Source organism: Taibaiella koreensis, from assembly GCF_003545715.1.
GTDB lineage: Bacteria > Bacteroidota > Bacteroidia > Chitinophagales > Chitinophagaceae > Taibaiella > Taibaiella koreensis.
Map to the genome: position 1 here is coordinate 1 of NZ_QVNU01000012.1, position 57,671 is coordinate 57,671.

Genomic DNA, 57,671 nt, shown 5'->3' on the forward strand with positions numbered 1-57,671 from the left:
ATTTAGCCGTATATTTGAGCAGCCGCTGGCGCAACCTGAGCTGCGTGCCCTGCGGCAATATCTTCTTTGACAAGCTGAACGTAGAAGTAAGCAAAGGCAACCTGCTGGAGGAGACCCATTACTACCCGCATGGCCTGCCCATCAAGCCGCTGAGCAGCGTGCAGGCGCCTGCGGGTGGCTACCGGGACAACCGCCGCAAGTACCAGAGCAACGAATACATACAGGACCTGGGGCTGAACTGGATGAGCTTTGGGGCCCGGCAGTACGACCCACAGATAGGGCGGTTCTTAAGCGTGGACCCATTGGCCGATGCCGAAGGGCAGCAGATCTTCTCGCCTTATGCTGCCATGGGCAATGCACCGGAGAGTATGATCGATCCTAATGGGACATTTGCATACGTGAAGGATTTTGGAAACACAAAAGCTGAGGCAATCAGTATGCTGGACGCAATGTTTGGCAATGGCAACTATAAGGTTGATGAAGCAGGCGATGGCCGAATTGATATTACCAATCCGGTCGGCGCCTCCGCAGCCTTCCAGGCATTTATGAACACGACAATTGGTGGTGGCGTAGCGGCTGTTACACAAATGGCAGTTAACGCAGGTCGATCTATCCTGCAAAACTTCTACAATCAGGGTATGAACGTTATTGTAAGTTTCGGCAAAAATGCAGTAGGAGATAACACCGTCACTGATTTTGAATGGAGTCAAAATTTGGCAGAGACTGAAATCGTTTCAGATGGTTCAAGTAGTACCATTTACGGAGATGGGACAAGGGTGATGCAACAAAAGAATGATGCGTCAAGAAAAGCGTCAATAGAGAGAGCCTGGCATGCGGCAAAGAGATTGGGGTATATGCCCCCAAATCCAGAAGCGGCGGGAATAACGATAGGAGCAAATATGTTTACCGGAACAGGGGGTAGTTGGGCGTTGAACATAGGCTTTGTTGGTAACAAACTGGCGATCTGGCAAACAGCGGGAGCTGGATTTGGCACTCCGGATGCGAGCACAACATTTTCGGTTTGGGCCGCTGAATATACAGGGGAAGGCTCGCCAACTTTCGAATCTGTATTAGGTGAAGGAGATTCTTTCAATGGTACAATCGAAGTAGGTCCCGTGGGAGCGGCGGTCTCATATGCTCGAGGTTTTGATAATACTGGAAGTCCAGTTTGGCATACGGGAAGTATCGGTATAAGTTTTGGACTGCCTTTAGCACCAATAAAAGGATCTGTTAATTATCAACGTACACAATCTACTAAATAGAGAGATAATACTATTGCTTAATGAAAAACTTGCTTATTGTTCTTCTGCTGCTCACAATTTCAAGTTGCTGCTTGGATTTCGCGCGAGCAATGAAAATGATTGTTAAACCCTATAACTGGGAAGGAGAAATAGTCGCTATTTTTCGTGATAGTACAGATAGAATGATGCCGAAAGTAGCCTTTAAACATGGAGATACAGCTGTCATCTATGCATATGAAATGTTCGGCATGTTGCAGCTTGGTGATTCTGTTATTAAGAAAAAGGGAAGTCTAAAATATATACTCAAGAGGAAAGGTGAACCAGCGAAGGAATTTTATCCCAAATGCGATGGAGTTGAGATAAAATAATTTTTCATTATAGGCCAATTACAAACCAGACAGCAAACTTTCTTATAGCGCCTCTTTAATAGGGAAGCAGAGTAGAGATGAGTTAGATTGTTGTACCGTTGTAAGCGCGGCACTTTTCACCCTTAGCTAGTAACGCAAGCCTCGAATCTGTTTTGAAAAGGCTATGATCTTAAATATATTTTATTTTCTTTAATATTTATCGAGCATTGTCGTACCGTTCGAGCTTTAACTGTGGCCCTTTTTCCCTGAAATGCACTGAATTTGATGCCTAGCTTAGCTTATGAGTGTAATCAAAAAGAACTGGAACGAAAAAATTACGTGCATTTTTAATCAATATATAAAAGGACAAACGGAGAGCCATGTTTAAGATCAATAGAATAGATTTATCTCTTATTGTAATATTCACATTTCTCGTATCCAGTTGCCAAGTAACTGGCACCTGGACCGATGGCAACATCGATCCCAAGATCGAAGATGCTGTTGAACAGGTCAACATACGTGCCGTTAATAGTCTGCGAGAAAATAATCCAGACGCGCTTGTTTCACTTTGCAGCGATCCATTATTAGCCGTTGCTAATAAACAGGCCTTAACCAACCTGGTACACGCGGCTCATGAGATAATCCTAGTCAAGTCGCGATTTGAAATCAAAAAGCGGTTTTATATGAAAACGACCGCCAAGGGTGCACTAGTTAAAGTTGCTTCGGGAGCAACAAGCGATCACAATTACGAAATCACATTCAGAACCAACACTACTGAAACGATGGTTATGGTTGGCGAATTTACGAGTGCTTACCAAACCGTTCTTCTCCTGGCCGTCTATGGAAACTACAACAGTCAATGGAAGCTGAATATTCTGAAGGTGGGCATAAATAAGTTACTATATAAAGACGCTATTGCCTGGTACAAAGAGGCCAGATCCTCCTACAACTCCAGCGATACCATTGATGCATTCAATAAACTGTCCATCGCCAATAAGCTGCTTAAACCCGGCGGTGAGTATTGGACTTATGACAAGGAGAAGGAGATTCGGGAATGGACTGCGAATATGCAACAGGTGACCGGCAAACGGTATCACTTTCCTGTAGCGCTTGTGGTCAACCGGCTCCCAGTAAGCATAATTGGCATCAGCCCGCAATTTTTGTATAATTACTATCCAGAGATTACTTATGTAAGCACGCTTCCGTTAAGTGATACGAAGGCGCAGGAAAAAGAGTGTGATAGTGTTCATCACCTGGCGCGGAAGATCTTTCCGTATCTTGCCAGGAACAACGACACCATTTTGTACCGGGCTTTTAATGATGCACCCAAGACGGGTAAAGAACAAAGCTATGGCTTCGCCCGTGCTACCAGGTTCTAGGCTATCTATTGCCCCTCCTGCTCGTAGCGTCTCGCTACGACCTGCTTTAGATTATAGGGAATATGCTATTTCTGCGAGCGCGTTACCGTATGTGTCCGTTACGCTTTCGCCTGTGCACCAAGCACCCGTCTTTTTAAGCTAAACGATAATAGTATGTTCATGTTTTATAGCGGACTCCGGGTGCAATTAAAGGTATTCATAACTACAAAAAAATGACTGTAATTAAACCCGGGAAGCTCGAGATGATCCCAATACTTATCATACTTCTGCTACCCCCTATTGCAGTAATTTGCTTAATGGGCACTGAGCTACTGAATTTGGTGAATTGCGCATGCTAGTCGGAGTATACTGTTTAATCTTTGGCGTGATGCTGCTTAAAGACTATAAGAACTTATATCTCTATACTGATACTTTAGAAATAAACTACACGTACTGGCCTTTTATTAAGCCTTCAAATAAATTTCAATTAAAAAGTATTCAGGAATTTAAAGTTGTCAAATACTCTTTGCAAACAAGACTATCAACTGCGGTCTACATATCCTGTGTTGCAGGTTATGACATAAAGACAAAAAGGATATCTATGAGAGTAGAAGGCAAGCGAAGTGAATTTCAACTTTTGCTTAATGACCTTAGAGAAAAAGGCGTCTTGGTAGAGACTGAAGGTGATTATTGGAAATAAATTCAAAAGGATAGCACACTCCGCTGGCGCACGAACTCCTTCGTGCGTCAGCAAAGGAAATTTTCTTTACGGCGGTCAATTGATTTTGGTGCTGGATTACCAGCGGGACCTGCGCCAATAAATGTATCAGCCAGATAAACAATGCCTGGATTTTACACGATCTCCGGGAAAATAGGGACATGAAAAAAGTAATTATATTTATTGGATTTTTAACGCTACTTGGGTGCTTTATATTTGTGGGCATGATTTACCAGAATAATAAAGTAGCAGAAGAATTTGATTTATTTTATGCCAGTTCTTTGTCTGGAAGAATAGTTAAAACTGACAAATACTCCAGAGGAGCAAATTTTGTTCTTGATAATAACCCAAAGCAATTAACCTTTTATCCCTACATTGACAAAACGTCAAACAACAATAACGTATTTCAGTATTTAGCCAAGCCTGGAGATAGCATCTATAAGCCAGCCTATTCAGATAGGCTATTATTGATCAAAAGCAATAAGGTCTATGCGTACACTTTTCAAAAAATAAAAAATTAGATATGCCCCCTGCTGGCGCACAAAATCTCTCGTGTGCTACTAAGAAAAACAACCGATGCTTTCATTGCACATTGGTTGTTTTGTATGTGGATTTGTGTATTAGCGAGGAGTCACTGCTATCGGAGATTATTTTTAGTCCTTTTCTCGCAGGAGGCGATATCGATGGTTATCCTGCCGTGTCTCGTTAATTTACAAACATGATCACAAGAAAAACAAAAAGAAAACTTAGTATCGGCGTTCTCTTAATTGTCATAATTATTATTGGTTATAGTAGTTACTGGTTTATTTCATCGTTTGGTTTAGCCGTAAATCTACTGCAAGAAGATGATCCAAGTACGAAACAGATAAGCGAAGAATATAAAAGCCTTTTTGCTACTTCGGCATACACCAAGCTGAGGGTAGAACATACCTATAATAGCAAAGTAAGAAGCCCAATTACGCTTATTGATTATGATTCAATTTACAGTATACTTATTTACAAAATAAGTATGAATTCCAAAGCTGGTCTGTCCAAAATATTATTCTTGGAATATAAAGATGCAGATCAGAGCCCGAATATTGCTTACAGAGGAATACCCTACAGTTTCATGTTTAAGTACAAAGCGGGCAAAGAATCCAGCGCGACACAATTGTTTTTAACAATAAATGGCGACTCCATTCGATCTCTTTTTCATAGTGACACCTTAGTAAATTATGCAGCAACTTTCGAAGATTTATCCATCAGTTATACCAAGGATGGGATAAAGGAGATCTATGCAGTCTCAGATGACGCTTTCATAAAAACTAAAATACCTATTAATGTTCTCTTTTTAAAAAGAGGGATGACAATTTACCTCTTTTTCTTATCGGTAAAGGTGCATGGGAAAAGCATACCAGACAGCTTACTTTACAACTTGATAACCGGAATAGAGAAACAGATACGCTGAGTTCTTAACTGGATTTGGCTTTGTCCCTGATGGCACGCGGAAAGGACTTGTGCCCCACCTGGGATTCTGGCCAATATTTATACACAACTGGAGTAAGAAAGATTTTTGGTTTGTAAAATTTTTGGAAAAAATCATGAAAAATAAGATATCCAAGTCGGCTGGTTTTATTGCTGCGGTCCTGGCGATTGGCTTTATTATAGGCAGTTTTGTATACCTATCAATAAAAGAAAAACAAACGAATAAACAATTTTATAAAATGGAGATTAAGGCCATTGTGATAAAACGTAGCGATTGGCAAAAGAGATCGATAGACTTTTATTTAAACAACGGAACTCATTTGAATTTTATAGCTCCCGCGACGGGTAAGCTTGAGATAGGAGATTCTGTTCATAAAGCGAGGCAAACTTTTAACTACAGCGTTTTTAGAAAAAATGTCGATGGTGTATATGCAATAGCTGGAAATTACAATTATATGAAGATAGAATAGTCTCCGCTGGCGCACGCGCCCTCGCGTGTGCCTCAAGAGAAACAACCGACACTAAGATATGGGTTGTTTTTGTACATGGATTTATATGCCTAAAAATCGTAGATCTCCAGATCATGAAGGCGATCTCTTACATTGAGGGAATAGCTTTCTTTTAATGCCAACATCTTTTTCAGCGGGAAGAGATCCTTCCCTTCGCAAGCTGCGCAAGTTTCGTTCAGGATAACAATGGGGTGTCTACAGTTGGTGCTAATGTTAAACCATAAACATCATATCGTGCTGACATCTGCGGGCACCATGGAAGCATCTAAATACCTTTGAACAACTTAAGACATTTCCGTAATAGGTGCAGATGCTTTTTCAAAAAAATCGAAAACTAATGGATTTAAAATATCTTTTTGTTGCATTAGTAGCACTCTGCTCTTGTCAACCTGATCGAAGCAGTAAGAACCAAATGATGAATAGCAATTTTGCGAAGAAGTATAATGATGCGTTTTTGAAAGATAGCCTAATCAAAAAAGTGACTATGGCTGGAGACACCAGCGCATATGAAGAGTTATATTACACGTTTACACTAAGCGACCATAAAAAAGAATGGTTTTACTATGCTTTTGAAATGGCTCATAATTTCGATTATCCCAGAGCATATTTGCACTTATATTTTATATTAAAAACAGATTCCGGGAGTCAACAGAAGACTAACCAGCTAGCCAATTATTATCTTTTAAAGGCGTATGAAAAAGGAATTGAAGATGCCAGGGATGAAATTGAAGAAAGGTTGGGCAGACCTTCAAAAATACCAAGTTCTATTGAATACTTAAAATCATTTGAATAGCCTTGTGCTTAGGATTCGTACACCAGCGTGTGGACTACTACGGAGACCACGGCTCCCATACAACTAGTGTTATGACAAAGGCCATTTTAATTTCAACGATACTGTTGTTTAAAGGACTTCAGTTATTCTCTCAACAGTCTGACAACGATTCATTCAATCTCAAACAGTTTAAGGCCTGCTGGAAGCTAAAGGATATGGTTTATGTGGCCAATGGAGGACGCTACGGTCAGGAGGAGGCGGAAAAATTATTCGTAGGTAAGATAGTTTGTTTTAATTCAAACCCACTCCATATTTTAGATGATACAATCGTCAATCCTCGCTTCAGGATCGTAAAAGAAAAGACTCAGCAATTTACTGTCAGAAATTTCCAGGTATATAAGGATATTTCAAAATGGTTCAAAATAAGCAAGGACTCAATTTATGTAGTCTATATGACTTCAGGCATTAGCATAACGAATAACCCGACAGCAAAAATAAAGCGAACCAAGGCCTATGCCTATGAATTTGCTTACGATGGTGATTATCTATTTTTCCCATTAAATGGAAGTTTATTTCGCTTGAGTAAACTGGAAATATCGGATTTCCGAAGCGAGCGATGAATAGCGGCTTTTGCTAACCCATCAATGTCCCCGCTGGCGTACGCGCCCTCGCGTGTGCCTCAAGAGAAACAACCGATACTAAGATACGGGTTGTTTTCGTACATGGATTTATATGCTTAAAAATCGTAGATTCCAGATAGAGATTGATTGAGAAATAAAAAAACGCTGCTAAGAAAAAATAACTATGAAATTAATAACGATATCTGTGGTGCTATTTGGATTCCTATCTAATGCTACAGCACAAAAAACGGATTTTATCGTTTGTACTTGGGTCGTAGCCGAAGGTGCCCAGGTTTACAACATTATTCTTAGTGAAAATAATCGAACTATAGACTCGCTTTACAATCAAATTGAACAGAGTAGTTTTCACAAGTACACACACGTACGGCAGTATATTGTAAGCACAGGAGCCCTTCAATACATTTCTGAATACATTACTGCTCATTGCAATTCCGAAACCAATTTGTCATCTAAAAGTCAGGATGAATACCATATTGGCTACCGGATAAATAAGGATGCCCTACAATGTTATATAGAAAAAAAGGATCGAGCAATTCCTTATTTCAAAAGTCTTATTGATTGGATAAAAAAATCAAAATATTCTAGCGAATGTGCAGGGTTTGTATCTTCTCTAAAGCAACATTACATCGAAGGAAAAGGTTTCCCTTATAACAGGCTTGACCAGGTTACATTTGAAAATACGTTAAAGAGGAAAGGGCAAAGCAAATAAGAAAGAGCCATGTGGTTAACCGCGGAGTTCGCCAAGCCGTACGCAAAGGGCGCAGAGCGGCTGGCACAAAATGTTTCATCAGGCGCTAACTTTACTGTAAAAGGGAATAAGCCGGTGGCTAACAGCGGATATAATCTGCTCCCCTTCCGGGCAAGTGGACGCGCATAGGATACCGTGTTTCGTAACGAAACGATGGGCAAGACTTTTTATAAAAAAGCAACATCTAAAAACACGAAATGATGAAATCAATAGAGGAGATCAAATCAATGCTGGTGAAAGAATTGCTTCGAAGGTTGCCCGGTATAGCATCGAATACAAAAGCGCCTGACTATTACAACGAGCTGCTGGGAGATACCTCTTATTTGTTGACAGGTTTGCTGGGGCTAAACCTTCGAGAGCAGTTTTCAGATTGGCCCTCACAAAATTGGATGGACGATAGTCTTATTACAAAGGTGGCATTACAAGATAAAAAAATGGCGCTTTGGGGTGAAGCCATCTGGGGTGTTATGAACGATACGGAACAATGGGTTGATCCGCTTTATTTTGAAATGGAACTTGATGAAAGCAAAAGTAATTATACAAGCTATACTTTTTTATTTTCCGATCTTGAATACAAAGCAATACCCTATTCTTTTTTCAAACATAATCGCTCTTACTGGCAATCGACAAAAAGAAACTGGAAATATAGGATTTGCGAAGGGGTAAATGAGCAGTGAATAGCGGCATTTGCTAGCACATCAATGTTTCTGCTGGCGCACGAACCCTTTCGCGTGCCCCAAAAGAAACAACTGATGCTTTAGTGCATGGGGTGTTTTCATACATGGACTTTTATGCTTAAAAATCATACATTCCCAGGTAGCATGATTGAGACATGAGCAGGGAGAAATATAGAGCAGCGCTATAAATTACTCAGATGGTAAAAGACTATGAAAGGCCTTCAAGATTACTACAAAAGATGGACATGATGAAAGTCTTCTCCGGCAAGTGTGTGTTGCTGATTCCACTAATCGTTATTTTAATTTCTAATTCCTTTGTCTTGGTGTTCATTCCCTTTAATAGCTTTTCCTTATTTGAAATGCTAGGGGTTTGCATCAGCATTTTACTTTTAGATGTCTTTTGGCTATTTCTTGGATTGAGACCTTATAAAACTTTTGATCTTAAGGAAGATACTTTAGATATAAGCTACTCTTTTTCCAAAATTTTTAATCCGGTTTTGTTCTCATCAATTAAAGAAATAGCGGAAATAAAAATCGTGAAATACGCAATGCAAGGTAAAATTCCGCCAGTCATGTATATTAGCTATTTCCACACCAAGACGGTAAAAAAGAAGAGGATATTTTTTAGAGTAGGAGATAAAAAACGGGAATTTCAAGTCTTAATTGATACTTTAAGAACCAAAGGGGTTAAAATTGAATGCGAAGGTGATGTATGGTTCTAAGTATTCTCCCAGCTGGCGCAATCAAGGATCCTAACCTCAAAATTTGAAATAATTTATGGAAAAAGTGATCGGTTTAATGCTTTTGCTATTACCGTTAGCGTCTCGTGCCCAATATATAGAAGTTAGCAGATTTAACTACAATAAAGAAAGGATATACACTACTTACTACATAAGTGCAGATTATATTAATTTGCAACGTGTTGTTGACACAAGTAAATTAGAAGACAGGTTAAATAAAGAAATAGCAATCGTTTGTGACAGCGATTATAAAAAGATCGAAAAGTTTTTAATTTCTAAACATCCTTCGATAAATGAGCCGTTGAAAAATAGCCCCTACCAAATTGTTAAAGCAGATAAAAATGGGAAAATATCTGGCTATAATTTGAGCGTAAGCGCTACATATGACTTGTTTGAAGAAATGAAAATTTTTGTCAATAAGAATATTTCCGGACCGGGTAATTTACAATTGAATAAAATAATTGATTATTTCCTTTGTGAATAAATTCCAGTTGCCCTTGCTGGCTTACGATTCTCCACTAGGTCGTAGCCTCGTGCTACGACCTACTTTATTAAGATATCTGGCGCGTGCTTATTTCTGCCAACGCATTATTGCGCGTGTCCTTTACGCCAAACGGGTAAACGAACGGATTCGTGTGCTAACCTGAGAAGAAAATTTCATGAAAATAAAGGAGTTGTATTATTATACTTTTTATAAGTTTTATAGACTTATAAATTCATCTTCTGTTACCAGGGGGAACGCTAAGTTTAAGGCAATATTGTTATTAATAGTGATAGAGAGTTGGGTTGCTTTCTCCTTTATTAATTATTATGATTTGCTGGTTTTACAAAAGCAAAGGCATATCTCAAGCGCATTAATAGTCTCACTAATCGGTTTTACATGGTTCATTAAGTGGTTATTCTTTATTAGGAACGACAATTGGATTAAATACGTTGAAAGATTTGATCAATGGCCTCCCCAAAAGAACCGGAAAGGTACCTTGATAGTAATGCTGGTAATAACCCTTTTGACTTTAAATTTCATCATTCCATTTTATCTTAATCCTCCACCAGGTCGTAGCGTCGCGCTACGACCATTATTAGATTACAGGGCGCATGCTATTTCTGCCAGCGCGCTAGCGCATGTGTCTTTGCCCGCTAGCGCACGGCTCCTTTCGTGTGTCGTATACCAATGATTTTTTTAACAGGAAGAGATCCTTCCCTTCACAAGCTGCGCAAGTTTCGGATCAGAATGACAGCGTGATGCTTACAGCCGAGGGCAAGCACAAAACCATAAACACAGTTCATGCTGATATCTGCGGGCGCCATGGAAGCATCTATATGCCTTTGGGCCCCACCGGCAAGGGTATTGTTCGAGGCCAGTGCCAAAAAATGTTGCCGTTAATCGCGTCAAACGGTTCTTCTTCTTCCTTACCGGATCACCAGCCTTGCCGCCGTTGCCACGCCGTCTGCTGTTTGTAGCCTGGTCGTATACACGCCCTGGGGTAGATGGCTCAACTGTATCGATAGCTCTTTTGTTCCCTTTGCTATAGCTTGCGTATGTACCTTTCTACCGCTCATGTCGTATACCTGCAGCGTGGCTGCAGCTGCTACAGGCTTTGCCATTTGTAACCTGAAGTTACCATTGCCGGGGTTGGGATAGAGGCTGTAAGTATTGTCCTGTACCGGCTGTACGATGCCTGTAGGCGCCGCGCTGCTGGTGTCTGTAAGCGCCCATAGCTCCTCGCCGAAAGCGTTGTCGAAAAAGCCCCTGAAGTATAGCGTATCGTGATAAATGAGGAAATTGCTGCTCTGTAAAGGATCTTCCAATGAGGCGCCGGGCGGCGCTATCATCTTTGTACCGGCTTCGGTGCCATCGCTTACCGCCAGCCGCTCATCGAAGATGGATTTGGTAAAAATAAAGTACAGCTTCTCCTTATACACCTGGAATCTGCCCGGGTTTGATGGAACGCTGCCGGGATTCAGGTCTTTTACCATATGGGTATTGGCGACGGTACCGTCGGTTACCCATAGTTCGGTACCCGCCATCGGCTCCCGGGCTGAGAAATATAGCTTGTCTTTATAGATCACAAAATTGCCGGGCAAGCTGTAGTCATTTCCAGGATTAATGTCTTTGAACAGCTGGGTGCCTGCGGTGGTGCCATCCGTTACCCATAACTCAATACCTTTCGTATCGTTACCGCTACTAAAGTAGAGCTTGTCTTTATATTCAAAAAAATGGCAAGGCCCGGAATTAGACGGTCCCGGATTGATATCTTTTAGCATTTGCGTACCGGCAACGGTGCCATCTGTTACCCATAACTCATTGCCGTTAATGCCATCGTCGGCCGAGAAACAGAGCTTGCCCTTGTAGAGCGCAAAAGAGACCGGCGAGGAGCTTTCGGTACCGGGATTAATGTCCTTCAGCATGCGGGTGCCTGCGGCGGTACCGTCGGAGGTCCACAGTTCGGTTCCGTTGCCGGCGGTAGTAGCCATAAAAAACAATTTACCGTTGTACACTTTCATATCCAATGGGTAGGATGGATCTGCACCCGGGTTAATGTCCTTTACCATCATGGTACCGGCGCCGGTGCCGTCGCTTACCCACAATTCACCGCCGTGCACGCCATCGTCGGCCATGAAAAAGATCTTCTTATTATACACGGTAAAGGTTTGTGATCCTTCAAAGGCTGCTATCAGGTCGGTACCGCAGCCCGTGGCGCCGGGCCCTATATCTTTAACCAATTGCGTACCTGTGGCAGTACCATCCGTCGTCCATAGCTCGGTACCGGTGGCATCTGTAAAGGCCATGAAAAATAATTTATTATCGCAAAGTGTAAATTCCTTGGGTACGGAAAATTCCGATACGCCCGTATTCAGGTCTTTAAGCATATTGGTTCCTGCAGCTGTGCCATTGCTGGTATACAGCTCCAGGTTGTATCCCGATTTACGGGCACTCATAAACATCTTATCCTGATATACAACATACCCTGATGGGCTTGCATTGCCGTTGTTGGGGAAGATATCCACGCACCGGAAAACCTGTTGCGTCTGTGCAGTCAGCGCGGAGAAAAACATCGTTGTCAATAGGGCAGGAATTTTCATATTGGTCTTATTTTCCTGGTAAGACATGGGTAGAACAGATGCTGTTGGGCAAAAGGTTTTAGCATTCTTGCTCTTTTATCATGAATAAAAGAATGACTCCTACCCAGGCTTCCCCGTATGCATACCGCTATGCTAGTCATTCCGAAATTCCATTTGGCGGTAATGGCTCATTTTTCCCTGGGCTTAAGCGTTCAAACCTATTGCTTACGAATACACCTTATATGATCCTGATTATACTGGTTATACCTTTTAATGTTTACTTGCCTGGCTTTAGGGAGGAGTGGAAAAGCCACGTGAAAGCATTTGACAAATGGGCCAAACGGAGCAATAGATTGGGCAGTTGGATTGTCTTCAGTATTGTTATGCTATCTTTATTGAATTTTTATTTTTCTTTGTATCTCTTTTACCAAATATAGCCCCTGCAGGATCGCATACCCATAAAATTCTATAAAGTGAGAAAAGTTGAGATCGTCCTTATATTGTTATCCGTGACGGCAATAATTTTAAGATGCTTCGCCATTGAAGGTGGTATTTTACTGACTTTACTTTCCTTTTCGCTTCTTTCCATTTTCTATCTTTTGGGAAGTTTCCTGCTTCTAAATGGTATTCCCGTAAAAAGGACATTCAAAAAAGATGCTTATCTGCAGGTCAGTTGGAAGCGTATACTCTGGTCTGTTCTTGTGGGTATCGTATGGTCGATGGCTCTTCCGGGAATCCTTTTTTCGCTTAATCGGTGGTGGGGAGCGCAGATGATGCTGGTAACGGGCCTGCTATTGGTGCTACCGGTATTGATCATAAGCTTATTCCTTTATGTACCCAGACCATCGGCGTTTCATGCTGCTATTTTGATCCGGTCGGCTGTCCTATTTTCAATCGGGTTTGCCTTTTTTGTCTCGCAAATATGGTTATAGAACAACTTTTGATAGCTGGTAATGATACGCACATACTATTTTGTTTTCTATAAGCTATATAAGGTTTTCGAGTCTGCCCCTTCACGTTGGTGGAGTGAAATGAAGGCTGCTATTAGCATGGTGTTCCTGGAGGTTTGCCTGATTACCGCTTTACTTACTTATTTTGTTTTGTTGACGGGGAAGTATGAAGGTTTATTGACCAATAATATTACCTGGGGTATCGTTTTTTTGCTCACTGTCCCACTGAATATCTACTTGTTTGTATTCTCCGATCAATGGAAAGATTACGTGGTTGCGTTTAATAAAATGCCCAGCCGTAAAAATAATATAGGTGGCTGGATGGTATTGGGCTGCATACTATTAATAGTATCCAATTTTGTGTACACCATTTTTCTATATTATCAAACTTAATGAGGGCTTTCCTTTTGATTGATTGCGTCCTGTATGTTCGAATGGCCTCCGGCGCAACAGTAAAAGCAGTATGGGCTATAAGCAACACATCATGTCAGAATACATTAAGATATTAAGTAAAAGCAGGCCCTACATTGCAGCAGTAACAGCTGTCGCTGTATTGATGTTCTGGATAATATCCATGAGAACGGCAGGTATTAAAAATAACGATGCTTTTTACAGGCAGTCCTTTTCAACTTTAGTCGTCAATTCAAAGTCCTTTTACCGAAGATCCATCGAATTTCAATTAGGTAATGGTCTGAAAATATATTTCATGCCGAGTGATCAAAAAATTGCCGTGGGAGATTCTATACAAAAAGAAGCCAATACCAACAAGTATAGCGTTTATAGAAAAAATGTAAATGGTGTCTATGATTTCCTGGCGTATTGCGACATCAGCGATTCTCCGTGATCTCGTGTCCGGTTTATTGGCAATGCATTTCCTGAATACTGAAAATGGGTACCATGAAGCTTCTCAAGCTGTATTACTACTTCTTTTACAAGGTTTATAAACTCTTTAAATTTATAGAACCTAAATCCGAAAGTGTAACAATACTAAAGATCAAATCATCTACGGTTTTGGGTGCGATAGAAATCCTGGTCTTGGGTTCATTTTATTTATACTCATGCGTTTTTTTGAAAAAAACGGCTAACAGTCTATCATTGTTTCTTCTAATTGGTGGGCCAATGTTCGTTATGCTATCTGATTGGCTATTGCTTACACGAAACGACAAATGGATCAAATATGTAAGCGAATTTGACCAATGGCCCCCTAAGAGAAATAACAAAGGCAGCTTAATCGTACTTATTATACTAGCAGTAATAATCAGCAATTTTGCTTATTCAGCTCATTTGTTTGAGCAAAATAGATCGGCAATTTATGGAACTCCGTAATTACGTTCCTCGCTGGCGCACGAATCCTTTTGTGTGCCGCCCCACCTGGTCGTAACGTCTCGCTACGATCTACTTTATTAAGATTACCAGGCGCGTGCCGATTTCTGCCAGCACGTTATCGCATGTGTCTTTGCGCCCCGGATAGCAGCGAAAAGCCCGGAACCTATTCATTAAGGCATGTCATTCGTGTGCCGGTTGAAATAGCACTTCTCCCAACGGGCACACGCCTCCTCTCATATGCTGTTAAAGAAAACAACCAAAGCTTAGTGCCTTGGTTGTTTTTGTATGCGAACTTTTATATGCTTCAAAATGAGGAACCCGGTAATGGGATCTATAGCTTCTCCGATATGGGTAATACTGAATAGACTACCCTTCCGGAGCCTTTAGAATGAATACCTCAGGCCGAATTGCATCTGGAACCTGGAGGCGAAATAATCGATAGAGTAAGGCATGCCGGGATCGCTCCAGGTGTAGACGGGATAAGCGGTAGGCGAGCCTGCCTTCGTTTGCTTCAGACCTACGCTAGCCATAGAGTTGAAGGTATTGGGTGAGAAATACTGCCAGCCCCAGCTCTTGTTCAGCAGGTTGGTGAGGTTCATGATGTCGTAGGTAAAGGTAATGGTATGTACCTTTTTGCCCACGTTCAGGTTGAAGTCCTGGCTGAAGCGGAAGTCCAGCTGTGTATTCCAGGGGGTACGTCCGCCGTTCCTTTCGGTAAAATTGCCCCTGCGTGAACTCAGGTATTTGTTCCCGTCGATAAAGGCGTTGAACTGGGCGGCCTGCTGTGTAGCGCTCTCGCCGCCGCTGATATCGTTGAAGAAGTGTACCGCGTCATCTTTGGTGGGGATATACACCAGGCTCACCTGCTGCCCCGTTCCATCGATCGTGGCGTTCACGAAGCCGTAGGAGTAAGGTACGCCGGAAGAGGCATTAAAGAACAAGGTGAAATTAGAGACGAACTTGTTTTCCTTGTCCCAGTTCAGCTTGTAGTTTACGCTAGCCACCAGGCGGTGACGGATATCGAAGTTGGAGTAAGCCAAAGCAGGGCTATTGGGATTCAGCGCCTGGTTTAGCTGCCAGTTCGATTCCATCGAGTTACGGATACCATTGGTAATGTCTTTCGACTGACCATACGTATAAGCCACCATCGCATCCAGCCCGATCTTGTAAGACTTGGTCGCCTGGGCTGTAACACTGTAGCGGTAACCGTCGTGTGTATTGGAAAGCAGGTAGGCATTGGTGTACAGCGGATTGATCTTCTTACCGGAGAAGATCGGCTGTTGCTGGTCCTTGTCGTAGATCATATAGGTAGGGTTGTCCACATAGTTGATCTGCTGAAATTTCAGGTCGTTGATCACTTTGGTATAAATACCTTCTACGGTAAACTTATACCCGCCCGGGGTGGTATAATCCAGGGCCAGGCTGCTGCGCCAGGCCTGGGGCATTTTGAAGTTGTTATCTACCAGGTCGACCTGGGTGGCGCCGGACTTATCGCTGACATTGATCGGATTGCCTTTACCGTCTACCTGACGGGAAACAAAACCTGCTCCGCCATTACCGGTCAGGCCGTCCCGTATGGGATCGGAGCCCGGCGTAAAAGGCGTAGCTGAAGATTTGTTATCATAAGCGCCGTAGGTAACGCCATTGTTGTAATAAGCGTAGCCCAACCATGCAAAGGGAATACGGCCGGTGAACAGGCCGGTACCGCCACGCAGGATCACGCTCTGGTCGCCCATAATATCATAGTTGAAGCCCAGCCTGGGGGATACTTGCACCTGGCCCAGGAAGTCGTTTTTAATGTCTTTGGGCAGCGTGTAGCTATACGTCGTACCATAGTTGGGATCGACGGGAGCACCGGTTGTCTTGTCGCTCAGCGGCTGCTTGCTGGGAAGAGAAGCCAGGTCCAGGCGAAGGCCTACTGTCAGCTTAAAGCGGTTGTGCAGCTGGATTTCATCCTGGCCATATAAGCTGTAGAGGTTCACATGAAATTCGGCAGGCGGATTGTCCATGATGTAATCACGGGTATTGTCTGTGTAATTATAATTGGCCCTTACACGGGATGGCTTATTGGCCAGGAAATCGGCTACACTGCCGTAATCTACGCGACCATTCCAGGAGTTGACAAAACCATACTGAATATTGTACAGCTCGTTGTGCGTACCGACGGTGAAGGTATGGTTTCCTTTGAACCAGGTCACGTTGTCGGTGATCTCGAATACTCGTTGCTTCATATTGAAGATCGCAGCCTCACGATCGGTGCCGAGGAAGATGGTACCACCGTTGGAAGCGATCTGGATCTGCGGGAGCGCAGGATCGGACAGCGGATCGCGGTAATCGTGCACACTGGAATAACCCAGCACCAGGCTGTTGGATAAGGTATTGGAAAAACGCGATTTCAGTTCCATCACGGTAGAACTCTGGTTGTTCACCTGCTTGTAGTCGATACTGCCGAAACGGAAGTTCTGGTTATCCCGCTCCAGGTTGGTCGCCTGGGATAAGATGGTGTTGTTACGGATGGACAGCTGGTTCTTATCGTTGATGTTCCAATCGATACGGTTGAAAAACTTATTGGAGCGGGAATAGATGTTGTAGTTGCCATAAGCTCCGGCATTAATGCCGTAATTGGTCTGCATATAGTCGGAGATCTGCTTGGCCTGGTCGCCGGAGATCAGGGTCATGTCGGGTGATCCGGCGCCCAGGATCACAGGGTCCTGGCGGCGGGTAATTTCTTCGTTGGTAAAGAAGAACAGTTTGTTCTTGATAATCGGCAAGCCTACCCGCACGCCGGTCTGGTAATCGTGAAAGGAGGAAGGCTCTTTGCTGCCATCGCCGGCATTGTTGGGCCCGATGAGGAAAGCAGCGCGGCCATAGCCGTATACCGAACCATGCACCTCATTGGTACCACTGCGGGTAACGGCATTAATGCTGCCACCAAGGAAGTTGCCGATCTTCACATCGTAGGGCGCCAGGTATACCTGCATGGTCTGGATGGCGTCCAGCGAAACGGGGTTGGTCCTGGTGCTGCTGCCGGGCTGGCCCGAGCTGTTGGTCTGGCCGCCAAGCGAGGGACTGAAACCGATCGCGTCGTTGTTGATCGCACCATCCAGTGTTACGTTGTTGTAACGGAAGTTGGTGCCCAGGAAGGAGTTGTTATTGCTTTGCGGCGTCAGGCGGGTAATGTCCTGCAGGCTCCGGCTCAGCGAAGGCATATGCTTGATATCGTCCTGGCTCATGCGCGTGCCTGCGCCGGTCTTCGGGCCGCCTCGCTGCGACTGCACGACTACTTCAGACAGGGCCTGCGACTCATCTTTCAATTTAAAATTCAGGGTTGTGCTACCCAGGCTCAGGTTAAGATCGGTCCGGGTTTCTTCTTTAAAGCCTACATATTGCACGGTAATCGTGTACGGGCCGCCCGGGTTCAGGTTGGTGATCAGGAAACGCCCATCGGCATTGGTTTGGGTACCGGTATTAAACCCGGTTGCCGTATTGGTCAGGATTAAGGACACGCCGGGCTGGCTCTCACCCTTTTCGTCCGTTATTCTACCCTCTATCTGAGCCGTGGTAACCTGAGCATAGGCCCTTGGCATCAACAGGGATAATGCTGCGATAAAGATTGCGTAAAAGACTTTCATTGGTTTCGATTTTTAGCAAAGGTTCGCCCGATGCATTACCAAATAGTTAACTCTATGTTCTCTAAATGTTACTTGACTAATCCTTTACCAATGCCTGAAAAAGTATCCCAGGTCAAAACCAGTGAAATTTTAGCCTCCAATCCCCCTCTTTGATCAGCTGGGGAGCGGAAAGGAAAAAGTCCGGAAAGTATTGGTACTATTGCGTCCAGGTGCAGGAAGCATTCCTGAACTTCAGCTAAATGAAAAACTGAAGGAAGGATACAAAACCACTTGCGTTCCGGGAAAGGCAAAAGCCGTTATCTCTCATCCGGAAGAGAAGGCAAGCGCTTTCCGGCGGAAAAATAATGTCATTGTGAAGATTTGATCGTAATACTTTTTCGGCTTTTTCCTTCTCCGTTACCCATGCCTGCCCAGGTTGCCCGTTTGCGTTTCCTGATATCCCCGAAGCACACCTGGCATACCCCTACCTGTAATTGGGTATTTTTACGAGTAAAAAAGTCAATAACTACTATAATTCGGCTAATTTTGTTCCCGCTCAAAAGGCTTGAAAGGATACGGCGCTGAACAGGGCTTTGTCCCGGCGTGGCTGTGTACCTGTCTCCATCAAGGCTTTTATAGCAATCGAAAACCACGATTTAACCTTCAATAGTATATAACCAGTAATCCTTTAAATCTTTCCATGAAAAAAATCTTACTCTCTGTTTTATTGCTCCCTTTGTGCCTTACGGCCCCGGCGCAGGTAACTTATTATGTAGATGCTGCCCGGCCAGACAACGCCGGCGCCGGCACTTCCTGGGCCACCGCCAAACGGGACCTGCAGGTAGCCATTAACGGCGCGGCCAGCGGCGACCAGGTATGGATAAAGGCCGGTACCTATTTGCCCACACACGATCACTTAGCCAGCACCACGCCAGCCAATAGCCGGGATAAGACCTTTTCCCTGAAGAACGGTGTAAAGGTTTATGGTGGCTTTGCCGGGACAGAAACGCAGTTAAGCCAGCGCAACTGGCAAACCAACAGCACGATCCTGAGCGGCGATATCGGAACGGTAAATGTTGCCACGGATAATGTCTACCACGTTGTCATTTCGGTTAACTTGACGGCAGCTACCGTGCTGGATGGCGTTACCGTTACCAAAGGATATGCCAAGGCGGCAAACCTGTCTTCGATCACCGTGGGCGCGCGAACGCTGAATCGTTACTTTGGCGGGGGTATTTTTAATTCCTATGCGTCTACCACCTTTGCCAATTGCCGTATCACCGCCAACACCGCCGATTGCGACAACAGCAACGATGCCCAGGGAGCGGGCGTTATCAACGACAATTGCTCCTCTGCGTTCACCAACTGTGTATTCGACGCCAACACCTTCCCTGATGGCGGTAGCAGCTTTGGCGCCAAAGGCGCGGGCATGTACATCATGTCCGGGGCCTGTACCCTGACCAATTGCGCTTTCGTGAACAATACCTGTGGTACTACCATCGGTTCTGACGGTGGGGCGATCTATATGAATACAGGTACCACCCGTATTGTCAACAGTATTTTTTACAACAACAGCGCCATGAATGGCGCGGCCCTTTCCCTTGGCGGCGCTCCTCATACACCGGTAGTGACCAATTGTACTTTTGCCAATAATACCTCATTCTATGCCGGTACTGCTTATTCAGGCTTTTCTAATGGCACTTTCAGCAATTGTATTTTCTGGAACAATACGCCTACGGTGAATCCCGTAGCAGGCAGGAACGAGATATACAGCAGCGAGACGAACGTAGCCAATCAGCCGACATTTAAAAACTGTATCGTAAGGGATGGAACCGGCAATCCCCTCTCGGTGGCGAGCACGATTATGAGCAATTGCATCAATAGCAATCCGGCGTTTGCTAATCTTACCGATGGCGATGGTCCGGACAATGTGTTTATGACCGCAGATGACGGCCTGCGGCTGCTGTGTACCTCGCCTGCCATCGGGGCCGGCATAACAACCACACCGCCGGTAACAACAGATATCCTGAACCTGACGCGTATAGGCACACCCGACATCGGCGCCTATGAAGGCATACAGGCTTCGGCTCCTTTCAACAGCATACCTACCGCCAATACCACGATCCAGCTGGGACAGAACGCTACCGGAACCACCAACTATTCGGACTGCAGCAACGAGCTGCTGAAGATCCAATCGGGCGGGACTTATACGCTAGGTGGTATCGTAACTACGAAAGTATGGATAGAGACCGGCCAGCCTTCCCGCTATGTGAAGCGCCACTACGAAATTACACCGCAGACCAATGCAGCCGCCGCAACAGCCCGGGTCACCCTTTATTTTAAGCAACAGGAGTTTACCGATTTTAATGCTGTCAATGCGGTTCAGCTGCCGACAGGACCTTCTGATGCTACGGGTATTGCCAATATCAAGATCGAAAAGAAAGCGGGATCCAGCAACAACGGTTCCGGCCTGCCCGATAGCTATACAGGCGCCTCACAGACCCTTTCCGGCGCCGCACTGGCAGTATCCTGGAACACAGCCGCAGCGCGCTGGGAGATCAGCTTTGACGTAACCGGCTTCAGCGGCTTTTTCCTGAAAACCCAATCGGCGGTGCTGCCCCTGCGCCTGCTGACCTTCACCGGTAAACAAGACCTTGCCTGCAACGTGTTGCAATGGCGTACGGCAAATGAAGTCAATACCAGGGAATTTGAAATTCAGAAAAGTATTGACGCGCGCCAGTTCTACCCCATTGGCGCCACACCGGCTGCCGGCAGCGGAAACAGCTTTTATGAATATAGGGATTGTCCGGCTTCTTCCGGCAAAGCGTACTACCGTTTAAAAATGATCGACCAGGACGGACAATTCACGTACAGTACTGTCGTGACCATCGATGGCAAGCAGGATATCTCTGCGGAGCTCTACCCCAACCCTGCAAATGGCTATCTGCTTATTGCCGCCAACGATGCCAGCCTGATCGGTAGCGAGGTCAAAGTAACAGACCCAACCGGCCGTTTGCTCATGCGGGCAACCCTGAACACGCTGCCTTACCGGTTAAGCCTGGAGCAATTGCCTGCGGGTTTATATTACCTTCAGCTTGCTAGTGGTAAAACCTTACGTTTTGTGAAGCAACGATAAAATCATCTCCGGAAAGCTTATTCCTGCATTCAAATAGAAAGGCCGTTCTTAGGGACGGCTTTTTTGTTGCGCTTCGGTACGGTCGGGGAATGTGATCAGCGATTAAGGCGTATTAAGCGCAGCGCAGGATCGCCGTGGTGCAGTAGTTTACGACAGACAACTATTCAAGTGCTCCAACCGGCAGCTTTATGCTGCCAAGTCCGATGAATAGACTAAGGCGGTTATAACATCAGAACTGGTAGCATTAAAACCGAAAAAGGTATAAGCGCTGACCGCTATACCAAACTTTTTACCGCCACTTTATTATCAGCTGCTCCGGACGAGCGGCTTTTATTTAATAGCAAAGTACCAGATAGCGATAATAATACACAAAATCGCAAACCTGCCTATTGCCCATGCTGCATAACCGTTTTTGATAAAATAGCCCTTCTTGCGCCTGGAAGCATAATCTACAGAAGTGGCGGCAATGAAGATGATCAATAGCAAATAAATAATAAAGTTGTTTCCCATGATTAGTGTCAAGGGCTGAAGTTACAAAAATTCAGGACTTATTTTATCGCAAACATTATTAGAAGAACAAAGGCCCAATATGTCATTCCCTATTCATTGTGATAAACCTGCGACCGGAGCACCGGGAGACGAACTGGTCTTCTGCTTCCGGGAAGGCATGTCATAAAAATGACTTATTTTAGACATGTCAAAACTGATGACAATGGTGCTCAAGATCATCAATGCCCTGCTGATCCTCGTTGCGGTAGGTATGGGTTTAAAACAAGGATATGCCATGCTCGCCGGCCGGCCCGAGATGCTGACGCTTTTCGGCAAATGGGGTATTGGCAAGGCTGGCGTCGCCATCACGGGTATCGTTACCCTTATAGCGGCTTTGCTTATTCTTTTTCCCCGGACATTTGTATGGGGCAATTTTCTAATGGCGGCAGGTATCCTACTTATCATCTGCTTTCAGTTGCTGGACCGTAACCTTAAAGGCGTGGCCATTGAGCTGCCTTTCTTTTTGCTGAACCTCGTGATCATTTACCTGCAATACCCTTTAAAAAAATGAGCCTACGGCGCCGTTTCCTTATACCCCTCCTGGCCGGTAGCCTGTATTGCGCTGTTGCCGGTGCTTGTAGTGCAAAGGATGATACCGGCGCTCAGGCAAAAGAACAAGAACAAAAAACCGGAACAATGGATATCCAGAAAGTAACTGATAGTACAGCCAGGGCAGCGCTTGATGCCTGGCAAAAGGGCGATGGTCCCACCTTTCTTTCCTTTTTTGCGCCGGAGGCGCAGCTGTTTGACGATGGCCATCCCAGGGATTTCAGGCGCTTTGTGGCAGAGGCCTGCGGACACGAACGGTTTACCGACATCGACAAAGTAGCTAACGAGGGCCGCGACATTTACGGTCCTTTCCACACCGAGCAATGGGGCGACTTTAATGCCTATTTTAAATTCCATATCAACGACCAGGGAAAAATAACCCGGCTCGACATAGGGCAAGCGAGCGATTAAGCCCGGGCCTATCGTAGATGCAGTCCGGTGAGCCACTCCGTCATCAACGGAACATAACCCGGTGCGAAAATGGCTGCAGGCGTATCCTTATAGGCTTCTCTCCGCTTAATGGTTTCGGCGCCTGTGCCGCTGTGGTTAAAAGTAAGGGTGTGGTCTGCATCGGGAATGATCCGGATCAGCACATGATCGTTACCGGTTCGCGCCAAAGCCTCTTTATAGGTCCTGGCACTGCTTTGCGGCGGCACCACCAGGTCGTTGGCCCCCCAGATAGCCAATACCGGGCAACGGAGACTGCTCAGGTCCGGCGCGTCGTCCTGCGACAATACGATGCTTAAATAAGCATACACCATCTCATCGCCCCCTATCACATAGTCCTGCCATGTTTCTTTTGCCGTACGCTCCTGCAGCGCCTTGAATTGCGCATAAGGCGCCTTGGCCTGTATCATTTCCCGCAAAGCCTTGTTGTAGGCCATCGCTTTCTGCCGCTCGCTTCGCGAAAAACCAGCAGCCTTCATTCCTGATGTTACCCTGTAGCACTCCTGCTCAAAAGCCGTAGTTACCGGGGAAGAAACCGTGATCACAAATGCCGGTGTGCTTTCCCTGGCAACCTTAGGAATTACCCAACCTGCCTGGCTGATCCCCCATAGTCCCACCTTTGCTGTATCCACTATGGGGCATTGTTTCAGCCGCTCGATCGCCCGGATCACCTCTTCTGCCCGGTCCTGCACCGACATGCGGTACCACTGCCCTCCTGAAGGCGCCACACCCGGCCGGTTCCAGGAATAGCAGGCAAAACCCTTAGCAGTAAAGGCTTCCCATAAATAGCGGTAGTTCTCCGATGAGCTGTAATCTTCGGGTCCGGATCCGTGCACGAAAACGATAACAGGCATCTTTTCCTTAGGAACAAGCGGCGTGATCAGCTTTCCAAACAAAGAGTCGCCATGATAAGTGAAGTTCAGGTCCTGCTCCCGGTAAGGCAGGCTGCTGTCTTGTCCCATCACGACGCCGTCGCCCAAGATGGCGCGAAGAAAAAAGAAAAGCAGAGAACAGGCTCTGGCGGCGCGGGACATTGATGCCATAAACATACAGATTTTCTTAGGAGAATGAATGCGTTAAATTAAGCTTTTCCGGCGACCTGTATATTGGTAGAATAGTTGGCAGTTGGCAATAGATGGGGAAGATTTCAATACGCAATACCGGAAATTCAAATACCAATATTCAATGAAATAGTTGGCAGTTGACAATAGATGGGGCAAATTCCAATACCCAATACTCAATACGCAATACTCGATACCCAATACTCAATACCCAATACCCAATACTCAATACCCAATACCCAATACTCAATACCCAATACCCAATACTCAATACCCAATACTCAATACGCTTGTCGGTTTATCCCGAGCACATTTTCTTTATCTTGTGGCAGATAGACAATTGGTACTATTATTCTTGCCCTGAAAGCCTATCCTTGCTGATAATTTGATTGTATGAAACAGCCCTTACTCATTCTTTTTGCTTTGTTCTTGTCGTTTAGCGTATCCGCACAGAAAAAGCAGCCGCCTCTAAAACCGCCGGAGCCTATAGAACCGCCACGGATCAGCATGCCCGATAATGGGCTTAGCGGTACCCTGTGGCGCCTGGCCGTCGACACTTCCGGCGACAGGACGATCCTTAAGTTTCACCGGATGGACAAGACAACAATAGCAACTGTCCAGGTCCATTTTATCGATGCCCGCAGGTTCCGGCTGAATGTCCAGACAAAGAGTAGCATGCTCAGGGCCGAGGGCACTTACGAGATCAATCCGCCCGAAACAGCATCAGCCGAAGATATAGTCATGTTGGTACCGCCCAGCAATCTTTACTTCAAACAATATAACAACCAGGCTCCCGCCATAGAGACGCTTAAACGAAAAATCGGGAACAGCTATATGGTGACGCAGTTTGAGACCGATGATTTCAAGCTGGAGGAACAACCGGGTCCCGTAATGGCAGCACCCGGACAATAATGTTTTTTGGCTATACGGATATTGGAAACACTGGCCGGTAATCGTCGAGCATACAGACAACGGTCACAAACAGAAAATAGCCCAAAGTCTGTCAGATGACGACTTCGGGCTATTTCGTAATGGTATTTCAATGTCGTTTAGACAAGAAATGAGGTATTAGCATTTCAAAGTTTCGTCCCGCTAGGACCTGTGTAAATATCCTTTCAACGGGAAGAGATCCTTCACTTTGCAAGCTGCGCAAGCTCCGTATCAGGATGACAATGGCGAGTTTACAGTTACGTTAGCCCAAACCATAAACATAGCATTATCATGCTGACATCTGCGGCGCCATGGAAGCATCTAAATACCTATTGTTAACTCAAGATACTGTCCCCGAGCAGATGCAGCTGATTAAGGTCCGTTGTTAACCAGCTGCAAGCATTTCACGCTCTTCCTTTGTGTCCTTTGCGTGTAACATGGCGACCTTCTTCTTCAATTGCGGTAAATGTCATTTCCGAGCGCGTCGCCCGGTATATCCCGGCTTCACTCGTATCTCCCTGCATTATCGCTTTTATCCAGCTACCGCCGCTTCCGCGTCAAAACAGCCTCTTCCTATTCAACCACCCGCAGTTTCAGCTCGTCCAGCTGTACGGGATTCACAGCCGAGGGGGCATCCAGCATCACATCGCGGCCGGCGTTGTTCTTGGGGAAAGCGATGTAATCCCTGATGGTCTCATCGCCGCCCAGCAAGGCGCATAAGCGGTCAAAACCCAGTGCCAGTCCGCCGTGCGGCGGCGCGCCATACTCAAAAGCGCCCAGCAGGAAGCCGAATTTTTCCTGGGCCTCATGGGCATCGATACCCAGTGCTTCGAACATCTTCAGCTGCAGGTCGCGCTGGTGAATACGGATAGAGCCGCCACCCACTTCGGTACCATTCAGCACCAGGTCGTAGGCATTGGCCTGTATGTAAGGATAACGGCCTTTGTCCTGCATCCACTCGATCTGGTCGGGCTTGGGCGAGGTAAAGGGATGGTGCCGCGCTACCCAGCGCCCGGCGCCGCCGCCATCTTCATTATTCTCCGCAAATTCCAGCAAGGGGAAATCCAGGACCCACAGCGGCTTGTATTCGTCACGGTTACGCAAGCCCATACGATTACCCATCTCCAGCCGTAATTCACTCATGGCTTTGCGGGTACGCGTGGCCGGGCCGGCCAGCACCAGGATGAGGTCGCCTGGGCGGGCATCGGTACGCTGTGCCCACTGCGTCAGCCTTTCCTCGTTATAAAACTTATCTACTGAGCTTTTCAGGCTGCCGTCAGCATTGTATTTAATATACATCAGGCCCGTCATACCTATCTGTGGGCGCTTTACCCATTCCGTCAGCTCATCCAGTTGCTTACGGGTATACTCGCTGCAGCCTTTGGCGGCAATGGCTACCACGTATTCCGCCTCATCCATTACTTTGAAATCGGCGCCGCCAACAAGATCGACGGCTTCATCGTGCTCGTTCAGCAGGCCGGCCGGCGCCTTCAGCTCCGCGAGCTGCATGCCGAAACGCAGGTCGGGCTTATCGTTGCCGTAGTATTTCATGGCCTCTGCCCAGGTCATGCGCGGGAATGGCTCCTGGAAATCGATACCCTTCACATCGCGAAAGATGTGCTTGGTAAGACCTTCAAACATCTGTAACACATCTTCCTGCTCTACAAAAGACATCTCGCAATCGATCTGGGTAAACTCCGGTTGCCTGTCGGCGCGAAGATCCTCGTCGCGGAAACACTTTACGATCTGGTAGTACCGGTCGTAGCCGCTCACCATCAACAATTGCTTAAACGTTTGCGGGCTTTGCGGCAAGGCATAGAACTGTCCTTCATTCATGCGGGAAGGCACGATGAAATCGCGTGCTCCTTCCGGTGTGGAACGGATGAGGAAAGGTGTTTCAATATCGTAAAAGCCCTGGGCATCCATATAGTTGCGCGCCGAACGGTTTACGCTGTAACGCAGCGCTATATTGCGCTGGAGCACCGGGCGCCGGAGGTCCAGGTAGCGGTACTTCATACGGAGCTCTTCTCCGCCATCGGTTTCTTCTTCAATAGTGAATGGCGGTACAGCCGATCTGTTCAGGATCGTGTATTCCGACACTTCTATCTCGATATCGCCGGTAGGGATTTTTGCATTCTTGCTGGCACGTTCGATCACCTTGCCGGTAGCCTGTACTACAAACTCGCGACCCAGGGGCTGTTCATCCAATCGTGGGGTAAGTCCTTCATTGAAGTACAGCTGGGTAATGCCATAACGGTCGCGAAGGTCGACAAAGGTAATGCTGCCGAATTTACGCACGGTCTGCACCCATCCGGCAAGGGTTACGGTCGATTGGATATGTTCGCTGCGGAGCTCGCCGCAATGGTGTGTACGGTACATTAGATATGAGACGTTAGATATTAGACTTTAGATACCAGACATTAGTTGTTGGATGTTGTTATAGGATAACACTTTTGCCTGCACGTGGGAAATTGCTACAGGACTGCGCTTCCGGGCTGCGAAGATAATGAATTGGCGAAGATTTTTGGTAACCCCTTACTGCCATCTGCACAAGCCGCCAGCCAGGTCTTTTGAAAATTTCTCCTAAAATTTTGCGTAACCGGATAGTTACCCATATATTTGTAACCGATTAGTTACATATTTACATTCTTCTTTCATCCCTAAAACGATCAACATGTCACATGAACCCTTTGTAATCGAAAGGACCTATAAAGCACCTATAGCAAAGGTATGGCAGGCCATTACCGACAAAGACAAGATGAAGCAGTGGTACTTCGACCTGTCGGCCTTCGAAGCCAGGCCAGGCTTTACTTTCAGCTTCCCAGGCCAGGGGCATAAAGGCGAGCAGTACATCCACCACTGCGAGGTTCGGGAAGCCATTCCTAATAAAAAGCTGAGCTATAGCTGGGCTTATGAAAACTATGAAGGCAGCTCGTTAGTGACCTTTGAGCTGTTTGAAGAGGGAGCGCAAACGCGGCTCCGGCTTACCCATGAGGGGCTCGATACCTTCCCACGGCATCCGGACTTTGCCAAGGAAAGCTTTGCGGCCGGCTGGACCGAGCTCATTGGCAAGAACCTTAAAGCCTTTGTGGAGCAAGCCTGACAATATTTTTAAACTAACTAGCCGTACGTAGGAAACATTGAATCATTCTGCGTTCCCTTACGGTTGCTGAGCCTGTCGAAGCACCATCGCATCGTTGTCCTTTCGACCGGGCTCAAGGACCGGAATGAATTGGTTTCCTACATGCGGATAGTCCATATTTTTAAATACCCGCGGGGCCGCCCAGCTAAGCGGCCTCCCGGGTATTTTAAAGGATGAAGCGGAAAGATTGTGGGAAATGAAAAATGGTGCCTTTGCAAACTTTGTGCGTCATAAAACGGATCATTCAATCTGCTTCAAATGCCGTTTGCACAGTAATGTTTTTTCGCTGCAACACATAGGCGAGGTCCTCCAGCGTTTTCTCGGTAAAGCCTTCATCGCCATAGCCATCGTGCTCATCAAGGCCCATGCAGAAAAACAGCCTGATATCGCTGTCGGTACCGACTTCGATATAATTACAGGCCAGCAAACAAAAGAAGGTCGCTACCCTATCGGGCCTGGATCCCATAACCACAAGCCTTATTTCATCAAGCGGGAATGCCGTATATTTTCTGAAAAGGAAATTGGGATTGATAATGATCAGCTCTTTATCCGTTACGGCGATGCTGTTAAAATAACGACCGCTGATCACAAAGCCGGCAGCCAGGTACAAGAGCGGGAAGGGTATGACATACCATCCGGCCCAGGCAAAGAACGGTATAATAATCCCGGCGCCACCGACGATCACCAATGCTAGAAACAGCCACAGTACCTTTTTCGGCCCATGGAAGACTTCGGCATCTTGTAGCCCCTTTTCCTTTAGTATCCGTTCTACACGCCGGTCTTGCAGCTTCATTTTTCCGGTGGTGAAATTACTATATCATTGCGGTAACACCTGCCACATGTGGTTAGGATTGTCCTAATGCATGCAGCCGGGCCTTGTTCCTTTAACGTTCACAAAATACCGAAACAATATCCCAATCCTGCATCGATACGGTAGCTTCCCATACCTCATCTTTTGTTCTCAACCATATCTCCCACAAGACGGGCTGCTCCACCAGGAAAGGTATCACAAACGTTGTAACATTCCATCTGTTTGCCGTACCCCAAAGATCTTTATGCTGCTCCCGGCCTTCACGCTCGATCATCGCAACCCAATCCGGCAGCATGGCTTCATGCCGTTCCATTATCTGTTGGTAAAATGCCCTCTGCGTTGCAGTTGGCCCTGCTTTCCCTGACATTATACGCAGGGTAATCCGGCGGCTATAGTCGTCACCTGCAGACATATAAGGCTGTTGTGGGATATAACATTTCCAGTAGCTTTTCCGGGTATCGCGCCGGTGTTCCCTATAGATCATAAGGCCCAGCTCCTCATCTTTTCTCGTTGGCGGTGGCTGGATTCCCCATAAATAAGCCATTGCATGCTTGAAGCGACTCCAGAGAGATCTCTTCATTTTTATCTCAGTCATTGCCTTTGAGCTCCTCCAGCATTTTCTGAAAAGTCTCTTTGTCGTTGGCCCAGCCCAGACTGCTGATCTTCGACCAGGAGATAAGAAAATCGTGGACACTGCCATAATACACTTCGATATCGTCGGTAGTGATAATGCGGATAATGCCTTCGCGGGACACCTGTAGGGAAAACAGATATTGGCGGTCTTTCTGCAATCCTTTATCCTCGGTCAGCGATACAGCCGTGATCAGCTGGGTGGTCATTTGTTCCATGCTGCAAATTAGTATAAAGTGACTATCCGGATTATAGGAAACAGGATACAATTTTTGCTTCTAAATAACGGTTGCTGAGCTTGTCGAAGCATCATCGTTGTCTTTTCGACAGGCTCAAGGACCGGCTTTGTTTCCTATATCCGCATACTCAAATAAATCTTAAGTGTGTGGTAAAAGAAAAAGTCCCGGATGAACCGGGACTTTTTATGAATTGGATTGCCGAAGCAATGCTTATTTCAGGATTTCAGTTACCTGACCAGCGCCTACAGTACGGCCACCTTCACGGATAGCGAACTTCAGACCTTTGTCCATCGCGATAGGTGCGATCAACTTCACAGACAGGTTAACGTTGTCACCAGGCATTACCATTTCAACGCCTTCGGGCAGCATACACTCACCGGTTACGTCAGTAGTACGGAAGTAGAACTGAGGACGGTATTTGTTGAAGAAAGGCGTGTGACGGCCACCTTCGTCTTTACCCAGTACGTAAACTTCGCCTTTGAATTCAGTGTGCGGTGTAATAGATTTGGGAGCGCAGATAACCATACCACGACGGATATCTTTCTTATCGATACCACGCAGCAGCAGACCAGCGTTGTCACCAGCTTCACCACGATCGAGAAGTTTCTTGAACATCTCAACACCAGTACAGGTAGAAGTCAGGGGAGCATCGTTAAAACCAACGATCTCAACGTTGTCACCTACAGTAATGATACCACGCTCGATACGACCTGTAGCAACAGTACCACGACCAGTGATAGTGAATACGTCTTCTACAGACATCAGGAAAGGCTGATCGATCGGACGGGGAGGCAGCGGAATGTACTCATCAACTGCGTTCATCAGGTCTTCGATAGCTTTAACACCATCAGCTTCACCGTTCAGACCAGCCAGAGCAGAACCCTGGATGATGGGGGTATTGTCACCGTCGAAACCGTTTTTGCTCAGCAATTCGCGAACTTCCAGCTCAACCAGCTCAAGGATCTCAGGATCATCAACCAGGTCAACTTTGTTCATGAAAACAACCATACGGGGTACACCTACCTGGCGGGCCAGCAGGATGTGCTCCTTAGTCTGGGGCATGGGACCATCAGTAGCGGCTACCACCAGGATAGCACCGTCCATCTGGGCAGCACCGGTAATCATATTCTTCACATAGTCGGCGTGACCAGGACAGTCAACGTGCGCATAGTGACGATTAGCAGTTTGATATTCTACGTGTGCAGTATTAATGGTGATACCACGCTCTCTTTCTTCGGGAGCGTTATCGATCGCGTCATAATCTTTCTTCTCTGCCAAACCTTTATTAGCCAAAACGTTGGTAATAGCGGCAGTCAATGTAGTTTTACCATGATCGACGTGACCAATGGTACCAATGTTTACGTGGGGTTTCTCCCTCTTAAAGGTCTCTTTTGCCATTGTTATTCTTTTTAAAAGAAATTTTTATTTAATTTATAGTTGTAAAAAATATTTACGTCTATGAGCTGTTGAGCAGGATTGAACTGCCGACCTCTTCCTTACCAAGGAAGTGCTCTACCACTGAGCTACAACAGCATTTTGAATTGTTAAATGGCTGGTCCTGCTTCATTGCTGTAATCCACAACGGCAACCATTTATCAATTCAAAATTTGATTCTGAGCGGAAGACGAGTCTCGAACTCGCAACCTATAGCTTGGAAGGCTATCGCTCTACCAATTGAGCTACTTCCGCATACACGCAGTATAAACACCCTGCGCTTATCAATAAAATAAAGTGGGCAGTGAAGGATTCGAACCTCCGTACACGTGAGTGAGCAGATTTACAGTCTGCCGCCTTTAACCACTCGGCCAACTACCCAGATAAATTTTCAATGATAGATTTCAAAACCAGGACCGGAGTCCAAAACCAGAAATCAAGAATCAAAAATTAAGAAAAGAGCCACTTGCCGGGATCGAACCAGCGACCTACTGATTACAAATCAGTTGCTCTACCAGCTGAGCTAAAGTGGCCTTTTATTATCGTTGCAAAGAACTTAACTCCCTAAAAATCATCCGGTGCCGTAGGTCCCGTTTGCTTTGGGATTGCAAAGGTAGGGATGTATTTCGAATTAACAAACAAGTTGTTGGTTTTTTTCAAAAAAAAATTTCCACTATAAGATCCCCTTCTCATGCTGCTTTCGGCACCCACAGGACCATCGTTCTTTTCACAAAAGTAAGCGTATTTTTGGACGCTCCATTCTTAAGCTATGATCCATAAAATACTTTCGGATAAACCTTACAAACTCTTCCTGGCGCTTACTTCTTTTTTTGTCGCCAATGCGCTCATTGCCGAATGTATCGGCGGCAAGCTGTTTTCGCTGGAACGCTTTCTGGGCCTGCAGGTTACCCATTTTTCCCTTTTCGGTGAGCCGGGCCTCTCCTATACCCTCACCTGCGGTGTATTGCTGTGGCCGCTTGAATTTATCCTCACCGATATCGTGAACGAATATTTTGGCCCCAGGGCAGTCAAGCGGATCTCGTATACAGCAGTGGTGCTGATCGCCTATGCCTTCCTGATGTTCTATGTAGCCATGAGCGTACCCGCCGACCAGGATTTCTGGGTCGGCAGCAAAGCGGCTGAGGGCGTACCCGATATGCAAAGAGGCTTCTCGGCCGTTTTCGGCCAGGGCATGTGGATCATCTTTGCCAGCATCGTGGCTTTCCTTATCAGCCAGATCGTCGATGTGGTGGTATTTCACCGCATCAAGAAACATACCGGGGAAAAGCGGGTCTGGCTGCGGGCCACAGGGTCCACACTGGTATCGCAGCTGGTCGACAGCTTCATTGTATTGTTTATCGCCTTCAAAATCGGCAACGGATGGAGCTGGCAAAGGGTGCTCGCTATCTGTATGGTCAACTATTCCTATAAGGTAGTCATGGCCATTCTCCTCACACCCCTGATCTACCTGCTGGAGTATGGCATTGAACGGTATGTAGGCAAAGAAAAAGCTATGGAGATGAAGCTGGCTGCTATGGGAAAAGAAGCGGTCTGAGCAGGTCCGTAAAACATTTTTTGCCAGCTTATTTCCCTTCTTTACCTTTAATCCGTTTATGTACCCCCGCCGGAAACCCTTATACCTGTTGCTATTGCTCCTGTGCCTGCAGCCCTGCAGCTCCCTGACGGCGCAAGACAGTTCCGGTGCAAAAAGCTACCAGGACTACGAGAACCAATCTTATGATCAAAACGCTGCTTCGGCCAGTGCCACAGAAACACAGGAGCCCGATAGTATTCAGTACGCAGCACCGGCGCCGGTAGCCACAGACGACAACCACTATACCGATGAGCCGCCGCCGGAAGAGAAGACATCCTATACCGTTTTTTCAGAATTGCGTCAGCCCCTTCCCTGGCAGAGAAGGGCAATTAACGAGCAAAAATGGCAACAACTGACACAGGATAAGGATTTCCGGTATTCTGACCCTGAGACTAAACCCAAAGAACAAGCCCGGACCAATGATTCCTGGTGGTTCCGTTTTTTCGAAAGTCTGTTCCGCTTCCTGTCCTCCGGCGCCGGCAAGGTGCTCATCATTTGCCTGGTTGCCCTTATCGTGATCGTGATTGTAATACGGGTGATCCAGCTAAAAGGCAATATTTTCTTTGCACCTAAAGATAAGAAGGTACCGCAGGATGCGGACAATGAGCTGGCCGACGATTATGTCCCGCTCAGTTGGGAACAGGCGATACAGGATGCAGCAGCAGCAGGCAATTACCGGCTGGCTGTGCGCCATAGCTACCGCTATCTGCTGCACTTGCTACAGGAGAAAGAGCTGATCGCCTTCCAGACTGCGAAGACAAATTACCAGTACGCTTATGAATTGTCGGGCACCAGGTTGCATCGCCCATTCCTGCAACTGACAAGAGGGTATGAATATGCCTGGTATGGCGGCCTGCCGGTGGCTAAAGACCGGTTTGAAGCTTATTATCAAGAGATCAACGGATTAAAGAAGGACTTGCACCCCTGACCAGAACAAGGGCTACCGAGATTATGCGCCTGAACCGAATTACCTTATTGTTCCCTACCCTTCTGCTGCTCCTGGCCGGATGCAGCAGGAAAGACAAGCCTACCTATTGGTATGCCGACTTTGACCAGGTGAGTAAGAATCCCTATAGCCTGTACCTCGCTTACAACAGCCTGCCCTCCCTGTTTCCGGGCGCCAGCACCGAGCGCCTGAAAAGTAGTTCCCGGCTGACCAACCTGGGTTACCAGCTGAGAAGAAACAAAGGAAAGTCGTTGCTGATGATGGTGGGGCTCAGGCTGCAGTTCGCTACCGATGAAGTCGACTCGCTGCTGGCGTTCGTAGAAGCCGGGCACCAGGTCGTGCTCAGCGCTGCCCGCTTTGACGATGCTTTCCTGGACCGGCTCCGGCTTGAGCAAACTTCTGAAAGTTCGCTCAGCGGGAAAAAACGGCAGCTTATCTACCTCAAAGACAAGAGCAACCAGGCGCAAAGCTTTGCTTACAGCTATCATGACCGTGATATATTGTCGGTGTTTAGCAGCAGCGATACCGTGACGGCGCCTTTCTTCACCCTGGGACTTAATGAGCAAAAGCAGCCCGATTGTATCATGTTCGCCATCGGTGAAGGCAGGATGATCCTGCATGCCGCACCGGTAGCTTTTACCAACCATTTTTTGCTGCAAGGTGAAAACCACAGGTACCTCGATGCCTTGTTCAGCTACCTGCCAGGCAAGTACAGTAATGTTTACCTGTGCTCGTTCAATTACCGCGATGTTTCCTATTCCGACTGGGGCGTGCTCTGGCGCAACAAAGCGACCCGTACCGCCTTGCTGCTCACTTTCCTGGCCCTTTTTATCTTTGTTCTGTTCGAAATGAAGCGGCGGCAGCAGGTGATACCGGTAATCCCGCCCGTCGAGAATGCGTCGGTAGCTTTCGTAGAGACGATCGGCCGCCTGTATTTCAATAAGAAGGATCATACCAACCTGGCGGAAAAAATGGTACAGCATTTTCTTGATTTCGTACGTAACCATTATTACCTCAATACCAATCTGCTCGACCAGGACTTCATCAGGAACCTGGCAGCCAAATCGGGTAAAGGCATCGCACAGACCGACACTTTAGTTCATTATATCAGGGAAGTACAGGCCGGCGCCAAGACCGACGAAGCATTTCTCTATACCTTATACAATCAAATCCAGGAATTTTATCATGGAAAATAACAACGAATGGCACGAAGGGGAAAACAGTAAACCAGCTACGGGCGACGCGCTTTTCCAAAGCCGGATAAACATACAGCCGGTACAGGATATTACCGACCGTATCAAAGAAGCCTCGGCACGTATCATTGTGGGGCAGCACGAGACCATCGAGCTGCTGCTGGCAGCCCTGCTTGCCGACGGGCATGTGCTGATCGAGGGTGTGCCGGGTGTGGCTAAAACACTGATGGCAAAAACCCTGGCACGCCTGGTAGACGCCGGCTTCAGCCGTATCCAGTTTACCCCCGACCTGATGCCTTCCGATGTGGTGGGTACCAGTGTGTTTAATCCGCAGGAAGCCCGGTTTACCTTTAAGCATGGACCGGTATTCAGTAATGTGGTGCTGATCGATGAGATCAACCGCGCCCCCGCCAAAACACAAGCAGCGCTGTTTGAGGTGATGGAAGAGCGCCAGGTGACCGTAGATGGCACCACCTACAAAATGGATCCGCCCTTCGTAGTGCTGGCCACACAAAACCCCGTGGAGCATGAAGGTACTTACCGGCTGCCGGAAGCACAGCTGGATCGCTTCCTGTTCAAGATCAATGTCGGCTATCCCTCCATCGAAGAAGAGACCCGGATCCTTACCGAGCGCCACGAGCAGAAAGGCAGCACACTACTCGATACTTTACAGCCGGTAATCAGCCGCCAGCAATTGGCCGAGTGCCGTGCGCTGGTGCAGCAGGTACATATTGAGACCAAATTGATCGAGTTCATGGCCAGGCTTACTGTGGCCACGCGAAGTGACCGGTCGCTGTACCTGGGCGCCTCACCCAGGGCCTCACTGGCCCTGATGAATGCTGCCAAGGCAATAGCTGTACTGCGTGGCCGGGATTTCGTTACCCCGGAAGATATCCTGTATGTAGCACCGTCTGTGCTGCGTCACCGCATCGCCCTCACTCCCGAACGCGAAATGGAAGGCGCTACGCCAGATGATGTGTTGAAAGAGCTGATCTCCCGCCAGGAAGTACCGAGATAATGTAAAACCGCTAAACCAATAAAAAATCATCATGGCAGATCACTTTGACTGGTCCACTTTTACGGTCCGTATCGATGTCCGGGCTTCCCGGGAAGCGCTCTATGAAGCCTGGACCAGCCAGGAAATGCTGGAGCTCTGGTTCCTGCGCCTGGCCGAATTTACCAACCCTGCAGGCGAAGTGCGCGGTCGTTTTGAAAAGATACAGAAAGGCGACACTTACAAATGGCTTTGGCATGGTTACGACGACAACAGCGTCGAGTACGGCGAAGTGCTCGAAGCCGATGGCTCGGTATTCCGGTTCACCTTTGGAAAGGCAGGCACCTGTACCGTAAGTGTAAAAGAAGTGGAAGGCGAGAATGTGATCGAGCTGCGACAGGAAAAAATACCCGTCGATGAAAAAGGCAAGCAATATTATCATATAGGCTGCCAAACAGGCTGGACTTTCTATTTTGCCAATCTCAAATCCGTGCTTGAAGGCGGTATTGATCTCCGTAACAAGAATGAGAAGCTGCGCAGTATGATCAACTCCTGATCTGCATCATTAGCCCCCGTTGCCAGCAAGCTGGCATAAGCGCTGCAAACACACTGGTGTGTTTGCAGCTTTTTTTATAGCGGCCTGTGCAGGCAGTATAGCAGAACAACATAAGCCGTTCGCACTATGTAACATGTCGCGAGCAAGTATAATGAACGATGGTAAGGCCATAATAATCCATAGACGCACTGCTGCAACAATCGCTCGAAATCCCCTGCCATAGCAACATACAGCGACTATATACTTCTTCTGAAACGGCATGCTATACATCACGTAGCGCTCCGTTCACAACAAAAAGCAAAGTCTAATTTCTGTCATTTTTTGCTATCGCTGATGGAACAATGAAATGCGCGCTTACTTTTGCATGCGCTATGTATCGCTAGGGTATCCACTCATAAGTCACTAGCATAGCCTGTTCGGATTGGTGTAGAAAGCTAACAGTTATCTTACTTGATTTGCATGAATACACAATATAAATACACAAGCCTCCGGACGCCAGATTGTCCCCGCAGGCCGGAATAATAAATTTTCAATGATCCTTTAGGCAGGTTGCCAGCCGGCAACAACAAGCCACCTTTTAAAAATATGCGATACGCATACATGGGGATCGTATGCGCTAAACTGAACGACATGTATCCAAACACTGAAACACTCACACCACAACAAGCCACAGCTCACCTGACGCCTGAGCTGTGGCAAATCGTAACCCGGGATTATCTCTGCAAGATGATCTGCGAGTTTAGTCATGAAATGCTCCTGAAGCCAATAACGATCAGCGCTCATCATGCGCACAACCGCTACAGGCTTGAGGTTGCAGGACAAAACATCGTGTATTATTTCGAAGCCAGACTACTGGCCCTGGACCATTTGCTTATAGATCCCTCGTCTATCCGCAAAGAAACAAATGGCATCGCTACGGAGCCTGACGCCATATCGTTTCTTATTGAGCATAAAGCCGTGCTCGGATTGGAGGAAGGCGATATTGGCACCTATATCGAAGAGGTGATCAGCTGTATGCAGGGCAGCGCCTATAAATATCAAAACAACCAGGTAACGTCCGAAACCCTTGCCACAGCCGATTATCAGGAGGTAGAGCATGCTATGACCGCAGGACACCCCTGCTTTATCGCCAATAGCGCCCGTATCGGATTCGACGCGAGCGATTACCAGAACTATGCGCCTGAAGCGGCCGAGCCCTTCGGTGTGGTTTGGCTCGCCGGGCACAAAAGCAGAACCGCGTTCACCACGATGCCCGGCTTCAGCTATGAGCAGGTAATACGACAGGAGCTGGACCAGGCGCTGCAGGAGCAATTCGATACCGTCATGGAAAGCAAAGGACTGGACAAGACACAGTATTACTGGTTCCCGGTTCACCCCTGGCAATGGTATCATAAGCTGACCCATATCTTCGCTGCGGATATTGCAACGGGACTGCTGGTTTGCCTGGGCGCCAGCACCGATCGCTACCTGCCCCAACAATCGGTGCGCACCTTGTTCAACGTGAGCCATACAGGCCGGTACTATGTAAAGTCGGCTTTATCCATTCTCAATATGGGCTTCATGCGAGGTTTGTCCCCTTATTTCATGCGTACCACGCCGGGCATCAACCAATGGGTATATGCACTCGTGCAGCAGGATGCTTACCTGCAGGAAAAGCAATTCACGATGCTGCGGGAATGCGCGACCATAGGCTATACCCATAGAGCATTCGAAACCGCTTTACAGCAGGATTCGCCTTACAAGAAAATGCTCGCCACCCTCTGGCGGGAAAGCCCTATACCCCTCTTGCAGCCAGGCCAGCAATTGGTCACTATGGCCGCTTTACTGCATGTCGACGCCAGCGGCAATGCTTTGTTGAAAGCGCTTATAACCCGCTCGGGGCTGGACACCGGCACCTGGCTGCAGCATTATTTCGATTGCTATCTCAGCCCGCTGATCCACTGCTACTATTATCATGATATGCGCTTTATGCCGCATGGCGAGAACCTTATCCTGGTGCTGGAGCAAGGGAAGCCTGTAAAAGCCATCATGAAAGATATCGGGGAAGAAGTGGCCATTGTTTCGCCCGACAAACCGCTGCCGGAAGACATCGAACGTATCCGTATACAGGCGCCTGAAGAATTCCGATTACTCTCCATCTTTACCCAGATATTCGACTGTTTCTTCCGCTTCCTTAATGAAGTGCTGGTGGCCCATCTCGACTATCCCGAAGAGCAGTTCTGGGGGCTGGCCGCTGATTGCATCAGGGCCTACCAGGCAAGGTATCCTGAGCTGGAAGAGAAGTTCCGGAAGTTTGACTTGTTTACCGCCGAGATTCCCAAAACCTGCCTGAACCGTCTGCAGATCCGTAACAGCAAAAAGATGATCGATATGGCTGCCCCCTTCCGCAACCAGCATTTTGCAGGTGTATTGAAGAATCCGTTATCTACAAACAAGGCTGCCTTCGCCTAGGAGCACCACCACAAACATCAAAACAATGAAATTATCTATAGCACTAGCTCCGGAGCATGCCGTAGCGCATTTGAACCCCGGCATATGGCAACAGGTAAACCGTTTGCACCTGCGCAAGATACTTGCCGAATTTGCCCACGAACGCATTATAAACCCGGAGCTTATCCGGCAGGAAGACGATTGGAACTACTACCGGCTTAGCAGCCGCGATGGCCATACGGTATATGATTTCAAGGCACGTATGCTGGCTTTAAATCATTGGTATATCGATACGGCATCCATTAACAGGCTATACCAGGGAGAAGCCGCAGCGCCCGACGCCATGGCCTTTGTATCCGCGTTCAGGGAAGAGATGGGCATTGCAGAAAGCATGCTACCCGTGTATATGGAAGAAGTAAGCAGCACATTGTGTGGCGCTGCTTATATGCAACACTATGGCAAGCCAACAGTAAACAGCCTGCTGGAAGCGGATTACCAGCAGATAGAAGGTACCATGACCGGACATCCGCGCTTTATAGCCAACAACGGCCGTATCGGCTTTGATGCGGAGGACTACCGGCGTTATGCCCCCGAGACTGCACAGCCGTTCCCGCTGGTATGGCTTGCCGGTCACAAAGGGGAAGCTATATTTTCCGGTATCAGCACGCTATCCTACGAACAGGTAATCCTGCAGGAGCTGGATGAAGAGACACAAACTGACTTCAAAGCACAGCTGGAAGCAAAGGGCTTACGGCCGGAAGATTATTTATTGCTACCGGTGCATCCCTGGCAATGGTTCAACAAGCTGTCGAACATCTTTGCTCCCGACATTGCCCGGAATCGCCTGGTATGCCTGGGATACAGCAAAGACAACTATCTGCCCCAGCAATCGATCCGTACCTTTTATAATACCAGCCAGCCCGACCGGTTTTATGTAAAGACCGCATTGGCTATCCTGAATATGGGTTATGTACGCGGCCTGTCCCCTTACTTTATGAAGACCAATCCGGGTATTAATGAATGGCTGCATGATCTTATCGTGGATGATACTTACCTGCAGCAGAAAGGCTTTTGCATCCTGCGGGAAGTGGCCAGCGTAAGCTATGGTCATCGCCTGTTCAATGCCGCCATCCCGGAAGATAGTCCATATAAAAAAATGCTGGCCTGCCTGTGGCGGGAGAGCCCGGGACGCAAGCTTAAGCCCGGTCAGAAACTAATGACCATGGCGGCCTTGCTTCATATCGATAACGACGGCGCTGCCCTCCTGCCGGAGCTGATCCAGGCTTCAGGACTGGATACCGCTTCCTGGTTAAAAAGATACCTCGATAGTTATTTCAGCCCATTGCTGCATTGTTTTTACAAATGGGACCTGGTCTTTATGCCGCATGGTGAGAACCTGATCCTGGTAATGGAAGATCACGTACCGGTAAGGGCCATTATGAAAGATATCGGCGAAGAAATATCCCTATTGAACCCGGACATGGAAGTGCCGGAAGTCGCACGCAGGCTAATGGTCCCGGTAACGGACGAAGCGCGTACACTGCCGCTCTTCACACAGGTATTTGATTCGATCCTGCGCTTCATCTCTGCGATACTGGTGGAACATACCGGCTTTCCCGAAACGGTGTTCTGGTCGCTGGTCGCCGATTGCATCCATGATTATCAGCAGTCCCATCCGGAGTACAAAACGGCTTATGAACGTTTTAACCTGTTTGTTCCCCATATACGGCCCGACGCGCTCAACAAGCTTCAGCTTAACAATAACCGTCAGCTGCGCAACCGGGCCAATCCTTTTATGGACCTGGCTACAGTGGGTATACTGGACAACCCGGTAGCCCCATTTAAAAACCAACCTGTCAATCTGTAACCATCATTCATATTTAAATTTACGATCCGCTACATGTCCCCGACATTTTACCCCGATTGCTGCAAGCCCCTGCTGAAGCTGGCTTTGCCTGGTATGCTCACATTGTTCAGCCTGTTCCCCACTAACCTCCATGCCGCTGCATCCGAAGAACGGTCGCAGATCCATGGTAAGGTGATCACCAGCGATGGCAAACCTGCTGCTTATTGCCACGTAAGTATTGAAGGTGTTACCAGCATACCGGTAGATGAGAACGGGAACTACCTGCTCGAGGACCTGCAGCCGGGAACTTATACCCTTGTCGTGAGCTATGTAGGCCAGCAAAGGTCTTCTCATACGGTTACCGTTGCCGCCGGAGAAGATGCGTTGCAGGATTTCACTTTATCAGCCTCGGGTCAGCAACTGAACGAAATCATGATTGTAGGTGATAAATACACGATCTCGTCCCGGAAAGAAAGCCCCAACGTGGCTCGCATGCCCCTGAAGTACCTTGAAAACCCGCAGGTATATAGCGTGGTGGACAAAGAGCTTATTAAAGAGCAGATGGCATTGACACTTGATGAATCTTTTCGCAACGTACCCGGAGCCGCGCCCTCCAAGACTGGCGCTGGTATGCCGTCCTTCTTCTCCAGGGGTTTCCAGGCCAGTGAAAACCTGCGCAATGGTATGGCGACCAACCTCCGTACGGGTATCGACCTTTCCCTGGTAGAAAGAGTAGAGACGATCAAAGGACCATCTGCCACGCTCTTTGGATCGACAATGACTTCTTTCGGCGGCGTAGTCAACTACATCACCAAGAAACCTTACGACTACTTTGGCGGAGAAGTTTCCTATACCTACGGCAGCTTTGACCTGAGCCGCATTACTGCCGACATCAATACGCCGGTGAACAAAGACAGGACCCTGTTGTTCCGCATTAACCTCGCGGCGCAGAAGGAGAACAGCTTCCAGGATCAGGGCAACGGCTCGACTTATGTGGTGGCTCCTTCGCTTACCTATAAAGTAAATGAGCGGCTTACGTTCAACTTTGACGCCGATATTCAGAAGTACCAGGGCACTACGCCAGCGGGGTGGTCGGTGGCCAAAGGCGTTACAGCCAAAGGCTTCGATGAGCTGAAGCTGGATTATAGGCGTTCGCTGCAAGACAACTCCCTCAAGAGCAATCAGACGTCGGGGAATGTATACGCGCAGGCGGCTTATAAGCTATCGGATAGCTGGACCTCGCAGACCAATTTCTCCTGGGGCATGGGTGAATACAACGACTTGTTCATTTATGACCTGACCTGGATCAGCGACTCAACTGTAGCAAGGCCTATGCGTTCGTTTGCGCCGGACAAATCGGGCAGACAACATATCCAGCAAAACTTCATCGGCGATTTTCTTATCGGATCGCTACGCAACCGGGTGGTGATCGGCGCCGACTATATGGGCCAATACCGTAATGTAAAATATACCTATCTGCCCACTGATACAGTGAACATCAATAAGGCTACACCTTCGGCCCGTATCCAGGACATCGAGAACAAGCTGGGTAATATGAGCACGCCCGAGAACCAATACAAGCAATACACTTACAGCGCCTATATATCCGACGTGCTCAACTTTACAGATAACTTGATGGCCATGGCCAGCCTTAGGGTCGATCACTTTGTAAACAAAGGCGTGTACAACACACTCACCGGCATTACGACCGGGGATTATAACCAGACGGCATTCTCACCCAAGTTCGGACTGGTATACCAACCGGTCAAAGAAAAAGTAGCATTGTTTGCCAATTATATGAACGGCTTCAAAAATGTGGCCAATGCTATTCAGCCGGATGGCAGCACATCCGTATTCAAGCCACAGCAGGCCAACCAGTGGGAAGCAGGAGCCAAGCTTACCCTTATGGAAGGCAAATTGAGCGCCACGATAAGCTATTATGACATCCGGGTAAGCAATGCGACCATGCCGGAGCTCCGGGATGGCAAAACCTTTACCATACAAGACGGAACACAACAGAGCAAAGGCGTGGAAGCTGAGCTGATCGCCAGCCCCCTACCCGGGCTCAACCTTATTGCAGGATACGGCTACAACGATAATCAATTTACACGGGCCGCGGCCAATATCGAGGGGAAACGCGCACTGGGCACTCCAAAACATGTGGGCAATGTATGGATGACCTATACACTGCTCGATGGACCCGTTAAAGGTATCGGCATCGGTGGCGGACTAATGTATGTATCGGAAGTGTTCCAGGATAACCAAAATACGTTCACCCTACCCGCTTACACCATGGTTGACGCGACAATGTTTTACAACAGGCCCAAGTACCGCATCAGCTTTAAGATGAACAATATACTGGATGAAAAATACTGGGTAAGCGACGGTTTTTATTCGCGGCCGCAAAAGACCAGGAACTTCCTGGTCAGCATTGCCTATAAATTCTAAGCCGTTAGCATAACTACCAAACAACGTCCCTATAGGGCGTAAATCTACGCCCTGTAGGGATCAAACACCAAAGCAATGGCAATCAGATTATCAGACTGGATACGACAGCGCAGGCTGATCGCAGGGATTGTGCTGTCCCTGGCTATACTGGACCATACCCGGCTTTTCTTTCACTACTGGAACACCCAACCGGTTGACCTGGCACACCCCGATCTGGCCCTTTTCTTCACCCGGTTCAGTGCATACTTCTTCGCACCGGCCGCATTTCTGCTCACCGGCATTGATCTTTACATCAAAGGCCTGCAACGCAGCAAAGCGCAAAACGCCCGGCTATGGATACGGAATGGTATCGTATTGATCCTGGTCGAGCTGCTGATCAACAATTTTCTCTACACTTTCGATCCTTACTACCGAACCATCGGTTTATATATCATCGGTATCATGGGCCTCAGCATGGTCCTGCTCGCCATACTGCAATACCTGCCGCCGGCGTGGCTTGCCTGTATAGCATTACTGATCATCGCCAGTCACGATTACCTGAATCACATAACGGCCACAGGCCATTCGGTCAAGGCGGTCGCCTGGTATATACTGCACCAGCAGCAGTATATCTTATTGCGTGACCATCTTTATACGATAAACTATACGGTACTTCCCTGGACCGCGTTGTTATGCCTGGCTTACGCATTGGGGCGTTATGTATACCATACGCCACAGGAAACCCTGAGGAAGACTGCTATAAATATGGCTGTGTTGCTATGTCTGGCCTTCTTTATATTAAGAATGACCAATCTTTACGGTGACAAAACGCCCTGGGCTAAGCAGGATACCTGGAGTGCTACGCTTATCTCCTTTTTCAATGTGACCAAATACCCGGCATCCCTCGATTACCTCTGCATTACCTTGGGACCGCTGTCGCTGCTTTTTGCGCTTACCCTAAAACCCTTATCCGGCCTGCCCTTCCGGTTCTTTTCCGTATTGGGAAACAGGCCGCTAATGGTCTACCTGGTCAGCACCTTTATTATCCACCTTTCGGCAATGTTTGCCGTAACGCTGCAGGGATTGCCATGGTCTGCCATGGTCATAACGCCTTCTTCTTATAAACCCGGCCATGCGTTATATGGCTACGGTCACTCCCTGGCTAGTGTATATGGAATATGGCTCCTGGTACTCCTTGTCCAGTATGGTTTATGCCGCCTTGCAGCAGCCGGCCCGGGCTTGAGGCAGCAACGAAGAAAGGCATCTTCCACCGCAGCAGAAATCACCGCATTATAAATACAGTCCAGATATAAAAAACAACCAGACAAACACAAATATGGAACAATTAAGCTATCACAGTCCTATGGAGATGGCGCCGGCGATCCCCGATGCTGCCGCAGAAGCCTTTCCCGGCATTTTCAATCAGCAGTCGACAGATATTTACAGCAAAGCCATGGCAAAGGCAAAATCCGTTGTACTGCAATTTCTGGAACAGCAGCAACGGCCCTTTAGCGGCATCAGCGTTGCACAGCTAAATGAGCTTTTCGACACAGTGGACTTCGACACACCGCTGCAGGACTACGATGCCCTGTTGCAGGAAGTGCAGGAGCTCTATGTCAACCATGCTACAGCCTTTCATCTGCCGCAATACATCGCGCACCTTAACTGCCCTGTGGTGATCCCGGCGCTGGTGGCAGAGGTCCTGATCAGTGCCATCAATTCTTCCCAGGATACCTGGGACCAGAGCGCGGGCGGGACTTTAATGGAGCAACGGTTAATCGACTGGACCGCCACCCAGATCGGTTTCGGCGCCTATGCCGATGGTGTATTTACATCGGGAGGCACCCTCAGCAACCTGATGGGCATGCTGTTGGCAAGAGATCATTTTGCCCAGGAACGCTTTGCGCACAATATTAAAAAGAGTGGGAATCCTTCGGAGGCAGGCCGGTTCCGGGTCTTCGTTTCTGAAAAATCCCATTTCAGCAATCTTAAAAATGCCTCCTTGCTTGGCCTGGGTGAGCAAGGTATCGTAAAAATAAGTACCGATCAGCGCTTCCGGATGGACGTCGCATCCCTGCAGGCAGCGATCGAAGCCGAGCTGGCACAGGGCAATATTCCTATCGCCGTTATTGCAACAGCCGGCACTACCGATTTTGGTAATATCGATCCGCTGGAACCGATAGCCCGGCTGGCTGAGCGCTACAACATCTGGATGCATGTAGATGCCGCCTATGGATGCGGCCTGCTCCTTAGCAATAAATACCGGGATCTGTTGCATGGCATCGAACTTGCAGATTCGGTAACGATCGACTATCATAAGTCCTTTTTCCAGCCAGTAAGCAGCAGCGCCTTTATTGTAAGGCATCGCAACCTGCTTAAGATCATCAGGCACCACGCCGATTATCTCAATCCCGAAGACCAGGATTATGAAGAGCATCCCTCCCTGGTAAACAAGAGCGTAACACAGGTAACCCGGCGCTTCGATGCACTCAAGCTATGGTGTACGCTACGCATGCTGGGTAGGGAAGAGCTGGGAAGGTATATCGATACCATTATCGAAACCACTGCCGAGGCTGCCGCATTGATTGAAGCCGATCCCGAATTTGACCTGCTTTGCGATTCGGATATCAGCGCGCTTTTGTTCCGCTATGTTCCCGGTGATATACCAGTCGAAGAAAGCGACGCGCTCAACACTTATATCAAAAAGGCCATGTTCCGGAGCGGTGAGGTAATGGTAGCCAGCACAAAGGTGAATGATCGTTTTTACCTGAAATTTACCCTGCTCAATCCTGCGACCACCATCGAAGATGTCAGGAGCATTCTTCAAACCATTAAACAATACGGCGAAACGTTCTATGCAATCTCTTAAAGACAGCACCGGTATCGATGTCCTGCTCAATGCTTACTGCAGGGAGTTCCGCAATTGGGCGCCATATATAGGGCCGGCTGTATACGATAAGGCCTTGCGGGATAAGATGCAGCAATGTGATACCCGCCTATATATCCGCATCGACTTTACAATGCAGGGCAGCGAAGTATTTGTGCCGGTAGCCTACCAATCGCTGACCGGAGATCACTTGTTTGCAGGGCCGGCATGGGAGCGTATTCCGGAAGACAATACGATACACATACTTAGTGCTGAACGCTTCTATATGCTTGCTTCCGCCTATGCTACAGAACGCCTACAAACTTCATGTACCGGGGCATTTGCTATGACTGATTCCATTGCCCTTGTCGCACCGGCAAACGGATGGTATCGTCCCGAAGACCTTACAAGTGCGCAGGCCGGCACACCGCTGATCGTATCGTTGCTTACCCGCAGCTCCGGTTCCCCGGTATCAGAAGAACGGCTGCTACGCTGGTTTATACGTTATACCACACAGGTGCTGCCACAGCTGGTACAGGATGCCGGAACCGATCGTTATACCTTTCCTTCCATTCAAATCCGGATAGACGAAGAGGGCTTCCCTTCCGGATGCCGGATTGCAGAAGGTACAGACGGGCGTGGTCACTGGATGCATCATATTCTTTCCGCCTTTATGCCGCTTGTCGCTACAATAGGCAGACAGGGCCTTATGGGCGAGCACGACCTGCTTAAAGCACTGTACGCCCAGTTCAAAATACAGGCAGCCAATGATACAGAAAGCCCCTTGCAGCAGTTGCTGTCTCAGCGGAATATCATGTGTACGGGTCGTTTGCTTACCGGCGAAAATTATACCATAAGCTACCCCAATCCCTTACAGGAATATTTCCGGACCAGACACATCCTTATGCCTGAAAATAAGGAACCGGTGTTTCAACGGTATTTTCCCAAAGAAGACATCACCGTGAGCATCCGCCCTTTTGACCATGACCGGGATATGGAAAGAGTCTATGAATGGTTCCATGCCGAGCATGCTAAACCCATCTGGAAAATGGACTGGCCGATGGAACAGCTGGAACTGTTTTACCGTACCATAACCGCCAATGAAGCCGCGCACAGCTTTATCGGGGAGATCAATGGCGAGCCCACCTTCAACCTCGAAGTGTATTGGGCGACCAGGGACCTCCTGGGCGAATACTATGCTGTACAGCCCGGAGACTATGGCACGCATCTCCTGATCGCACCTACAGACAAAAAAAAGAAGTTCCCCTCTGCTACTATGCAAACCATACTGGACTGGCTCTTTACTGAGCCCCTGATCGACAGGCTGGTAGGCGAAGGATCGGTGGAATCGGTTGCCGCATTGATGAATAAGGTACATGTAGGTTTCCGCCTGGACAGCGTGCTGGAGATGCCCCATAAGCGTTCCCACCTTAACTTTTGCCGCCGGGAATGGTATTGGGAACGTTTCCCCGAAAACAGAAATTTTACACTAACCGCTCCAACGCACAAAACAACATTACATGAACCCGCAGCAAGTATATGATATCATCGGCATCGGCATTGGCCCCTTTAATCTTGGACTGGCCGCGCTCAGTGCACCGGTAGAAGGACTGAATACGCTTTTCCTGGATCAGTCGGTATCGTTCGACTGGCATCCGGGCCTCATGCTCGACGACGCCACCTTACAGGTACCCTTTATGGCCGACCTGGTCACTATGGCAGATCCCACCAGCCCCTATAGCCTCCTCAATTATCTGAAGCAAAACAACCGGATCTACAAGTTCTATATACGGGAAAGCTTTTTCGTATACCGTCGCGAGTATAATCTGTATTGCCAATGGGTCGCTGAACAGCTTGATAACTGCCGCTTCGGCCAAAAAGTAGTACAGATAGATTACGAAGGCGGCATTTACCAGGTCACTTCCGAAGACACCCGCAGCGGCGCTACCAGCTTTCTTCTGTGTCGTAAGCTGGTGCTGGGCACCGGTACACAGCCTTATATACCCGAAGCGATAAGAAAAGCAAGGCCGGACCGGCTCATTCATACGGCCGACTATCTGCATCGCAAAACAGAAGTAGTGCAACAACAATCGGTAACGATCGTAGGCTCGGGGCAGAGCGCTGCGGAGATCTTCCGCGACCTGCTGCCCGAAACAAGGAAAGGTCTGCAGCTCAACTGGATTACCCGTTCAGGGCGGTTCTTCCCATTGGAAAACCATGCCAAGCTTACCCTGGAGATGACTTCTCCTGATTATGTAGACTATTTCTATACCCTATCCGAAGCGGTGAAAAAGAATTTACTGACCACACAGCAATCCTTGTACAAGGGCATCAACTACGACCTGATCAACGATATCTACAACAGCATGTACGCGATAGAGCTTGCAGATGGCAGCGTCAATGCAAGCCTAAGGTGTAACAGCAGCCTGCAGGCCATCCGTACCGGGGATAACGGGCAGCATGTGCTTACCTTTCACCAGGAAGAGCAGGACCTGTCTTTCGAACTGCCCACCCAATACGTCATTATGGCTACCGGCTATAAGTACCGGGAGCCGGGTTTTCTCCGCAACATACAAGACCGTATCCAACGCAACCCGGACGGTAGCTTCGCGGTACACCGCAACTACAGCATCGACCAGGATGCCTCGGATATTTATGTACAGAATGCAGAGCTGCATACGCATGGTTTTGTGAGCCCCGACCTGGGTATGGGCGCTTACCGCAACGCTTTTATCCTGAACGACGTGCTGGGTAAAGAAGTGTACCGGGTCGAGCAAAAGATCGCCTTCCAGCAATTTGAAGCCACCACAGCGATATTACAACCAGCCTAACCGGACAAACATCATGCTACTCAGAATACAGTATTTTTTTAACCTCCTGGTACTAGCGCTCAAGGGCAGTGAAAAAGACTTTACTTCCGGAAGCGTCAACAGGGCTACTTTCCTGCTGGCAGTCCCCACAATGCTGGAGCTGAGCCTGGAGTCGTTGTTTGTACTGGTAGACCTGCTTTATGTCAGCCGCCTTGGCGAGCAAGCCATCACCGTCGTCGGGATCACCAATTCCGTTGTGATCCTGCTGCAATCCTTAGCCACTGGGCTTGGCATAGCCGCCACGGCACTGGTAGCACGAAGAATAGGCGAACGTAAGCCTAAAGCTGCCGGGCTTGCGGCCGTGCAGGTCATTTACCTTGGCCTGTTAACCGGCGGTATCTGTGGCATGGCTACCTGCCTGGCCAACCGGCAGATCCTGCAGTTGGCCGGCGCATCGGTACAGTTGGCGCAATACGGCGATCTTTTTTCAAAGATCATGTTTGCAACGGTACCATTGATTATCCTGCGGATTTTGCTCAACAGCATCTTCAGGGGAGCCGGCAATGCAGCGATCGCCATGCGTACCCTGATGCTTTCCAATAGCGTCAACATTGTTCTCGGTTGGCTATTCATCTTCGGGCCGGGGCCGGTACCGGCCATGGGTATTACCGGAGCGGGCCTGGCTGTGCTGGTCGCCAACGTGGCCGGCGTTCTGTTTCAGTTGGCTTGTTTTGCCGGCAACAAGAAGCGCTTTCTTATAGAAAGAAGGCATTTCGTTCCGGAGTTACGTACACTGAAGCAGCTGGCAAAGCTGGCCCTTGCCGGTATGGTGCAATACCTGGTGCCCTCATCCAGCCGCTTTTTTATGATCATGATCGTAGCCCGGCTTGGCGAAGAAGTGCTGGCCGGCTACATTATCGCCAACCGGATTATCATGTTCACGGTACTGCCTGCCTGGGGGATCGCCAATGCTGCCGGCGTGCTTACCGGTCAAAACCTGGGCGCCCGGCAGCCGCAGCGCGCCACGGCCTCGGTATGGCGTACTGGCCTGTTCAATATGTGCTTTCTTTCCCTGATGGCGCTGGTGCTATCGCTTTGCGCGCCGCAGATCGTAAGCGTATTTACCAGTCACCAGGCTACGGCCGGCTATGCGCGCATCTATCTTTATTATATGTCTGTTGCCTATTTGTTCTTTGGCTATACTATGGTCATATCGCGCGCGCTGAATGCCGCCGGTGCGGTAAACACCATAACACTGTTGCATGTGCTCATGTTCTACGTTATACAGCTACCGCTGGCCTATGGCCTGGCCATCACCGCCGGCTGGGGCGCCCGGGGCATCTTTACGGCCATTATGATTTCTGAAATGGTATTGGCCACGACTTGTATACTCGTATTCCGGAAAGGCAAATGGCAGCAGCGTCACATTTAAACACCACCTATTAAAAAACAACAAACACAAGAACAATGAATAATCAAGCAAAGCTCAACCAGGTTCTGATGCAGAGCCTGTCCGTACCCGAAACCATGATCGACGAGACCTTATCTTACCAAAGCATACCCGAGTGGGATTCAATGGCGCATATGTACCTGATGTCGGGAATAGAAGAGGCTTTTGGTATCAGCCTTGCCACGACAGATATGCTGGAGATGACTGACCTGGAAAGCATCAGAAAAAAACTAGTGCAACATCAAATCACTTTTGAACAGGAAGCATAACCGCTATGAGCACTAAAATCTATGATTTTATCCGGGCCAATACCAGCTTGCGTTTTATCGATCCACTGACCAGCCGGACTTTTGCCATTTCCGATTTTGACGAATCATTCAATGCACCGGAAGGCAGAGGGTTGGCCTTTCTTTACCTGGACAACAGCGTGCGCGCTGTTGAAGCACTACTTCATTTCCTATGCTCCGATTGGGCGCTCTGCCTGCTGAATCCCAAACTGGAGGAAGCGGAAAAACAGGCGCTGGAAAAGGCTTATCTGCCGGGGTATATCTATGATCCCGTAAGGGGAAGGAAAGGACTTACCGGAGCGTCGCCCTACCCCATTGCCTCCCAGATCAAGTTGTTGCTTAGTACTTCCGGCAGCACCGGTTCGCCAAAGATGGTCAAGCTGTCGGAGGAGAACATCATCAGCAACGCTTTATCCATCCTGGACTATCTGCCGGTAAAACATACTGACACTGTTCCGCTGAACCTGCCCTTGTTTTACTCCTATGGTTTCTCCGTATTCACGACCAATGCCATTGCCGGCGGCCGTATACTCTGCACCTGCCGCGACCTCATCCAAAAAGAATTCTGGGAAGACTGGCAGCAATACCAATGCACTTCCCTGGCGGGCGTGCCTTATGTATACGAAATGATACAACGCTTCGGCCTGCTGCCCCGTATGCTGCCCTCGCTGCGTTATCTTACCCAAGCCGGCGGGAAGCTCAACCCCACGCTGGTCACACAGTTTGCAGCATATAGCAAGGAGCATGGTTTTCCTTTTTATGTCATGTACGGACAAACCGAGGCAACTGCAAGAATGTCCTGGCTGGAACCTACGGCTCTGGAACGCAAAGCAGGCGCTATAGGGAAGGCCATCAAAGACGGTAGCTTTACCATCGATCCCGAAAACTGTGAGCTGCTTTATTCCGGGCCCAATGTTTTTGGCGGATATGCCGAACATGCCGGCGACCTTGCCCGTTACGAGCAGCCTGATGTGCTTCGTACGGGCGACATTGCAATGCAGGATGCGGAAGGAGATTTTTACCTGCAGGGCCGTATCAAACGTTTTGTCAAGCTGTTTGGCTTACGCATCAACCTGGACGAGACGGAATCCCTGCTACGCCTGCAGTTCCCGCATAACCGCTGGCTTTGCGCCGGAGACAAGGACCAGTTCCTGTATGCCCTCTATGAAGGAGCGCCGGTTGCAGAAGCGGATGTAAGGCTGTGGATCAGCAGCCGGCTGAAGGTGCATCCTCAGGCTATAAAAGTACAACGCCTGGAAGCCATACCGCTTAACAGCAATGGCAAGGCAGACTATACCAAAGCCATGTCGCTCCTGGCTTCCTGATGGCATTACGCCAGTATTGCGGTAATACAAGAATGGCTGCCTGAGGGCAGCCATTCTGTTTATTCCTATTCCGTTGGGGAAAATTAAGCAAGGGTAATGCTATTGTCCAGGTAAACATCCTGGATTGTGTTCAGCAGGGTTACACCTTCCGTCATTGGCTTCTGGAAGGCTTTACGGCCACTGATGAGGCCCATACCGCCGGCACGCTTGTTGATCACAGCAGTTGTTACCGCTTCAGACAGATCGGACGCACCTTTAGATTCACCACCGGAGTTGATAAGACCGGCACGGCCCATATAGCAATTGGCTACCTGGTAGCGGCAAAGATCGATGGGATGATCGGTAGTGAGCTTGGTATAAACGTCTTTATGGGTTTTACCAAAGCCGATTGCGTTGTAACCGCCGTTGTTGGTCGGTAATTTCTGCTTGATAATGTCGGCCTGGATGGTTACACCCAAGTGATTAGCCTGAGCGGTAAGATCGGCAGCTGTGTGGTAATCTACACCGTCTTTCTTAAAGCCATTGTTACGCAGGTAGCACCAAAGTACGGTAGCCATACCCAGTTCATGCGCATATTCGAAAGCCTTGGCTGTTTCGATAATCTGGTGATGGCTCTCTTCTGAACCGAAATAGATAGTAGCGCCCACTGCAGTCGCACCCATGTTCCAGGCATCCCGGATAGAGCCAAACATGATCTGGTCGAAACGGTTGGGATAAGAAAGGAATTCGTTATGGTTGATCTTTACAATGAACGGAATTTTGTGTGCGTATTTACGGGCAACAGCACCCAGTACGCCATAAGTAGATGCAACCGCATTACAGCCACCTTCAATAGCCAGTTTCACAATGTTCTCGGGGTCAAAGTAGATGGGATTGGGAGCAAAAGAAGCGCCGGCGCTGTGCTCGACACCCTGGTCAACGGGCAGTATGGACACATAGCCGGTATTGGCCAGGCGGCCATGCCCCAGCAAGGTTTGGATGCTGCGCAGAGTTTGGATATTGCGGTTGGAACCGGCCCAAACCTCATCTACGTGATTGGGAGAAGGAGCATGTAAAGAAGAGGCTTCGATGGTTTTGCACTGGTGATTCAGCAACGACTCGGCATCTGCGCCCAAAAGCTCTACAATGTTGTTATTTGCCATAACGAAGGATAGCTATTAAGTTTTAAGGATTTAAAATTGGCTGCAAAGGTACATGAAAAGAAATAAAAAATTTAAGCCATCCTTGAATTATAAGGGGTATGCCTGTTTTTATTTCGAAAAAATACTGTTACCTTTGCTGCCCCTTCGGGGGAAATCACACATTTTGTGATTGCTCCTATAGCTCAGTTGGTTAGAGCACCTGACTCATAATCAGGGGGTCCTTGGTTCAAGCCCGAGTGGGAGCACAAGCGTAAGGTTTCAAACGGAAAAGTTTGGAACCTTTTCTTTATAAGCTATCCCGCAGGACGCATGGCACCGGAACAACGGATCAAGCGGAATTCCTGGAGGATGATAAAAAAAAGTAAATGGCTATCCGGATAAAGAAAACAATTTTTGTACGTCTATAAATACTAGCCAACACGCTTTGCTTTACCCATCTTTTTATTTGGTGTTAATATTTTTTTCTTTTTTGCTCCGCCAAAAAAGAAAGAAAAAAGGCGGCAAAAAAACAATGCTTCGCTGTTTTTTTGTGGCCAGCGCACCCGGGCTTAAAAACAGGTATCAACTTTAATACAGCATTGCCGGACATAGGATCATAGATCAACGTTTGATCATTAACCAAAAGGATTTTTTGGGAACGATGGCTGAATGCATTGCCATCCGGCTCTTTTCGATTTTCTTTTACGAAGCAGAAAATCCGTCCGCTGGTCGTACAGACCGGCTATCGCCCTTCCAAATGATCAGCGAGGCGCCGCCGCATTTATCCCTACGAAACCATTTATAGTTGCTTACTTACTTTACAAACCATCTCTATAATAGGAAAGATGCCTGGCGTAATTTCTGCTTTCGATTAATGTAGTACAAACCACACCGATAAGGTACAACGTTAGCCCCTGACCGGCAACGGTTGCTACGAAACGAAGAAATGCCCCAAAAGCCAATGGCTTTGAGGGCATTTAACCAGATGACTTTTCAATATTGCTTATATTCTCTTTAATTACTGCAACATAAGGTATTTCCATTGATCGTATTGCAGGGAAACTGCGATTCAAAAATAACACAAGCCGTAGGACAGGTAGGTGTACCCACCAAAGTTCCTCCGCCTACTACGCTTACTTTGTCTTTGTTCAGGTTCAAAATCGCTTCTTTGCTTAGCTTCAATTTGTCGAGCTTCAGGATTTTCTTTTTCATAAAGTAGCTTTTTAAAAGATGAATCACTAAAGTATAACGACAACAGAATGCTTCCCAGACCAATTTGACAGCTGTGTATATTAAATTGACAAATGCGCTTTGCTGCATCATATCTCTGTCCCTGGATACCGCCAATACCGGCTTGCATAGATCATACAACATCCCAAAAGCGGCATTACGTAAATATTAAAAACATATTATCATACCATTATAAAGTCTTTACACTATATATTTTTATTGGTCTTTTTTCTTCTTTTGTACCGATAGTAAAATCCTACCCAAACTATGCCTGCCAATCGCCTAAAGCCCTTACTGGGGCTGATCCTGCTACTGTTGTGTAGCTGCCTGAGCTTTGCCCAGAGCCTTCTTTACCAGAACAATTTTGAGTCGGCCGGTGCGCCGCCCTACCCTCCGGGGCCTAACTATGCGTATACGCCCGACGTACTAACCAGCCACTTGTCCAACAGCAAATGGACGCTGAGTGCCGGGAGCTGGACGGCATATGCCGGCAACAGCGGCGGCTATGCCCTTGCGTTTATCGGCGCGACCAACCCCACCAAGACCATGGACCTGTCTTTCGATGTGGAAGCGCAATATGCGCTCAGCATATCGGGCTTCAGCTTTTACCAGCGCAGCAGCAGTACGGGCTACGATACCTGGGAGCTGCGGGTAAATGATGTACCGGTAGCTACCGGCAATATCTTTGTTGATGTACTTAATGGTTCGGCTCCGATGCAGAATACCGGCAATATCCAGCTGAGCTCGCCCATCGAGAACCTCGCCGGTACAGTACACGTAAGCCTGGTGCTAAAAACAGGTGATCCCTCGGGCAGCCGCGCTACCTTCCGGTTCGACGAGTTCAAGCTGAACGGCTCGGTATACAGCGCTCCCGGCGGCGGCAGCACCGGCACCGGTACATCGCCTTCTCTTGCTGCCGGCAATGCGACAGACGGAACGTTCAACGTATCGAACGTCGGCAGCGCCAGCTACAATGTGCCGATCAAAGTACCTAAGGGCTTCAACGGCCTGCAACCCAATCTGGCCTTTGAATACAACAGCAATAGCGGTAACGGTATCATGGGTATGGGCTGGAACCTGACGGGCAGCTCTGCCATCGCGCGGGTGCCCAACAACATTTATAATGACAAGCAGACAAGCGGCGTCAGCTTGTCTGCCAATGATAAATTTGCCCTGGACGGCAATCGTCTTATCGTCATGCAAGGGAACTATGGCGACCCCGCTTCCCAATACCGTACCGAAAACGAAACCTTCAAAACGATTGTAGCAAACGGCACATTGGGTAATGGTCCTGCGTCTTTTACCGTTACCGATATCAATGGCTGGACCTACCAGTACGGCTCCGGCGCCAATTCCCTGATGCAGGCGCCCGGAGTGACCACACCCAATGCCTGGCTGCTGGATAAGGTAACCGACCAGAGCGGTAACTATATGACTTATGAATACAGTCAGCCCGGCAATGGCGAAGTGCTGCTGAGCAAGATCAGTTACCAGGCCAACAGTGTAACGGGGCTCACGCCCCAGGGTTCTGTTGTCTTTGATTACATTAACCGTACCGATCCCCAGATGACCTTCGTCGGCGGCGGGAAGTTTGTTTCGACCAAAATATTGAATACGGTTACCTGCAACCAGCAAAGTGGCTCTGTAGGCCGTATCGCGCATAAATACGCCCTCAACTATATGTTCGATGGTTATACGCATCTTATGGGTATTACCGAGGGCGGAAAAGATAACACAGAGACTGCAGGGGCGACGCAATTTGCCTACGGTGCCGTAACGGCCCCTTTTGTAGAGACCCTGGTCAGCGATCCCAACAGCAGCGGTAATGTGTTCACCGACTTCTCCGTGGGCGACTATAACGGCGATGGCAAAGGCGATCTGGTTCAATATACGCGGCAGTATGATCCTTCCAACAACAATTGGTGGCTGTACCTGGGCGTCAGCAATACCTTCAACCAGGTACAGACAGGAGCGCTGCCTTCGGCGCCCCCCAATATCGAGGAAAATGAGCTGGTGAAATACAGCCGTTCTTATTTTCCGCGATTCATTGATTTCAATGGCGACGGCAAAGACGATTTTATTTACCAGTCGACCTCCTACCTGCAATCCGGGAATCCGTCAGGAACATTTCAGAACCTGAACATCATGCTTTCCGACGGAAATGCCTTAACGGCATTGTCTCCGAAGGTGGCTACACCCTATCCCAATTCCAATAGTCAGACGGCGCTCAACCTGATGCTTATCGACAATATGCCTCTGGCGGGGGATTTTGACGGCGACGGTAAAACGGAAGTGCTGGAACTGAATACTTACAACCCAAATAACTGGTCCGGGCCAGTACCCTCCGATCCTGCCAATAACAACTTCATGATCGGTGCGGAATACCTTAGCCCCGGCACGCTGGCAGGCAACAGCTTCCTCGTGGCGAAGCAACTGTATGGTATGCCGTTTGAGGCTGCTTACGTAAACAACGGGCAATCCAAGCTGATGATCATCGACTATGATGGCGACGGTAAGGATGAGGTCTTGTCTATATGGCACGACAACAGCAGCAATGTCGATCATGCCCAGGTCTTCAGGCTTAACGTGACATTCGATGCCAACAATAAACCGGTTATCGGCACGCCCGCATTTGTAATGAGCGGCGAGGGCAGCTTCCCCACGCTGAACCATGATATTTTTCCCGGTGATTTTAACGGAGATGGCAAAACGGATCTGCTGACCTATATCTCCAGCGCAGGCTGGCAGATCGCTTATGGCAGGGGAGACGGCCAATGGAACCTCAGCGTGCTATCGGGTCCTGTAATGAACAAACCCAGGGTAGCCGGCGCTTCCAGCTACCGGCCGATGCTCCTTGGCGATTTTGACGGGGATGGCAAGACCGACATTTTTGACTACACACCTACCGGCGCTTCCGGCTGGGGCAACCCACAGGCGCCGAGAATATTCTATTCCAAAGGCAACAATACCTTTACTACTGAGAACCTGAATATCGACCAGAGCCATCTTAACTATTATTCCTATGGCTACTGGACAGGCGACTTCAATGGCGACGGCCAAACAGACCTGCTCTCGGAGATGGGACCTGGCCTGGCGGAATATACTTATGTCTTCCATCCTAAAGAAACGCGCCACCAGATGGTACAGATCGCCGACGGCATTGGCGCATTTACTAAGATCAACTATGACATGCTGACCAGCCCCTCGGTATATGATGGCGGAAGCATTAATTATAGTTACCCCTATATCAAGCGAACACTGCCGCTGAAAGTAGTGTCATCTGTAAATCTCGATAACGGTATCGATTTCGTGGGCAATGCCGTGAACTATACCTATAAAGGCGTCAAGATAAATGCCTGGGGTAAGGGGCTGATGGGCTTCGACCAGGTAACCAGCTACGAAGCGGCCGCACAGCGCTTCCATAACCAGGTCTTTACCCTCAATACCACTTATGCCCTTTCCCTGCCCCAGTCGGAAAATGTGATACAGGTTACGGGCGGCAG

Annotated in this window: 45 protein-coding genes and 5 tRNA genes (1 of these 50 running past the window's edge); 35 read left to right on the forward strand and 15 right to left on the reverse strand. The window is 48.1% G+C overall.

Annotated elements, in window-relative coordinates:
* From DZK30_RS24980 to DZK30_RS25040, 12 genes are all read left to right on the forward strand, one after another.
* A partial coding sequence (locus tag DZK30_RS24980; RefSeq protein WP_205529566.1) for an RHS repeat domain-containing protein occupies positions 1–1,262 on the forward strand: 1,262 nt, incomplete at its 5' end.
* 20 nt (positions 1,263–1,282) lie between these two features.
* Complete coding sequence (locus DZK30_RS24985) at positions 1,283–1,609, forward strand: hypothetical protein (RefSeq protein ID WP_118976937.1); 327 nt, start codon at positions 1,283–1,285, stop codon at positions 1,607–1,609.
* Positions 1,610–1,968: 359 nt separating this feature from the next.
* Complete coding sequence (locus DZK30_RS24990) at positions 1,969–2,967, forward strand: hypothetical protein (protein ID WP_118976938.1); 999 nt, start codon at positions 1,969–1,971, stop codon at positions 2,965–2,967.
* A gap of 858 nt (positions 2,968–3,825) precedes the next feature.
* Positions 3,826–4,185, forward strand: a complete 360-nt coding sequence (locus DZK30_RS25000) for a hypothetical protein (RefSeq protein WP_118976940.1) — start codon at positions 3,826–3,828, stop codon at positions 4,183–4,185.
* 197 nt (positions 4,186–4,382) lie between these two features.
* The gene (locus DZK30_RS25005) at positions 4,383–5,111 is read left to right on the forward strand and encodes a hypothetical protein (protein WP_118976941.1); all 729 of its coding nucleotides are present in this window, start codon (positions 4,383–4,385) and stop codon (positions 5,109–5,111) included.
* Between the two features lie 133 nt (positions 5,112–5,244).
* The gene (locus tag DZK30_RS25010) at positions 5,245–5,598 is read left to right on the forward strand and encodes a hypothetical protein (protein ID WP_162903452.1); all 354 of its coding nucleotides are present in this window, start codon (positions 5,245–5,247) and stop codon (positions 5,596–5,598) included.
* Between the two features lie 376 nt (positions 5,599–5,974).
* Complete coding sequence (locus DZK30_RS25015) at positions 5,975–6,430, forward strand: hypothetical protein (RefSeq protein WP_162903453.1); 456 nt, start codon at positions 5,975–5,977, stop codon at positions 6,428–6,430.
* 71 nt (positions 6,431–6,501) lie between these two features.
* Positions 6,502–7,029 carry a hypothetical protein gene (locus DZK30_RS25020; protein WP_162903454.1) on the forward strand — a complete coding sequence of 176 codons (528 nt, stop codon included), beginning with the start codon at positions 6,502–6,504 and terminating at the stop codon, positions 7,027–7,029.
* A 184-nt stretch (positions 7,030–7,213) separates the two neighbouring features.
* Positions 7,214–7,759, forward strand: coding sequence for a hypothetical protein (locus tag DZK30_RS25025; protein ID WP_118976945.1), 546 nt, complete (start codon positions 7,214–7,216; stop codon positions 7,757–7,759).
* 236 nt (positions 7,760–7,995) lie between these two features.
* Positions 7,996–8,475 (forward strand): hypothetical protein, encoded by a 480-nt coding sequence (locus tag DZK30_RS25030; protein WP_118976946.1) that lies wholly within the window; start codon positions 7,996–7,998, stop codon positions 8,473–8,475.
* 245 nt (positions 8,476–8,720) lie between these two features.
* Positions 8,721–9,197: a hypothetical protein gene (locus tag DZK30_RS25035; RefSeq protein WP_162903455.1), complete on the forward strand. Its 477-nt coding sequence runs from the start codon at positions 8,721–8,723 to the stop codon at positions 9,195–9,197.
* A 55-nt stretch (positions 9,198–9,252) separates the two neighbouring features.
* Positions 9,253–9,699, forward strand: a complete 447-nt coding sequence (locus DZK30_RS25040; protein ID WP_118976948.1) for a hypothetical protein — start codon at positions 9,253–9,255, stop codon at positions 9,697–9,699.
* Between the two features lie 926 nt (positions 9,700–10,625).
* Here the strand turns inward: DZK30_RS25040 and DZK30_RS25050 are convergent.
* Both DZK30_RS25050 and DZK30_RS26340 read right to left on the reverse strand, forming a co-directional pair.
* A complete protein-coding gene (locus tag DZK30_RS25050) occupies positions 10,626–12,299 on the reverse strand; it encodes an ELWxxDGT repeat protein (protein ID WP_162903456.1) in 1,674 nt (557 codons plus the stop codon).
* A 637-nt stretch (positions 12,300–12,936) separates the two neighbouring features.
* The gene (locus DZK30_RS26340; RefSeq protein WP_205529567.1) at positions 12,937–13,095 is read right to left on the reverse strand and encodes a hypothetical protein; all 159 of its coding nucleotides are present in this window, start codon (positions 13,093–13,095) and stop codon (positions 12,937–12,939) included.
* 617 nt (positions 13,096–13,712) lie between these two features.
* On the opposite strand from DZK30_RS26340, the gene DZK30_RS25070 reads away from it, so the two are divergent.
* Positions 13,713–14,072: a hypothetical protein gene (locus DZK30_RS25070; protein ID WP_162903457.1), complete on the forward strand. Its 360-nt coding sequence runs from the start codon at positions 13,713–13,715 to the stop codon at positions 14,070–14,072.
* 865 nt (positions 14,073–14,937) lie between these two features.
* On the opposite strand, the gene DZK30_RS25080 is transcribed toward DZK30_RS25070, so the two are convergent.
* Positions 14,938–18,186, reverse strand: a complete 3,249-nt coding sequence (locus DZK30_RS25080) for a TonB-dependent receptor (protein WP_118976956.1) — start codon at positions 18,184–18,186, stop codon at positions 14,938–14,940.
* 679 nt (positions 18,187–18,865) lie between these two features.
* Here DZK30_RS25080 and DZK30_RS25085 point away from each other — a divergent pair.
* From DZK30_RS25085 to DZK30_RS25100, 3 genes are all read left to right on the forward strand, one after another.
* Complete coding sequence (locus tag DZK30_RS25085) at positions 18,866–21,301, forward strand: T9SS type A sorting domain-containing protein (RefSeq protein ID WP_118976957.1); 2,436 nt, start codon at positions 18,866–18,868, stop codon at positions 21,299–21,301.
* A 694-nt stretch (positions 21,302–21,995) separates the two neighbouring features.
* Positions 21,996–22,361, forward strand: coding sequence for a hypothetical protein (locus DZK30_RS25095; protein WP_240432993.1), 366 nt, complete (start codon positions 21,996–21,998; stop codon positions 22,359–22,361).
* On the forward strand, positions 22,358–22,810 hold the full coding sequence (locus DZK30_RS25100) for a nuclear transport factor 2 family protein (protein WP_205529568.1): 453 nt from the start codon (positions 22,358–22,360) through the stop codon (positions 22,808–22,810). Before DZK30_RS25095 ends, DZK30_RS25100 begins: the two co-directional genes overlap by 4 nt.
* Before the next feature lie 8 nt (positions 22,811–22,818).
* Here DZK30_RS25100 and DZK30_RS25105 read toward each other — a convergent pair whose 3' ends face one another.
* Positions 22,819–23,889, reverse strand: a complete 1,071-nt coding sequence (locus DZK30_RS25105; RefSeq protein ID WP_162903458.1) for an alpha/beta hydrolase family protein — start codon at positions 23,887–23,889, stop codon at positions 22,819–22,821.
* Between the two features lie 411 nt (positions 23,890–24,300).
* Between DZK30_RS25105 and DZK30_RS25110 the strand changes: the two genes are divergently transcribed.
* Complete coding sequence (locus DZK30_RS25110) at positions 24,301–24,819, forward strand: hypothetical protein (protein ID WP_118976961.1); 519 nt, start codon at positions 24,301–24,303, stop codon at positions 24,817–24,819.
* A 591-nt stretch (positions 24,820–25,410) separates the two neighbouring features.
* Here DZK30_RS25110 and aspS read toward each other — a convergent pair.
* The gene (aspS, locus tag DZK30_RS25115; RefSeq protein WP_118976962.1) at positions 25,411–27,216 is read right to left on the reverse strand and encodes an aspartate--tRNA ligase; all 1,806 of its coding nucleotides are present in this window, start codon (positions 27,214–27,216) and stop codon (positions 25,411–25,413) included.
* 295 nt (positions 27,217–27,511) lie between these two features.
* On the opposite strand from aspS, the gene DZK30_RS25120 reads away from it, so the two are divergent.
* A complete protein-coding gene (locus tag DZK30_RS25120; protein WP_118976963.1) occupies positions 27,512–27,940 on the forward strand; it encodes an SRPBCC family protein in 429 nt (142 codons plus the stop codon).
* 283 nt (positions 27,941–28,223) lie between these two features.
* On the opposite strand, the gene DZK30_RS25125 is transcribed toward DZK30_RS25120, so the two are convergent.
* From DZK30_RS25125 to DZK30_RS25160, 8 genes are all read right to left on the reverse strand, one after another.
* The gene (locus DZK30_RS25125; protein ID WP_118976964.1) at positions 28,224–28,772 is read right to left on the reverse strand and encodes a hypothetical protein; all 549 of its coding nucleotides are present in this window, start codon (positions 28,770–28,772) and stop codon (positions 28,224–28,226) included.
* 91 nt (positions 28,773–28,863) lie between these two features.
* Positions 28,864–29,370 (reverse strand): hypothetical protein, encoded by a 507-nt coding sequence (locus DZK30_RS25130; protein WP_162903459.1) that lies wholly within the window; start codon positions 29,368–29,370, stop codon positions 28,864–28,866.
* Between the two features lie 7 nt (positions 29,371–29,377).
* The gene (locus tag DZK30_RS25135) at positions 29,378–29,638 is read right to left on the reverse strand and encodes a hypothetical protein (protein ID WP_118976966.1); all 261 of its coding nucleotides are present in this window, start codon (positions 29,636–29,638) and stop codon (positions 29,378–29,380) included.
* 231 nt (positions 29,639–29,869) lie between these two features.
* Positions 29,870–31,057 (reverse strand): elongation factor Tu, encoded by a 1,188-nt coding sequence (gene tuf / locus DZK30_RS25140; RefSeq protein WP_118976967.1) that lies wholly within the window; start codon positions 31,055–31,057, stop codon positions 29,870–29,872.
* A 63-nt stretch (positions 31,058–31,120) separates the two neighbouring features.
* Positions 31,121–31,192: transfer RNA gene (locus DZK30_RS25145), tRNA-Thr, on the reverse strand.
* A gap of 83 nt (positions 31,193–31,275) precedes the next feature.
* Positions 31,276–31,348, reverse strand: a tRNA-Gly gene (locus DZK30_RS25150).
* A gap of 43 nt (positions 31,349–31,391) precedes the next feature.
* Positions 31,392–31,474 (reverse strand) — tRNA-Tyr (locus DZK30_RS25155).
* Between the two features lie 79 nt (positions 31,475–31,553).
* A tRNA-Thr gene (locus tag DZK30_RS25160) sits at positions 31,554–31,626 on the reverse strand.
* A gap of 236 nt (positions 31,627–31,862) precedes the next feature.
* Between DZK30_RS25160 and DZK30_RS25165 the strand changes: the two genes are divergently transcribed.
* The 15 genes from DZK30_RS25165 (at position 31,863) to DZK30_RS25240 (ending at position 51,817) form a co-directional block, all read left to right on the forward strand.
* The gene (locus DZK30_RS25165; RefSeq protein WP_118976968.1) at positions 31,863–32,648 is read left to right on the forward strand and encodes a queuosine precursor transporter; all 786 of its coding nucleotides are present in this window, start codon (positions 31,863–31,865) and stop codon (positions 32,646–32,648) included.
* A gap of 58 nt (positions 32,649–32,706) precedes the next feature.
* A complete protein-coding gene (locus DZK30_RS25170) occupies positions 32,707–33,615 on the forward strand; it encodes a DUF4129 domain-containing protein (RefSeq protein ID WP_118976969.1) in 909 nt (302 codons plus the stop codon).
* Between the two features lie 23 nt (positions 33,616–33,638).
* Positions 33,639–34,829 carry a DUF4350 domain-containing protein gene (locus tag DZK30_RS25175; RefSeq protein WP_118976970.1) on the forward strand — a complete coding sequence of 397 codons (1,191 nt, stop codon included), beginning with the start codon at positions 33,639–33,641 and terminating at the stop codon, positions 34,827–34,829.
* On the forward strand, positions 34,819–35,844 hold the full coding sequence (locus DZK30_RS25180) for an AAA family ATPase (protein WP_118976971.1): 1,026 nt from the start codon (positions 34,819–34,821) through the stop codon (positions 35,842–35,844). Before DZK30_RS25175 ends, DZK30_RS25180 begins: the two co-directional genes overlap by 11 nt.
* A gap of 31 nt (positions 35,845–35,875) precedes the next feature.
* A complete protein-coding gene (locus DZK30_RS25185) occupies positions 35,876–36,376 on the forward strand; it encodes an SRPBCC family protein (protein WP_118976972.1) in 501 nt (166 codons plus the stop codon).
* A gap of 630 nt (positions 36,377–37,006) precedes the next feature.
* Complete coding sequence (locus tag DZK30_RS25195) at positions 37,007–38,827, forward strand: IucA/IucC family protein (RefSeq protein ID WP_118977014.1); 1,821 nt, start codon at positions 37,007–37,009, stop codon at positions 38,825–38,827.
* A gap of 25 nt (positions 38,828–38,852) precedes the next feature.
* Positions 38,853–40,673, forward strand: coding sequence for an IucA/IucC family protein (locus DZK30_RS25200; RefSeq protein ID WP_118976974.1), 1,821 nt, complete (start codon positions 38,853–38,855; stop codon positions 40,671–40,673).
* A gap of 33 nt (positions 40,674–40,706) precedes the next feature.
* Positions 40,707–43,100 carry a TonB-dependent receptor gene (locus DZK30_RS25205; protein WP_118976975.1) on the forward strand — a complete coding sequence of 798 codons (2,394 nt, stop codon included), beginning with the start codon at positions 40,707–40,709 and terminating at the stop codon, positions 43,098–43,100.
* A gap of 75 nt (positions 43,101–43,175) precedes the next feature.
* On the forward strand, positions 43,176–44,375 hold the full coding sequence (locus DZK30_RS25210; protein WP_118976976.1) for an acyltransferase family protein: 1,200 nt from the start codon (positions 43,176–43,178) through the stop codon (positions 44,373–44,375).
* A gap of 40 nt (positions 44,376–44,415) precedes the next feature.
* Positions 44,416–45,948, forward strand: coding sequence for a pyridoxal phosphate-dependent decarboxylase family protein (locus DZK30_RS25215; protein WP_205529569.1), 1,533 nt, complete (start codon positions 44,416–44,418; stop codon positions 45,946–45,948).
* Complete coding sequence (locus DZK30_RS25220) at positions 45,935–47,488, forward strand: GNAT family N-acetyltransferase (protein WP_162903460.1); 1,554 nt, start codon at positions 45,935–45,937, stop codon at positions 47,486–47,488. Before DZK30_RS25215 ends, DZK30_RS25220 begins: the two co-directional genes overlap by 14 nt.
* Positions 47,466–48,776, forward strand: coding sequence for a lysine N(6)-hydroxylase/L-ornithine N(5)-oxygenase family protein (locus DZK30_RS25225; RefSeq protein WP_118976978.1), 1,311 nt, complete (start codon positions 47,466–47,468; stop codon positions 48,774–48,776). Before DZK30_RS25220 ends, DZK30_RS25225 begins: the two co-directional genes overlap by 23 nt.
* Before the next feature lie 13 nt (positions 48,777–48,789).
* Positions 48,790–50,187 carry an MATE family efflux transporter gene (locus tag DZK30_RS25230; protein ID WP_118976979.1) on the forward strand — a complete coding sequence of 466 codons (1,398 nt, stop codon included), beginning with the start codon at positions 48,790–48,792 and terminating at the stop codon, positions 50,185–50,187.
* A 35-nt stretch (positions 50,188–50,222) separates the two neighbouring features.
* A complete protein-coding gene (locus tag DZK30_RS25235) occupies positions 50,223–50,474 on the forward strand; it encodes an acyl carrier protein (protein ID WP_118976980.1) in 252 nt (83 codons plus the stop codon).
* A gap of 5 nt (positions 50,475–50,479) precedes the next feature.
* Positions 50,480–51,817 (forward strand): AMP-binding protein, encoded by a 1,338-nt coding sequence (locus DZK30_RS25240; protein ID WP_118976981.1) that lies wholly within the window; start codon positions 50,480–50,482, stop codon positions 51,815–51,817.
* Positions 51,818–51,900: 83 nt separating this feature from the next.
* On the opposite strand, the gene DZK30_RS25245 is transcribed toward DZK30_RS25240, so the two are convergent.
* Complete coding sequence (locus tag DZK30_RS25245) at positions 51,901–52,959, reverse strand: class I fructose-bisphosphate aldolase (protein ID WP_118976982.1); 1,059 nt, start codon at positions 52,957–52,959, stop codon at positions 51,901–51,903.
* 171 nt (positions 52,960–53,130) lie between these two features.
* Between DZK30_RS25245 and DZK30_RS25250 the strand changes: the two genes are divergently transcribed.
* A tRNA-Ile gene (locus tag DZK30_RS25250) sits at positions 53,131–53,204 on the forward strand.
* A gap of 748 nt (positions 53,205–53,952) precedes the next feature.
* Here the strand turns inward: DZK30_RS25250 and DZK30_RS26185 are convergent.
* The gene (locus DZK30_RS26185; protein WP_162903461.1) at positions 53,953–54,150 is read right to left on the reverse strand and encodes a class I lanthipeptide; all 198 of its coding nucleotides are present in this window, start codon (positions 54,148–54,150) and stop codon (positions 53,953–53,955) included.
* Positions 54,151–54,435: 285 nt separating this feature from the next.
* Here DZK30_RS26185 and DZK30_RS25260 point away from each other — a divergent pair, with 285 nt between their 5' ends.
* Positions 54,436–57,671: the 5' portion of an FG-GAP-like repeat-containing protein gene (locus DZK30_RS25260; protein WP_118976984.1), read on the forward strand. It continues 3,628 nt past the right edge of the window; the window shows 3,236 of its 6,864 coding nt (coding positions 1–3,236); it begins with the start codon at positions 54,436–54,438; its stop codon lies off the right edge, out of view.

Coding starts and splice junctions, on each gene's coding strand:
- DZK30_RS25015 (WP_162903453.1), top strand. CDS start 5,975: ATGGATTTAAAATATCTTTTTGTTGCATTAGTAGCACTCTGCTCTTGT.
- DZK30_RS25185 (WP_118976972.1), top strand. CDS start 35,876: ATGGCAGATCACTTTGACTGGTCCACTTTTACGGTCCGTATCGATGTC.
- DZK30_RS25035 (WP_162903455.1), top strand. CDS start 8,721: ATGATGAAAGTCTTCTCCGGCAAGTGTGTGTTGCTGATTCCACTAATC.
- DZK30_RS25130 (WP_162903459.1), bottom strand. CDS start 29,370: ATGAAGAGATCTCTCTGGAGTCGCTTCAAGCATGCAATGGCTTATTTA.
- DZK30_RS25225 (WP_118976978.1), top strand. CDS start 47,466: ATGAACCCGCAGCAAGTATATGATATCATCGGCATCGGCATTGGCCCC.
- DZK30_RS25000 (WP_118976940.1), top strand. CDS start 3,826: ATGAAAAAAGTAATTATATTTATTGGATTTTTAACGCTACTTGGGTGC.
- DZK30_RS25220 (WP_162903460.1), top strand. CDS start 45,935: ATGCAATCTCTTAAAGACAGCACCGGTATCGATGTCCTGCTCAATGCT.
- DZK30_RS25165 (WP_118976968.1), top strand. CDS start 31,863: ATGATCCATAAAATACTTTCGGATAAACCTTACAAACTCTTCCTGGCG.
- DZK30_RS25100 (WP_205529568.1), top strand. CDS start 22,358: ATGAGCCTACGGCGCCGTTTCCTTATACCCCTCCTGGCCGGTAGCCTG.
- DZK30_RS25170 (WP_118976969.1), top strand. CDS start 32,707: ATGTACCCCCGCCGGAAACCCTTATACCTGTTGCTATTGCTCCTGTGC.
- DZK30_RS25040 (WP_118976948.1), top strand. CDS start 9,253: ATGGAAAAAGTGATCGGTTTAATGCTTTTGCTATTACCGTTAGCGTCT.
- DZK30_RS24990 (WP_118976938.1), top strand. CDS start 1,969: ATGTTTAAGATCAATAGAATAGATTTATCTCTTATTGTAATATTCACA.
- tuf (WP_118976967.1), bottom strand. CDS start 31,057: ATGGCAAAAGAGACCTTTAAGAGGGAGAAACCCCACGTAAACATTGGT.
- DZK30_RS25085 (WP_118976957.1), top strand. CDS start 18,866: ATGAAAAAAATCTTACTCTCTGTTTTATTGCTCCCTTTGTGCCTTACG.
- DZK30_RS25050 (WP_162903456.1), bottom strand. CDS start 12,299: ATGAAAATTCCTGCCCTATTGACAACGATGTTTTTCTCCGCGCTGACT.
- DZK30_RS25240 (WP_118976981.1), top strand. CDS start 50,480: ATGAGCACTAAAATCTATGATTTTATCCGGGCCAATACCAGCTTGCGT.
- DZK30_RS25025 (WP_118976945.1), top strand. CDS start 7,214: ATGAAATTAATAACGATATCTGTGGTGCTATTTGGATTCCTATCTAAT.
- DZK30_RS25095 (WP_240432993.1), top strand. CDS start 21,996: ATGTCAAAACTGATGACAATGGTGCTCAAGATCATCAATGCCCTGCTG.
- DZK30_RS25245 (WP_118976982.1), bottom strand. CDS start 52,959: ATGGCAAATAACAACATTGTAGAGCTTTTGGGCGCAGATGCCGAGTCG.
- DZK30_RS25030 (WP_118976946.1), top strand. CDS start 7,996: ATGATGAAATCAATAGAGGAGATCAAATCAATGCTGGTGAAAGAATTG.
- DZK30_RS25010 (WP_162903452.1), top strand. CDS start 5,245: ATGAAAAATAAGATATCCAAGTCGGCTGGTTTTATTGCTGCGGTCCTG.
- DZK30_RS25210 (WP_118976976.1), top strand. CDS start 43,176: ATGGCAATCAGATTATCAGACTGGATACGACAGCGCAGGCTGATCGCA.
- DZK30_RS25020 (WP_162903454.1), top strand. CDS start 6,502: ATGACAAAGGCCATTTTAATTTCAACGATACTGTTGTTTAAAGGACTT.
- DZK30_RS25080 (WP_118976956.1), bottom strand. CDS start 18,186: ATGAAAGTCTTTTACGCAATCTTTATCGCAGCATTATCCCTGTTGATG.
- DZK30_RS25235 (WP_118976980.1), top strand. CDS start 50,223: ATGAATAATCAAGCAAAGCTCAACCAGGTTCTGATGCAGAGCCTGTCC.
- DZK30_RS25105 (WP_162903458.1), bottom strand. CDS start 23,889: ATGGCATCAATGTCCCGCGCCGCCAGAGCCTGTTCTCTGCTTTTCTTT.
- DZK30_RS26185 (WP_162903461.1), bottom strand. CDS start 54,150: ATGAAAAAGAAAATCCTGAAGCTCGACAAATTGAAGCTAAGCAAAGAA.
- DZK30_RS25195 (WP_118977014.1), top strand. CDS start 37,007: ATGTATCCAAACACTGAAACACTCACACCACAACAAGCCACAGCTCAC.
- DZK30_RS25110 (WP_118976961.1), top strand. CDS start 24,301: ATGAAACAGCCCTTACTCATTCTTTTTGCTTTGTTCTTGTCGTTTAGC.
- DZK30_RS25180 (WP_118976971.1), top strand. CDS start 34,819: ATGGAAAATAACAACGAATGGCACGAAGGGGAAAACAGTAAACCAGCT.
- DZK30_RS25125 (WP_118976964.1), bottom strand. CDS start 28,772: ATGAAGCTGCAAGACCGGCGTGTAGAACGGATACTAAAGGAAAAGGGG.
- DZK30_RS25215 (WP_205529569.1), top strand. CDS start 44,416: ATGGAACAATTAAGCTATCACAGTCCTATGGAGATGGCGCCGGCGATC.
- DZK30_RS25120 (WP_118976963.1), top strand. CDS start 27,512: ATGTCACATGAACCCTTTGTAATCGAAAGGACCTATAAAGCACCTATA.
- DZK30_RS26340 (WP_205529567.1), bottom strand. CDS start 13,095: ATGATCAATACCGGTAGCACCAATAGCAGGCCCGTTACCAGCATCATC.
- DZK30_RS25070 (WP_162903457.1), top strand. CDS start 13,713: ATGTCAGAATACATTAAGATATTAAGTAAAAGCAGGCCCTACATTGCA.
- DZK30_RS25200 (WP_118976974.1), top strand. CDS start 38,853: ATGAAATTATCTATAGCACTAGCTCCGGAGCATGCCGTAGCGCATTTG.
- DZK30_RS25205 (WP_118976975.1), top strand. CDS start 40,707: ATGTCCCCGACATTTTACCCCGATTGCTGCAAGCCCCTGCTGAAGCTG.
- DZK30_RS25230 (WP_118976979.1), top strand. CDS start 48,790: ATGCTACTCAGAATACAGTATTTTTTTAACCTCCTGGTACTAGCGCTC.
- DZK30_RS25135 (WP_118976966.1), bottom strand. CDS start 29,638: ATGGAACAAATGACCACCCAGCTGATCACGGCTGTATCGCTGACCGAG.
- DZK30_RS25005 (WP_118976941.1), top strand. CDS start 4,383: ATGATCACAAGAAAAACAAAAAGAAAACTTAGTATCGGCGTTCTCTTA.
- aspS (WP_118976962.1), bottom strand. CDS start 27,216: ATGTACCGTACACACCATTGCGGCGAGCTCCGCAGCGAACATATCCAA.
- DZK30_RS25175 (WP_118976970.1), top strand. CDS start 33,639: ATGCGCCTGAACCGAATTACCTTATTGTTCCCTACCCTTCTGCTGCTC.
- DZK30_RS24985 (WP_118976937.1), top strand. CDS start 1,283: ATGAAAAACTTGCTTATTGTTCTTCTGCTGCTCACAATTTCAAGTTGC.